This window comes from Arthrobacter sp. DualSoilB13 (assembly GCF_055389195.1).
Genome location: NZ_AP035865.1, coordinates 2,285,733 through 2,343,403, shown reverse-complemented (window position 1 = coordinate 2,343,403; position 57,671 = coordinate 2,285,733). Strand labels below are relative to the sequence as shown.

Annotated in this window: 52 protein-coding genes (1 of these 52 only partly in view); 41 read left to right on the top strand and 11 right to left on the bottom strand. The window is 61.7% G+C overall.

Going from position 1 to position 57,671, the window contains the following annotated elements:
* Window positions 1-148 precede the first annotated feature (148 nt).
* Window positions 149-1,075, top strand: a complete 927-nt coding sequence (gene pdxS, locus ACZ5J0_RS10685; RefSeq protein ID WP_017197521.1) for a pyridoxal 5'-phosphate synthase lyase subunit PdxS — start codon at window positions 149-151, stop codon at window positions 1,073-1,075.
* 4 nt (window positions 1,076-1,079) lie between these two features.
* On the opposite strand, the gene ACZ5J0_RS10680 is transcribed toward pdxS, so the two are convergent.
* Window positions 1,080-3,149, bottom strand: a complete 2,070-nt coding sequence (locus tag ACZ5J0_RS10680) for a M3 family metallopeptidase (protein WP_464093092.1) — start codon at window positions 3,147-3,149, stop codon at window positions 1,080-1,082.
* Between the two features lie 73 nt (window positions 3,150-3,222).
* Here ACZ5J0_RS10680 and ACZ5J0_RS10675 point away from each other — a divergent pair, with 73 nt between their 5' ends.
* Complete coding sequence (locus tag ACZ5J0_RS10675; RefSeq protein WP_464094720.1) at window positions 3,223-4,488, top strand: CapA family protein; 1,266 nt, start codon at window positions 3,223-3,225, stop codon at window positions 4,486-4,488.
* Between the two features lie 3 nt (window positions 4,489-4,491).
* Here ACZ5J0_RS10675 and ACZ5J0_RS10670 read toward each other — a convergent pair whose 3' ends face one another.
* Entirely contained in the window at window positions 4,492-5,262 is a 771-nt protein-coding gene (locus tag ACZ5J0_RS10670; RefSeq protein WP_464093091.1) for a type 1 glutamine amidotransferase, read from the bottom strand.
* Window positions 5,259-6,590 (bottom strand): Mur ligase family protein, encoded by a 1,332-nt coding sequence (locus ACZ5J0_RS10665; protein ID WP_142939057.1) that lies wholly within the window; start codon window positions 6,588-6,590, stop codon window positions 5,259-5,261. Before ACZ5J0_RS10665 ends, ACZ5J0_RS10670 begins: the two co-directional genes overlap by 4 nt.
* Window positions 6,591-6,692: 102 nt before the next feature.
* On the opposite strand from ACZ5J0_RS10665, the gene pdxT reads away from it, so the two are divergent.
* The 9 genes from pdxT to ACZ5J0_RS10620 all read left to right on the top strand — a co-directional run bounded on the left by pdxT (window position 6,693) and on the right by ACZ5J0_RS10620 (window position 16,571).
* Complete coding sequence (pdxT, locus tag ACZ5J0_RS10660; RefSeq protein ID WP_142939058.1) at window positions 6,693-7,394, top strand: pyridoxal 5'-phosphate synthase glutaminase subunit PdxT; 702 nt, start codon at window positions 6,693-6,695, stop codon at window positions 7,392-7,394.
* A 3-nt stretch (window positions 7,395-7,397) separates the two neighbouring features.
* The gene (locus tag ACZ5J0_RS10655; protein ID WP_166840600.1) at window positions 7,398-8,153 is read left to right on the top strand and encodes a YebC/PmpR family DNA-binding transcriptional regulator; all 756 of its coding nucleotides are present in this window, start codon (window positions 7,398-7,400) and stop codon (window positions 8,151-8,153) included.
* Window positions 8,154-8,218: 65 nt separating this feature from the next.
* Complete coding sequence (gene ruvC, locus ACZ5J0_RS10650) at window positions 8,219-8,797, top strand: crossover junction endodeoxyribonuclease RuvC (RefSeq protein ID WP_464093090.1); 579 nt, start codon at window positions 8,219-8,221, stop codon at window positions 8,795-8,797.
* 113 nt (window positions 8,798-8,910) lie between these two features.
* On the top strand, window positions 8,911-9,555 hold the full coding sequence (gene ruvA / locus ACZ5J0_RS10645) for a Holliday junction branch migration protein RuvA (RefSeq protein ID WP_142939061.1): 645 nt from the start codon (window positions 8,911-8,913) through the stop codon (window positions 9,553-9,555).
* On the top strand, window positions 9,548-10,624 hold the full coding sequence (gene ruvB / locus ACZ5J0_RS10640) for a Holliday junction branch migration DNA helicase RuvB (RefSeq protein WP_024816851.1): 1,077 nt from the start codon (window positions 9,548-9,550) through the stop codon (window positions 10,622-10,624). Before ruvA ends, ruvB begins: the two co-directional genes overlap by 8 nt.
* 143 nt (window positions 10,625-10,767) lie before the next feature.
* Window positions 10,768-11,151, top strand: coding sequence for a preprotein translocase subunit YajC (gene yajC / locus ACZ5J0_RS10635; protein WP_024816850.1), 384 nt, complete (start codon window positions 10,768-10,770; stop codon window positions 11,149-11,151).
* A gap of 114 nt (window positions 11,152-11,265) precedes the next feature.
* Window positions 11,266-13,017, top strand: a complete 1,752-nt coding sequence (gene secD, locus ACZ5J0_RS10630; protein ID WP_142939062.1) for a protein translocase subunit SecD — start codon at window positions 11,266-11,268, stop codon at window positions 13,015-13,017.
* Window positions 13,017-14,012 carry a protein translocase subunit SecF gene (gene secF / locus ACZ5J0_RS10625; protein WP_142939063.1) on the top strand — a complete coding sequence of 332 codons (996 nt, stop codon included), beginning with the start codon at window positions 13,017-13,019 and terminating at the stop codon, window positions 14,010-14,012. The genes secD and secF overlap by 1 nt, the downstream gene beginning before the upstream one ends.
* Window positions 14,013-14,177: 165 nt before the next feature.
* Window positions 14,178-16,571, top strand: coding sequence for a RelA/SpoT family protein (locus tag ACZ5J0_RS10620; RefSeq protein ID WP_024816847.1), 2,394 nt, complete (start codon window positions 14,178-14,180; stop codon window positions 16,569-16,571).
* Between the two features lie 22 nt (window positions 16,572-16,593).
* Here the strand turns inward: ACZ5J0_RS10620 and ACZ5J0_RS10615 are convergent, their stop codons facing one another.
* The 3 genes from ACZ5J0_RS10615 to ACZ5J0_RS10605 form a co-directional block, all read right to left on the bottom strand.
* Window positions 16,594-17,205: a hypothetical protein gene (locus ACZ5J0_RS10615; RefSeq protein WP_142939064.1), complete on the bottom strand. Its 612-nt coding sequence runs from the start codon at window positions 17,203-17,205 to the stop codon at window positions 16,594-16,596.
* A 103-nt stretch (window positions 17,206-17,308) separates the two neighbouring features.
* Entirely contained in the window at window positions 17,309-18,949 is a 1,641-nt protein-coding gene (locus ACZ5J0_RS10610) for a DUF349 domain-containing protein (protein WP_464093089.1), read from the bottom strand.
* Between the two features lie 66 nt (window positions 18,950-19,015).
* On the bottom strand, window positions 19,016-19,810 hold the full coding sequence (locus ACZ5J0_RS10605) for a peptidylprolyl isomerase (protein WP_208095845.1): 795 nt from the start codon (window positions 19,808-19,810) through the stop codon (window positions 19,016-19,018).
* A gap of 205 nt (window positions 19,811-20,015) precedes the next feature.
* On the opposite strand from ACZ5J0_RS10605, the gene hisS reads away from it, so the two are divergent.
* The 3 genes from hisS (at window position 20,016) to ACZ5J0_RS10590 (ending at window position 24,138) form a co-directional block, all read left to right on the top strand.
* The gene (gene hisS / locus ACZ5J0_RS10600; protein ID WP_464093088.1) at window positions 20,016-21,365 is read left to right on the top strand and encodes a histidine--tRNA ligase; all 1,350 of its coding nucleotides are present in this window, start codon (window positions 20,016-20,018) and stop codon (window positions 21,363-21,365) included.
* A 109-nt stretch (window positions 21,366-21,474) separates the two neighbouring features.
* Window positions 21,475-23,268: an aspartate--tRNA ligase gene (gene aspS, locus ACZ5J0_RS10595; protein ID WP_142939067.1), complete on the top strand. Its 1,794-nt coding sequence runs from the start codon at window positions 21,475-21,477 to the stop codon at window positions 23,266-23,268.
* 87 nt (window positions 23,269-23,355) lie between these two features.
* Window positions 23,356-24,138 (top strand): GNAT family N-acetyltransferase, encoded by a 783-nt coding sequence (locus ACZ5J0_RS10590; RefSeq protein ID WP_464093087.1) that lies wholly within the window; start codon window positions 23,356-23,358, stop codon window positions 24,136-24,138.
* 26 nt (window positions 24,139-24,164) lie between these two features.
* Here ACZ5J0_RS10590 and ACZ5J0_RS10585 read toward each other — a convergent pair whose 3' ends face one another.
* Complete coding sequence (locus tag ACZ5J0_RS10585; protein ID WP_464093086.1) at window positions 24,165-24,764, bottom strand: Vms1/Ankzf1 family peptidyl-tRNA hydrolase; 600 nt, start codon at window positions 24,762-24,764, stop codon at window positions 24,165-24,167.
* 41 nt (window positions 24,765-24,805) lie between these two features.
* On the opposite strand from ACZ5J0_RS10585, the gene ACZ5J0_RS10580 reads away from it, so the two are divergent.
* From ACZ5J0_RS10580 to nusB, 14 genes are all read left to right on the top strand, one after another.
* A complete protein-coding gene (locus ACZ5J0_RS10580; RefSeq protein ID WP_464093085.1) occupies window positions 24,806-26,299 on the top strand; it encodes a replication-associated recombination protein A in 1,494 nt (497 codons plus the stop codon).
* 204 nt (window positions 26,300-26,503) lie between these two features.
* Entirely contained in the window at window positions 26,504-27,124 is a 621-nt protein-coding gene (rpsD, locus tag ACZ5J0_RS10575; protein ID WP_142939071.1) for a 30S ribosomal protein S4, read from the top strand.
* A gap of 158 nt (window positions 27,125-27,282) precedes the next feature.
* Window positions 27,283-27,657: a DUF948 domain-containing protein gene (locus tag ACZ5J0_RS10570; RefSeq protein WP_142939072.1), complete on the top strand. Its 375-nt coding sequence runs from the start codon at window positions 27,283-27,285 to the stop codon at window positions 27,655-27,657.
* A gap of 48 nt (window positions 27,658-27,705) precedes the next feature.
* The gene (locus ACZ5J0_RS10565) at window positions 27,706-27,936 is read left to right on the top strand and encodes a hypothetical protein (protein WP_187697181.1); all 231 of its coding nucleotides are present in this window, start codon (window positions 27,706-27,708) and stop codon (window positions 27,934-27,936) included.
* Window positions 27,937-28,050: 114 nt separating this feature from the next.
* Window positions 28,051-30,729, top strand: coding sequence for an alanine--tRNA ligase (alaS, locus tag ACZ5J0_RS10560; RefSeq protein WP_142939073.1), 2,679 nt, complete (start codon window positions 28,051-28,053; stop codon window positions 30,727-30,729).
* A gap of 2 nt (window positions 30,730-30,731) precedes the next feature.
* Window positions 30,732-31,322 (top strand): Holliday junction resolvase RuvX, encoded by a 591-nt coding sequence (gene ruvX / locus ACZ5J0_RS10555; protein WP_142939074.1) that lies wholly within the window; start codon window positions 30,732-30,734, stop codon window positions 31,320-31,322.
* Window positions 31,319-33,076, top strand: a complete 1,758-nt coding sequence (gene mltG / locus ACZ5J0_RS10550; RefSeq protein ID WP_464093084.1) for an endolytic transglycosylase MltG — start codon at window positions 31,319-31,321, stop codon at window positions 33,074-33,076. Before ruvX ends, mltG begins: the two co-directional genes overlap by 4 nt.
* Entirely contained in the window at window positions 33,073-33,927 is an 855-nt protein-coding gene (locus ACZ5J0_RS10545) for a shikimate dehydrogenase (protein WP_142939076.1), read from the top strand. The genes mltG and ACZ5J0_RS10545 overlap by 4 nt, the downstream gene beginning before the upstream one ends.
* A 26-nt stretch (window positions 33,928-33,953) precedes the next feature.
* Window positions 33,954-35,153 carry a chorismate synthase gene (gene aroC, locus ACZ5J0_RS10540; protein WP_142939077.1) on the top strand — a complete coding sequence of 400 codons (1,200 nt, stop codon included), beginning with the start codon at window positions 33,954-33,956 and terminating at the stop codon, window positions 35,151-35,153.
* A complete protein-coding gene (locus tag ACZ5J0_RS10535) occupies window positions 35,153-35,710 on the top strand; it encodes a shikimate kinase (RefSeq protein WP_142939078.1) in 558 nt (185 codons plus the stop codon). Before aroC ends, ACZ5J0_RS10535 begins: the two co-directional genes overlap by 1 nt.
* On the top strand, window positions 35,707-36,798 hold the full coding sequence (gene aroB, locus ACZ5J0_RS10530) for a 3-dehydroquinate synthase (protein ID WP_142939079.1): 1,092 nt from the start codon (window positions 35,707-35,709) through the stop codon (window positions 36,796-36,798). The genes ACZ5J0_RS10535 and aroB overlap by 4 nt, the downstream gene beginning before the upstream one ends.
* Complete coding sequence (locus tag ACZ5J0_RS10525) at window positions 36,795-37,316, top strand: tetratricopeptide repeat protein (protein ID WP_142939080.1); 522 nt, start codon at window positions 36,795-36,797, stop codon at window positions 37,314-37,316. Before aroB ends, ACZ5J0_RS10525 begins: the two co-directional genes overlap by 4 nt.
* Window positions 37,317-37,470: 154 nt before the next feature.
* Window positions 37,471-38,034 carry an elongation factor P gene (gene efp / locus ACZ5J0_RS10520; protein ID WP_011774957.1) on the top strand — a complete coding sequence of 188 codons (564 nt, stop codon included), beginning with the start codon at window positions 37,471-37,473 and terminating at the stop codon, window positions 38,032-38,034.
* Entirely contained in the window at window positions 38,034-38,444 is a 411-nt protein-coding gene (nusB, locus tag ACZ5J0_RS10515; RefSeq protein WP_011774956.1) for a transcription antitermination factor NusB, read from the top strand. Before efp ends, nusB begins: the two co-directional genes overlap by 1 nt.
* A 54-nt stretch (window positions 38,445-38,498) precedes the next feature.
* Here nusB and ACZ5J0_RS10510 read toward each other — a convergent pair whose 3' ends face one another.
* The gene (locus tag ACZ5J0_RS10510) at window positions 38,499-39,749 is read right to left on the bottom strand and encodes a PrsW family intramembrane metalloprotease (protein WP_208095851.1); all 1,251 of its coding nucleotides are present in this window, start codon (window positions 39,747-39,749) and stop codon (window positions 38,499-38,501) included.
* Window positions 39,750-39,904: 155 nt separating this feature from the next.
* Here ACZ5J0_RS10510 and pyrR point away from each other — a divergent pair, with 155 nt between their 5' ends.
* From pyrR to ACZ5J0_RS10445, 13 genes are all read left to right on the top strand, one after another.
* Window positions 39,905-40,489, top strand: coding sequence for a bifunctional pyr operon transcriptional regulator/uracil phosphoribosyltransferase PyrR (pyrR, locus tag ACZ5J0_RS10505; protein ID WP_024816826.1), 585 nt, complete (start codon window positions 39,905-39,907; stop codon window positions 40,487-40,489).
* Entirely contained in the window at window positions 40,486-41,493 is a 1,008-nt protein-coding gene (locus ACZ5J0_RS10500; protein ID WP_464093083.1) for an aspartate carbamoyltransferase catalytic subunit, read from the top strand. The genes pyrR and ACZ5J0_RS10500 overlap by 4 nt, the downstream gene beginning before the upstream one ends.
* On the top strand, window positions 41,493-42,818 hold the full coding sequence (locus ACZ5J0_RS10495; protein ID WP_464093082.1) for a dihydroorotase: 1,326 nt from the start codon (window positions 41,493-41,495) through the stop codon (window positions 42,816-42,818). The genes ACZ5J0_RS10500 and ACZ5J0_RS10495 overlap by 1 nt, the downstream gene beginning before the upstream one ends.
* The gene (locus ACZ5J0_RS10490) at window positions 42,818-43,339 is read left to right on the top strand and encodes a PH-like domain-containing protein (protein ID WP_464093081.1); all 522 of its coding nucleotides are present in this window, start codon (window positions 42,818-42,820) and stop codon (window positions 43,337-43,339) included. The genes ACZ5J0_RS10495 and ACZ5J0_RS10490 overlap by 1 nt, the downstream gene beginning before the upstream one ends.
* Before the next feature lie 73 nt (window positions 43,340-43,412).
* Window positions 43,413-44,567: a glutamine-hydrolyzing carbamoyl-phosphate synthase small subunit gene (gene carA / locus ACZ5J0_RS10485; protein WP_464094719.1), complete on the top strand. Its 1,155-nt coding sequence runs from the start codon at window positions 43,413-43,415 to the stop codon at window positions 44,565-44,567.
* Complete coding sequence (gene carB, locus ACZ5J0_RS10480; protein WP_464093080.1) at window positions 44,567-47,875, top strand: carbamoyl-phosphate synthase large subunit; 3,309 nt, start codon at window positions 44,567-44,569, stop codon at window positions 47,873-47,875. The genes carA and carB overlap by 1 nt, the downstream gene beginning before the upstream one ends.
* Entirely contained in the window at window positions 47,868-48,743 is an 876-nt protein-coding gene (pyrF, locus tag ACZ5J0_RS10475; RefSeq protein WP_250821177.1) for an orotidine-5'-phosphate decarboxylase, read from the top strand. Before carB ends, pyrF begins: the two co-directional genes overlap by 8 nt.
* A gap of 97 nt (window positions 48,744-48,840) precedes the next feature.
* Complete coding sequence (gene mihF / locus ACZ5J0_RS10470) at window positions 48,841-49,167, top strand: integration host factor, actinobacterial type (protein ID WP_142939088.1); 327 nt, start codon at window positions 48,841-48,843, stop codon at window positions 49,165-49,167.
* A 21-nt stretch (window positions 49,168-49,188) separates the two neighbouring features.
* Window positions 49,189-49,761, top strand: a complete 573-nt coding sequence (gene gmk / locus ACZ5J0_RS10465; RefSeq protein ID WP_250821178.1) for a guanylate kinase — start codon at window positions 49,189-49,191, stop codon at window positions 49,759-49,761.
* Between the two features lie 39 nt (window positions 49,762-49,800).
* The gene (gene rpoZ / locus ACZ5J0_RS10460) at window positions 49,801-50,061 is read left to right on the top strand and encodes a DNA-directed RNA polymerase subunit omega (protein ID WP_017197559.1); all 261 of its coding nucleotides are present in this window, start codon (window positions 49,801-49,803) and stop codon (window positions 50,059-50,061) included.
* A 27-nt stretch (window positions 50,062-50,088) separates the two neighbouring features.
* Window positions 50,089-51,339, top strand: coding sequence for a bifunctional phosphopantothenoylcysteine decarboxylase/phosphopantothenate--cysteine ligase CoaBC (gene coaBC / locus ACZ5J0_RS10455; protein WP_250821179.1), 1,251 nt, complete (start codon window positions 50,089-50,091; stop codon window positions 51,337-51,339).
* 76 nt (window positions 51,340-51,415) lie between these two features.
* Window positions 51,416-52,645, top strand: a complete 1,230-nt coding sequence (gene metK, locus ACZ5J0_RS10450) for a methionine adenosyltransferase (RefSeq protein ID WP_464093079.1) — start codon at window positions 51,416-51,418, stop codon at window positions 52,643-52,645.
* A gap of 161 nt (window positions 52,646-52,806) precedes the next feature.
* Window positions 52,807-54,918, top strand: coding sequence for a primosomal protein N' (locus ACZ5J0_RS10445; protein ID WP_464093078.1), 2,112 nt, complete (start codon window positions 52,807-52,809; stop codon window positions 54,916-54,918).
* On the opposite strand, the gene ACZ5J0_RS10440 is transcribed toward ACZ5J0_RS10445, so the two are convergent.
* The 3 genes in view from ACZ5J0_RS10440 to ACZ5J0_RS10430 are tightly spaced (at most 10 nt apart) and all read right to left on the bottom strand, a layout consistent with a single transcriptional unit that may run on beyond the window.
* On the bottom strand, window positions 54,885-55,985 hold the full coding sequence (locus ACZ5J0_RS10440; RefSeq protein ID WP_250821181.1) for a glycosyltransferase family 4 protein: 1,101 nt from the start codon (window positions 55,983-55,985) through the stop codon (window positions 54,885-54,887). The genes ACZ5J0_RS10445 and ACZ5J0_RS10440 overlap by 34 nt on opposite strands.
* Window positions 55,982-56,926, bottom strand: a complete 945-nt coding sequence (locus ACZ5J0_RS10435) for an alpha/beta fold hydrolase (protein ID WP_464093077.1) — start codon at window positions 56,924-56,926, stop codon at window positions 55,982-55,984. Before ACZ5J0_RS10435 ends, ACZ5J0_RS10440 begins: the two co-directional genes overlap by 4 nt.
* A gap of 10 nt (window positions 56,927-56,936) precedes the next feature.
* On the bottom strand, window positions 56,937-57,671 hold the 3' portion of the coding sequence (locus ACZ5J0_RS10430) for an aldo/keto reductase (protein WP_165450193.1). Its footprint extends 162 nt past the window's final position; 735 of the gene's 897 nt are visible here — the last part of the coding sequence; its start codon lies beyond the right edge, outside the window; the stop codon is at window positions 56,937-56,939.

Here is a 57,671-nt window from a genome sequence, read left to right as displayed (position 1 = left end):
GTAATGAATGTACTGCCAGCATGCAAGGTGCGACTACTATTACTAGTACTTGGTCACCTTGACCTGAAACCCGGTGTGCGCTGATTGCGGTCGTGTGGCTGCGCGTGCCTCCGGCAAAAAGGTCGTTTATCTACCCATAGGGGTTTTTGTGTCTACACCAGATGTAAGCAACGAAGCCGGTTCGTCCGCGAACAGCGTCACGGGCAGCAGCCGCGTTAAGCGGGGCATGGCGGAGATGCTCAAGGGCGGCGTCATTATGGACGTCGTTAACGTCGAGCAGGCTCGCATCGCCGAAGATGCCGGTGCCGTGGCCGTCATGGCTCTCGAGCGTGTCCCGGCCGATATCCGCGCCCAGGGCGGCGTGTCCCGCATGTCCGATCCGGACATGATCGATGCGATCATCGCCGCCGTGTCCATCCCGGTCATGGCCAAGGCCCGCATCGGCCACTTCGTCGAAGCCCAGGTCCTGCAGTCCCTCGGTGTTGACTACATCGACGAGTCCGAGGTCCTGACCCCGGCCGACTACATCAACCACATCGACAAGTGGAACTTCACCGTTCCCTTCGTTTGTGGTGCCACAAACCTTGGTGAGGCCCTGCGCCGCATCAACGAGGGCGCGGCCATGATCCGTTCCAAGGGCGAAGCCGGCACCGGCGATGTTTCCAACGCCACCGGGCACATGCGCAAGATCCGCTCCGAGATCGCCAAACTCGCCGCCCTGCCCGAGGACGAGCTGTACGTTGCGGCCAAGGAACTGCAGGCCCCGTACGAGCTGGTCAAGGAAGTTGCCGCCACCGGCAAACTCCCCGTGGTGCTGTTCACCGCCGGCGGCATCGCCACCCCGGCTGATGCTGCGATGATGATGCAGCTCGGCGCGGACGGTGTGTTCGTCGGTTCCGGTATCTTCAAGTCCGGCAACCCGGCAGAGCGCGCCGCCGCCGTCGTGAAGGCCACCACGTTCCACGACGACCCCGACGTCATCGCCAAGGTCTCCCGCGGCCTGGGCGAAGCCATGGTCGGCATCAACGTCGACGACATCCCCCAGCCCCACCGCCTCGCAGAGCGCGGCTGGTAAACAGCTAAAGTAGTACGACGCCGGGCCGGTCACCTTCCAAGGTGACCGGCCCGGCGTCGTTCTCCTCCAGTCCGCGGCGCTTCAGGAGGGGTCCCAGCTCTGCGTCGCGGCCCCGGAAGGCGCGGAACGACTCCAGGGGATCGCGGCTGTTGCCCCGGGAAAGCAGCTCTGATCGGAAGTGATCGCCGTTCGCGCGTGTGAGGCCACCGTGTTCCTTGAACCACTCCACAGTGTCGGCGTCCAGAACCTCGCTCCAAATGTAGGAGTAGTAGCCCGCTGCATACCCCGCACCGGCGAAGATGTGTTGGAAATACCCGGTGCGGTACCGCGGCGGGATCAGCGGGTGCACGATCGCCGCATCAGCCAGCGCCTTGGTTTCGAAGGCGAGAACGTCCTGCGGAACTTCGGACTCGGACAGCACGTGCCAGGCCACGTCCAGAAGTGCGGCCCCGAGGTATTCGGTGGTCGCAAACCCTTCTCCCCATAGCAAGGACTCGTTGAGATTGTCCACGGTGTCAGGGGGGAGTGCCTCCCCCGTGGAATAGTGGCGAGCATAGTTGGCCAGGACCTCGGGCCACATGATCCACATTTCGTTGACCTGGGACGGATACTCCACAAAGTCCCGAGGTACGGACGTCCCGGAGAACCGCGGATAGGTCACGTCGGAAAACAGGCCGTGAAGCGCGTGGCCGAACTCATGGAAAACTGTACGGACTTCGTCCAAGGACAAGAGCGTGGGCTCACCCGGTGCCGGTTTGGTGATGTTGAGGTTGTTGATCACCACGGAACGGGTTCCCAGCAGGCTGGATTGTTCTACAAGGGAATTCATCCAGGCACCTCCGCGCTTTGACTCACGGGTGTAGTAGTCGCCCAGGAAGAGGCCCAGCCCGCTGCCGTCTTCATGTCGGACCTCCCAGACGCGGACGTCAGGGTGATAGCCTTCCAAATCATCGCGCTCATGGAAAGTCACCCCGAAGAGTTGTGTCGCAGCATGGAATACTCCGTCGTTGAGCACAGCATCGAGGCTGAAAAAGGGGCGGAGAGCCTGTTCATCCACCTTAAACTTTTCCTTGCGAACCCGGGCAGAGTAGTACGCCCAATCCCACGGCTCAAGTTCGTGGCCGGCGACTTCCGCTAAAGCCTCCGCCTCCGATTCGGCATTCCTCACGGCTGCGGGGGCCAGCCGAGCCAGCATTGCCTTGACCTCACTGAACCCGGGTGCCGTCTGCTGGTCAATCACCAGCTCAGCAAAGTTGGCAAATCCCAAGAGCGCCGCCTTCTCAGCCCGCAATCGGGCAGTGGCCTTCACCAGGTCACGAACGTCCAAGGCGCCGCCATCGGTGCCGCGTGCCAGGGATGCTTCGTAAAGCCGACGGCGGATGGCCCGGTTTTCCAAGGACGCCAAAGCGGGTTGGTTGCTGGGCTGGATCAGGGTCAGTAAGTACTTACCGTCATGCCCCGCATTCCTGGCTGCTTCCGCGGCGCCGGTGATCGCTTCAGCCGGCAGCCCTGCCAGCTCCTCGGCGTCGTTCAGGAGAAGGGCGGCAGACTTCATGGCCTCTTTGACGCGTTGGCCAAATTCAGTGCCCAATCGTGAGAGCTCGGCGTTGACTTCACGCAGGCGGTGTTGTCCGGCGGCATCGAGCTGGATGCCTGACTGCCGGAACTCTTTGAGGTACTCCTGCACCAGCCGGGACGACTCCGCATCCAATCCTGCTGTGTCGATTGCGGCGAATCGCTCATAGAGTCCGCGATTCATGTAAACCGCGTCTTGATGTGCTGACAGTTTGGGGGACAGCTCTGTTTCCAGCGCTTTGATGGCGTCCGAAGCATCAGCGGAAACCAGTGTGAAGAAGGCTGCGGCAGCCCTGCTGAGCAGTTGTCCTGACCGTTCCATGGCCACGGCTGTGTTTTCCAGGGTGGCGGGCTCCGGGTTGTTCGTGATGCTGGCGATTTCATCCAGATGTGCGCTCAAACCCTCCTCTACGGCCTGGGAGTAATGCTCGGCCGAAATGCCGGCGAAGGGCGGAAGCCCATAGGGCAGATGGCTGGGGCTCAAGAGTGGGTTGGTCATGAAGTGACTCTTTCACGTAAGAATCGTGTCCTCAAGAGCGGCACGCCCGGATGCGTCGGGCCAGCGCCGTAGGATGAAAGTCATGGGCAAGATCACATTTTCCGGGGGACGGTTCCGTACTCACAGGGCGGCACTCGTGGTGAGCGGTATTGCTCTAGCCCTGTCCCTGAGCGCCTGCGGCGTTCTTGCAGAAAACGATGACGCTGAACGCAGCACCGGCGCCTCGGCCCCTGCTGCCCAGACACCCAGTCCGACGCGCACTCCGGCACCAAACCCCACCCCGGGCAAAGGCCCCGCCTGTCCGGAGCTCCGCTGCACCTCCATCACGGTGACAGGTGACATGCTGGTTCATACCCAGCTCTGGCAACAAGCGAGAGCTGACGCAGCTGCGGCGGGTCAGCCCGGCTACACTTTCGTCCCGCTTCTCGAAGGACAACGACGCTACATTCGCAACAGCGACCTCGCCATTTGCCACCAGGAAACACCCGTGGCTGGTCCGGATGGGCCGTTCTCTGCCTACCCGTCCTTCAACGTACCGCCGCAAATCATTACGGCCTCAAAGGATGTTGGATACAAGGCCTGCACGACGGCCAGCAATCACACCATTGACCGCGGCACCGAAGGTTTGCTCCGGACGCTGGACGCCCTGGACGCAGCGGGCCTAAAGCACACCGGTTCCTACCGGACGGAGGCGGCATCCAAGGAGATACTCATGCTCCAGACGGACGCCGCCAAAGTGGCCGTGATTATTGGAACGTATGGCCACAATGGTCAGATCCCGGAATACCCTTGGCTGGTTGACGAGCTGGATCCGGCGGCAATGATCGCGAAGGCAAAACAAGCCAAGGCCCTTGGGGCCGACATCGTCCTGGGAGTCATGCACGCCGGCGACGAGTACGCCAGCGAAGCCAATGCCCAGCAGCAGGAGGTTGCGCACGCGTTGGTGGACAGCGGCCAGTTCACCATGATCTACGGCCACCACACGCACTCGGTGCTGCCGATCGAGAACTACAAAGGCACGTGGATTGTGTACGGGCTCGGCAATGGTGTCACTGAATTGTCACCGTGGTACGTCGTGAACAACGAGGGACTATTGGTCAGGGCACAATTCAGTCAAAACACCTCAGGTGTATGGACTGCTTCTGACCTCGCATGGGCCCCCTCGGTTATTGTTCGGGACCCCTATCGATGGTGTTCCGTAGCCAGCGACGCACCACAAGGGGTCTGCGCGACCCCTGCGGCCGATGCCGCAACCCACCAGCGAACCAAAGCGGTTGTAGAGTCCATGGGAGCAGCCACCGCGGGAGCGCACGAACTGCTGATCACCAAGGAAAAGTAGCGGCTACCGCGGCCGGCGGGCTGCGTGTTCGCGCGCAAGGCGGGCGTAATCGTCGTCGGGCTTTCCTGGCACGAAGCTGCCGAACTTGCGTTCGGCTGCTGTGCGGATCAGGAAGTCCGCAATGGCCGGGTTCTTTGGGAGCAACGAACCGTGCAGGTAGCTCGCTACAACATTGTTGTAACGGGCGCCCTCGTGCCCGTCCTTGCTGTTGTTGCCTGCGCCTTTTGTCACCGTGCCTAATGGCTCGACGCCGGGCCCCAACGTAGTCTGCCCACTGTGGTTCTCATAGCCAAGGATGTCGCCGAACTCAGTGGACTTCATGGTCACGTTGCCAATGAGGCGCTCGTCAGTACCATGGGTTTCCACGTCAAGGATGCCGATGCCCGGAATCACAGGGCCCGTGCTGGTCTTGAAGAACTTCCCGAAAAGCTGGTAGAGCCCACAGATCACCAGCATGGGAGCGCCCTCGTCCGCCAGCTGCTTCAGCTGGCCGGCACGCGATTGGAGGTCGTCCTGGATCACCAACTGGCCGCTGTCCTGCCCGCCTCCGCCCACAATGATGTCGACGTCGTCCGGAAAGTCGTCGCCCACGTTGTACTCGAGAAGCTCCGGAGTGTAGCCATGCCACTTGATCCGTTGTTTAAGGACCAGGGCGTTGCCCCAGTCACCGTAGATGTTCATTTCGCGCGGGTAGAGCTGGAGAACGCGGATGGTCCCCTTGCTGGGCTGTACTTCCGGCGTTGCGTGCGGCGTGGGCTGTACGTCCGAGGTCATGAGACCACCTCAACTATGGTGATTTTGGCCAGTTCGCGGCGAATGGCGAGCATGGAAGTGTAGGTACAGAAAACGCGCTTTGGCTTACCTCGCGAGCCGTCGATGAACGTTCGCAGGGCCGCCGTGATGTCCGGTTCGACCACTCCGAAGTGAACATCGTCATACTGCAGACGCAGCGCCATGTCGTAGGCGCGAACGCCGGTGAGGACCTCCACGCCATCTTCGCGCAGGGAGTCGAATTCAACGTCCCACAGCCAGGACATGTCCCTGCCGTCGGCGTAGTTGTCGTTGATGGCGATCATGGTGGCGTAGCCGCCGGCGGGGAAGGACTTCAGCCCGAGACGGAAACCACTGGGGTTCTTCACGAGCACCAGCTCCAGAGGCTGTCCGTCCACGGTGAGGCTCTCACCGCGCCCGAACGCGGGAGCAACTTCTCCCAAAGCCTTCACGAGCTTAGGTGTATCAACGGGCCCGGTTCCCAAGACGGACCTCGCCAGGGACAAAGCCGCCGCTGCATTGAAGATGTTGTACACGCCGCGTAGTTTCATCGTTGTGGTGACGGTTTCGCCGTCGAACTCAAAGTCGGCGTCCTGGGCTCCAACGCGTCTGAGTACGACGTCGGCTGCCGGCAGATCTACATCCTCACCGGTTTCAGCGGCAACGGAAGTGCCCGAAGGGGACGGGCCGATTGCCGTGGTGCGCATTTCGTCGTCGTTGGGGAAGGTGCTGCGCAAAGATTCGTCGAGGCCGAAGTATCGGACTTCGGGGTGGTGGACGGCATCGAGGGTATTGATGGCGTTGGCAATCCGGGCGACGCGTGGGTCTTCCCGGTTGAGGACAACTGTGCCGGTGGTCTTGGAGGCGATGTGCTCCAGCAGCCGGGCGGTCTTGTCAATTTCCCCGAAGCGGTCCAATTGGTCGCGGAGGACATTCAACAGGAGGCTGTACCGCGGCTCAACCTTGTTGACGAAGTGCACGGCATGGGCTTCGTCCAATTCCAGGATGGCAATGTCTGCGTCCAGCCGACCGCGCCAGTCCACATCACCCAGGAGCGAAGCGGCCACCCCACGGGTGAAGTTGCTGCCACTGCGGTTGGTGAAGACTTTCAGGCCTTGGCTTTCAAGGAGTTCCACCACCATCTTGGTGGTGGTGGTCTTGCCGTTGGTGCCGCTGACCACGGCTACGCCCAGGGGGAGCGAAGCCAGCGTTCGCTGCATGAAGCCGGGATCGATTTTCTCAACCACCAAGCCGGGAAAAGCTGAGCCTCCGCCCCGGAGCCGGGACAGTGTGCGGACCAGCTTGCCGAGGGGAACGCTGAAGGAAAGCATGCTCTGTAATATATCCCAGTCAGGGCATGGAACCGGCTACCTCGCGTGTGGGCTTGGTCAACGCTGACAGCGCCATATGGCCTGGGCCTCTATGATGGTCGAATGACCAACCCCCTTTCTGACGCTTCGTCGCGCGTGGGTTCAGGACTCCGGATCGGCGTGCTGGCTCTTCAGGGCGACTTCCGCGAGCATATCCACGCTGTAGAGGCCGCTGGCGCCACCGGCGTGGGTATACGCCGCCCGTCAGAGCTTGACGACATTGACGGCTTGATCATCCCCGGCGGCGAATCAACCACCATTGACAAGCTCTCCCGGATTTTCGAAGTCCGTGATCCACTTCAAAAGCGGATCGCGGACGGCCTGCCGGTCTACGGCTCCTGTGCCGGCATGATCCTGTTGGCCGATGAAATCGCGGACCCTGCAACTGACCTGCACGGAAATCCGCAGCAGACCTTTGGTGGGCTGGATATCACCGTGCGCAGGAATGCCTTTGGCCGCCAGCGGGAGTCCTTCGAGACCGACCTGGATTTCAGGGGCCTTGAATTCAGCGCAGGGGAGTCCGGTGTGGATCCCGTTCACGCTGTATTTATCCGGGGCCCCTGGGTGGAACGCGTAGGTCCGGGCGTGGAGGTCCTTGCCCAGGTTGACCCCGACCACGCCAGCCACACGGCTACTTTGCACGGAGTGGCTAGAATTGTTGCAGTGCGTTCCGGTCAACTACTGGCCACCTCCTTCCATCCGGAAGTGACGGGAGAGAAACGCGTGCATGAACTCTTTATTCGAATGATCAGAGGAGAAGCGTAAAGCATGTCAGGCCACTCCAAATGGGCGACCACCAAGCACAAGAAAGCCATCATTGACGGCAGGCGTGCAAAGTCGTTCGCAAAACTGATCAAGAATATCGAAGTTGCTGCCCGCATGGGTGGTCCGGACCTCGCCGGCAACCCGGGACTTGAACTTGCCGTCACGAAGGCCAAGAAGACGTCGGTTCCCAATGACAACATCGACCGCGCCATCAAACGCGGCGCTGGCCTCACCGGCGAAGTGGTGGACTACACCGAGATCATGTACGAGGCTCGTGGTCCCCAGGGTTCGGCCTTGTTGATCGAATGTCTGACGGACAACAAGAACCGCGCTGCATCCGAGGTGCGCCTTGCAATCTCCCGCAACGGCGGCACCATTGCCGATCCCGGTTCCGTGAGCTACCTCTTCGCCCGCAAGGGTGTTGTGGTCCTGCCCAAGAACGGCCTCAGCGAGGACGACATCCTGATGGCGGTCCTCGATGCCGGAGCCGAAGAAGTCAAAGACAGCGGAGAGAACTGGGAGATCCACTCCGAACCCTCTGATCTTCAGGCCATCCGCGACGCCCTGAAAGAAGCGGGCATCGAATACGAGACAGATGAAGCCGAGTTCGTTCCCTCCATGCAGGTGGAACTGGATGTCGACGGCGCCAAGAAGTTCATGAAACTCGTGGATGCCCTGGAAGATCTTGACGATGTCCAGAACGTCTACAGCAATGCGGACCTCAGCGAGGAAGTCCAGGCTGCCCTCGACGCCGAATAGCCGGCCACGGCGCAGCGCGTCATTTTGACATTTAGCAGCTTCACAGCCACCAGGAAGGCCCGGACTTGACTCTTCGCGTATTGGGAGTCGATCCGGGCCTCACCCGTTGCGGTATAGGTGTGGTGGACATTGAAAGGAACCGCAGGGCCACCATGGTGGCCGTTGGGGTAGTGGGGACCTCTGCTGAGCTCACTCTGGATAAGCGCCTGCTGGTCATTGCCCAAGCCATTGATGAATGGCTGGACCTGCATCAGCCGGACGTCGTCGCCGTCGAGCGTGTTTTCTCGCAGATGAACGTCAGCACGGTCATGGGTGTGGCCCAGGCTTCGGGCGTCGTCATCGCTGCGGCCGCACGCCGTGGCATCCCCGTCGCGTTGCACACACCGTCGGAGGTCAAAGCCGCGGTAACAGGCAGCGGCACGGCCAATAAGGATGCAGTGACCAAGCTCGTTACCAAGATCCTGCGCCTGGATGCTCCACCGAAGCCTGCTGATGCTGCGGACGCTCTCGCGCTTGCCCTGACCCATGCATGGCGCGCAGGTAGTGGAATGGGTTCAGCTACCGGCGCGAACGGTAAGGGCGGTCTCACTCCCGCCCAAAAAGCATGGGCTGACGCGGAAGCAAAAGCGCGCCGCGCACGGTGATTGTCGGCTCGCCTTGCTAGGGTATTCGTAGATATGTTCGGATAGTCCGCTTTGGCCGCAGTATTGACACAGTATTGCGGCAACGGAGCAGGCAGTATTTCAGGAGCCGGGTCTTGATCAGTTTTCTCCGTGGAACGGTAGCCCACGTTGGTTTGTCCACCGCTGTCATCGACCTCAACGGTGCGGGAATGAGTGTCTTTGCCACGCCGCAGACCTTGAGCCACCTCAAGACAGGAACAGAAGCCAAGCTCTTCACGTCCATGATCGTCCGTGAAGATTCCTTGACACTGTTCGGCTTCGCCGACGACGACGAACGGGAAGTCTTTGATGTCCTGCTCAGCGTCAGCGGGGTAGGGCCACGTCTGGCCTTGGCCGTCCTTGCCGTGCATGAACCGGAGGCCATCCGGGTGGCGGCGCACACTGGAGACAGCAAGACGTTTACCAAGGTGCCGGGAATCGGTCCCAAGGTGGCCGGCCGGATTGTCCTTGAGCTCGCCGGTAAGTTGGTTCCCCACGGGACCGGCACAGGCACTGCGCCCGCCGCTGCCCCAAACGCCGAATGGAAGCCGCAGGTTGTCGCAGCCATGACCAGCTTGGGCTGGTCCGAGAAGGACGCCAACGGCAGCATCGACAAGGCAATGGCCGACTCCCCGGAACTCGTGGACGCAGGAAACGTGGCCCAAATCCTCCGGGCAACGCTGCGTTGGTTGGGTCAGGATGGGGCGCGCGCAGGCAATCGTGTAGGCAGCCGTGGCTGAGCAGTCACTCGTCAGCGGGGGAGAGGAACCGGAAGAGCGGGTCATTGAAGCCGCACTCCGGCCCAAGAACCTGCACGATTTCGTGGGACAGCATCGGGTCCGCAAACAACTGGCATTGGTACTCGAGGCATCCAAAATGCGTGGCCGCAGCGCCGATCACGTGCTGATGTCAGGGCCGCCAGGACTAGGCAAGACAACCCTTGCCATGATCATCGCAGCGGAAATGAACGCGCCGTTGCGTATCAGCAGCGGCCCGGCCATCCAGCACGCGGGAGATCTTGCCGCCATCCTTTCCTCCCTATCGGAGGGGGAGGTCCTTTTCCTCGACGAAATACACCGCATGTCCAGGCCGGCGGAAGAAATGCTGTACATGGCCATGGAGGACTTCCGCGTGGACATTGTGGTGGGCAAGGGCGCTGGTGCAACCGCCATTCCTTTGGAACTGCCACCTTTCACCTTGGTGGGCGCAACAACCCGAGCTGGGCTTCTTCCGGGGCCTCTGAGGGATCGATTCGGATTCACCGGGCACCTTGAGTTCTACTCCGTCGCCGAACTCGAGCTCGTCCTGCGGCGCTCCGCGGGCCTACTGGACCTGAAGGTCAACTCTGCGGGCTTTACGGAGATAGCGGGCCGGTCCCGGGGAACGCCACGTATCGCCAACAGACTGCTGCGCCGTGTCCGTGACTGGGCACTGGTTCATGGCATTGAGCAGATTGATGCACGTTCAGCTTCAGCGGCTCTGGATATGTATGAAGTAGACGAGCGTGGATTGGACAGGCTTGACCGGTCCGTTCTTGAAGCCCTGATCACCAAGTTCAACGGCGGTCCAGTGGGATTGTCCACTTTGGCTATCGCCGTGGGGGAAGAACCCGAGACGGTGGAGACCGTGGCTGAGCCGTTCCTGGTCCGTGAGGGTCTTTTGGGACGCACTCCGCGGGGCCGGATCGCGATGGCGTCCGCCTGGACGCACCTTGGCTACGCCGTCCCGGCCGGGGTGTTCGGTCAGGAGACACTGGCACTGTTTGGTGAGGATGAAAACCACGCCGAAAGCGTGGATACCGTGGGTTAACACCCTCTGTTCAGCTTTTCCCACTAGACTGGTATGACGCTCGGCACGTTCGAGTCCTTGATCCATGCCCGCTCTGCGGATCTGCCAGGGACGTTGCCGTGAACCAAAACGTAAGTACAGAACGGAACTTCCCTGTGGATCCAATGACCATATTGCTGTTCGTCATGTTGGGACTCTTTGTCTTCATGATGTTCCGCCGCAACAAGAAGACCCAGCAGCAGCAGGCTGAGATGCAGTCAAAGTTCGCTCCCGGGGTTGACGTCATGACCAGCTTCGGTCTCTTTGGCCGCATCGTGTCCATCGACGAAGCCGAGAACAAAGTCGTGATTGAGCTTTCGCCGGGTAACCAGGCAACGGTTCACCGTCAGGCTGTCACCAAGGTGGTCGAGACCACCCCCGAGGAAGCGCCCGTTGTTCCGGATGATGCGTCATCCCTGACCGCCGCGCAGACGGAAGCTCCTGCCGCCGTCGAGACCCCGGAAGAAACCATCGCGCGCCTCAACAAAGAGGACAAGAAGGACAACTAGCACCGTCAGTCGCGGCGACACCGCGCAAGGCAACTTCTACGGCAGCGGAGAGCCGCCGGCAGACGCTTACCAGCGTCGGCCGGCGGCTGTCCGGCGATAACAGGAAGATCGATAATGGCACGGACCGGCCCCAAAAACTCAGCCCGCAGGGTGCTGACCTGGCTTGGAGCAATTTTCGTTGTATTAACCGCTGTCCTGGCTGGCGGAGTAGTGACTGGCAACGCCAGTTGGGCTCCCAAGCTCGCTCTGGACCTCGAGGGCGGAACCCAGATGATTCTGGCCCCCCGGGTAGAGGGTTCCAGCGAGATCAATGAGGAGCAACTCAACCAGGCAGTAGCCATCATCCGGCAGCGTGTGGATGGCTCCGGTGTTGCCGAAGCTGAAATTAGCACCCAGTCCGGCCGGAACGTTGTGGTCAGTCTTCCGGGTACGCCTTCCAAGGAGACCCGCGACCTCATTCAAGCTTCGGCTGACATGAACTTCCGCCCAGTCATCACTTATGGCGACCCGGCAGCCGTTCCTGCGGAGCAGCGCACACCTGAGGACCAGCTTCCCAAGCCCACGGCGGAGCCGGCGAATGCCAGCGACATCAACTGGGTCACCGCGGACATTGTCCGGGAATTCGAAGCGCTTGACTGTGTGAACCCGTCACCGGAAAAACGTGATCGTTCGGATCCCGCCAAACCGCTGGTCACCTGCGAGGCAGCCACGGACAAGACTCCGGCCATCAAGTACATCCTTGGGCCCGTGGAGGTCAAAGGCCAGGACATCAGCGATTCCACTTTTACCCAGGTTCAGGGCGCTCAGGGCTCCGTGACCAATTCCTGGGGCGTGAACATCGTGTTCAACGCGGATGCAACCGCAAAGTTCAAAGCAGTCACCGAACGCCTCAACCAGTTCTACGCTGCGGCGCAGGCCCAGGGTACTGATGATCCAAAGTCACAGTTCGCCATTGTCCTGGACGACAAAGTTCTTTCCGCTCCGCGCGCCTTGGCTGTGATCACTGATGGAAAGCCCCAGATCACTGGTAACTTCACCCAGGCGTCGGCAAAGGCCCTCTCCGATCAACTCCGCTACGGCGCCCTGCCCATCAGCTTTGAGATCCAGTCACAAGAGCAGATCTCCGCGACGCTGGGTGGCGACCAGCTTCGCCTCGGCTTGCTTGCAGGGATGATCGGCCTGTTGCTTGTTGTTGTCTACTCGCTCTTCCAATACCGTGCCCTTGGGCTCGTGACCATCGCATCCCTTGTGGTGGCGGGTGTGCTGACCTATCTGGCGATCGCCATCCTCGGGTGGACGGAAAACTACCGTCTGTCCCTGGCCGGTGTGGCTGGTCTGATTGTGGCCATCGGCCAGACCGCGGACTCGTTCATTGTCTACTTCGAGCGCATCAGGGATGAACTGCGCGAGGGCCGTGGACTGGTTTCCGCTGTCGAGAACGGCTGGAAGCGTGCCAAACGGACAGTTCTGGCCTCCAAGGCCGTCAACCTCCTCGCGGCCCTGGTCCTCTACTTCGTTGCTGTTGGCAACGTCCGCGGCTTTGCCTTCACCCTTGGCCTGACCGCCCTGGCCGACCTTCTGGTGGTGTTCATGTTTACGCACCCCATGCTGCAGGTTTTGGCCCGCACCAAGTTCTTTGGTGAAGGACACCGTTTCTCCGGGCTTTCTCCCGACCGTCTCGGCGCAGTTCCGCTCTACCGCGGCGCCGGCCGGCTACGCACGCCGGACGAAAAGCCTGCTGTGGTCCGCCCGCGCAACACCGGTGCGGCTGCCGAAGCCGAACGTCGCATGACCATTGCCGAGAGGCGCCTTGCCGAGAAGGGCCAGCTCACTGGTACTTCGAACGGCACCAAGGAGGAGAAGTAATGACTACGAGCTTCGCAACCTTCGGCCATGAGCTCTACACGGGCAAGCGCTCGTACAACTTCGTAAAGTCGAAGAAGATTTGGTTCATCATCGCTGCGGTCGCCGTAGCGCTCTCCATCCTGGTTCCTGTCGCCAAGGGCGGCTTCAACCTCGGAATCGAATTCCGTGGCGGTTCCGAATTCACTGTTTCAAACGTGAGCACCACGGATGCGGCACTCGGCGAGAAGGCTGTTCATGACGTCGTGCCCGGAGCCATCCCGCGCGTTGCCAACGTGGCAGGCAACACCATGCGCATCCAAACGGACCAGTTGACCGACGACGAGACGAACCGCATCAAAGACGGTCTCACAAGCGCCTACGGGGTGACCGAGAACGAGGTAACGTCCAACTTCGTGGGACCAACCTGGGGCCAGGACGTGACGCGTCAAGCCCTTATTGGTTTGGTGGTCTTTGTTGGGTTGGCCGCTGTCCTGATGGCGCTGTACTTCCGAACCTGGAAGATGTCGCTGTCCGCACTTGTTGGCATGCTCGTCACGATGTTCACCACGGCGGGTGTCTACGCGCTGAGCGATTTTGAAGTCACGCCGTCGGCAATCATCGGGTTCCTGACCGTCCTCAGCTACTCGCTGTACGACACAGTGGTGGTCTTCGACAAGATCCGTGAAAATACCGCGGACATTTCCACGTCAACGCGCCGCACGTTCAGCGAAGAGGTCAATCTGGCTGTCAACCAAACGTTGGTCCGCTCCATCAACACCATGATGGTGGCTATCCTTCCGGTTGCGGCGATCCTCTTCATTGGGGCCGGACTCCTGGGTGCCGGCACGCTGCGGGACCTGTCCTTGGCACTGTTCGTGGGCATCCTCATCGGTACTGCCGCCACGATTTTCATCGCCGCACCGCTGTACGCTTGGCTGCGGCAGGGCGAGCCTGAACTGGTGAAGCAAGCCAAGAAGGTGGCTCACCGCAGGAATGAAGCCACAGTCCAGGTCTGAACTTAGCCCGAACAGCTAGTTGGGTTGCCTTGAGCCGGTCCCCGCATCAGTGCGGAGGCCGGCTCTTTGACTTGCCCGTGTCATCGTCATGTGCTGCCCGGTTGCAGAAGGATTCACCTGCGGGAATAGACTGGGAGAATTAAATCGCTTGTGAGGGGTACTTCTGTGGAAGAACGTGCGACGTCGGCACCACCGGCGGGCGGGGATGACAGCCGCAAAGCTGTGGCAGTTCCGGCAACGAGTGTGCCCGGACGGACTGCTGCTGCGGTTCCGGTCGATGCTCCCGGCGTGCGTCCCACCTTTCCGGGGCGGAGGGAACGCACCCGCTCCCGGCTTGCCCGCCTGACGGGCCGGGGCATTGCTCCTTACTCGCCCATTTTGGAACCACTGCTGCGTACAGTCCGGGCAAATAATCCCAAAGAGGATTTCGATCTGATCCAACGCGCCTTCGCGGTGGCAGAGCAGAGCCACCAAGGACAAAAGCGCAAGAGTGGTGATCCCTACATCACCCATCCGGTGGCAGTGGCCACCATCCTGGCTGAACTCGGTATGACAGGGACAACCCTGGCGGCTGCGTTGCTCCACGACACCGTGGAGGACACCCCGTACACACTGGCTGACCTGACACGGGACTTCGGCCCCGAAGTTGCCATGTTGGTGGACGGTGTCACCAAGCTGGACAAAGTCAGTTTCGGTGAGGCTGCCCAGTCTGAGACCGTTCGTAAGATGGTCGTGGCGATGGCCAAGGACATTCGCGTCCTGATGATCAAGCTGGCGGACCGCCTCCACAATGCGCGGACCTGGCGTTTCGTTTCCGCGGAGTCCTCATCACGCAAGGCCCGCGAAACTCTGGAGATTTTCGCACCCCTGGCGCATCGCCTGGGTATGAACACCATCAAGTGGGAACTTGAAGACCTCTCCTTCGCAGCGCTGTACCCCAAGGTGTACGAGGAAATCGTGCGAATGGTGGGCGACCGCACTCCAGAACGCGAAAAGAGCCTGAGCGTCATCCGCAACCAGATCGCTGATGACCTTCGGACCGCTCGGATCAAGGCGACCATCACAGGCCGGCCCAAGCACTACTACTCGATTTATCAGAAGATGATCGTCCGCGACAAGGACTTCGACGACATCAACGACCTCATGGGCGTGCGGGTTCTGGTGGATTCCGTGCGAGATTGTTATGCCGCGCTGGGGACTTTGCATTCACGGTGGAACCCGCTTCCGGGCCGGTTCAAGGATTACATCGCCATGCCCAAGTTCAACATGTACCAATCCCTGCATACCACCGTGATTGGCCCCGGCGGCAAGCCCGTGGAGATTCAGATCCGCACCCACGAGATGCACCGGCGTGCAGAATACGGTGTGGCAGCCCACTGGAAGTACAAGGATCAACCCAACCGGACCGCACAGGGCCCCGGCAGCCCGCGTGACGGTGACATGGGTTGGCTGCGGTCGCTGGTTGATTGGCAACAGGAGACCTCCGATCCCGGAGAATTCCTTGATTCACTTCGCTACGAGATCAACGCCCGCGAAGTCTTCGTCTTCACCCCCAAGGGCGAGGTCATGGCCCTTCCGGCCGGGTCAACTCCTGTGGACTTCGCCTACGCTGTGCACACCGAGGTGGGCCACCGAACCATCGGCGCCCGCGTCAACGGGAAGCTGGTTCCACTCAACAGCGAGCTCAACCACGGCGACTGGGTTGAGATCTTCACCTCCAAGGCAGAAGGCGCCGGCCCCAGCCAGGACTGGCAGCACTTCGTCAAATCTGCCCGTGCACGCAACAAGATTCGCCAGTGGTTCACCAAGGAACGCCGCGAAGAAGCGATTGAGCGTGGCAAGGACATGCTGACCCGGGCCATGCGCAAGCAGAACCTGCCCCTGCAGCGCCTGATGACGCACGATGCTTTGTCCGCCGTGGCAGAGGACTTCCACTACGTTGACATTTCCGGGCTGTACGCCGGCGTAGGTGACGGGCACACGTCAGCTCAGTCGGTCATGGAAAAGCTCGTTGAGCACCTGGGCGGTCATGAGACACCCGACGAAGACCTGGACGAAGTCAGTATCCCCACCCAGGTTGCGAAGTCGAAGTTCTCTGACTCCGGCGTCATTGTGCGGGGTGTGGGCGATGTCTGGGTCAAGCTGGCCCGGTGCTGCACCCCGGTACCGCCGGATCCCATTCTTGGCTTTGTGACCCGTGGTTCAGGAGTCTCTGTCCACCGGACGGACTGCACCAATGTGTCGGGTCTCCGGGACCAGCCGGACAGAATTGTTGAAGTTGAGTGGGCACCCACCCAGTCCAGTGTTTTCCTCGTGGAAATTCAGGTAGAAGCCCTGGACCGGAAGTCCCTTTTGTCGGATGTCACCCGCATTTTGTCCGAGAATCATGTCAACATCCTGGCAGCGTCGGTGCATACCTCCAGTGACAGGGTGGCAATCTCGAAATTTGCCTTCGAGATGGGTGATCCCAAGTATCTGCACCACGTCTTGAACGCCGTCCGCCGGATCGACGGAGTTTTCGACGTCTATAGGACCACTGGAAACCGCAGGCGCAGCTAACAGGGTCTCAGCTGTCAGGGTCTCAGCTAGCGGGCTCTGGTGAGGCAAGTTGAGCCAGGGTGGCCAGGGCCCGCCTCTTGTGAGGGACGCGCGGACTCGCTTCGACGGCCAGAACGAGCAGCCGGAGCTTGATGCCGAGCTCTTCCCGTGCCAGAAGACGCTTCAGCGCAGGTAGAGCCCGGTCAGTTTCCACATGGAGGGCGATGTCAGCTGCGGTCCGAAGCGGGCTGCTGACCAGCATTCCTCCCAGGCTGACGACGTCCATCTGACCTAGCCGGACTTCGTGCAGGGTGCATGCGATGCTGCCCCGCATGCTGGAGATGCGGTGTTTCGCGTCAACCAGCAGAGACAGGTGCTCGGGTGCTTTGGCGCAACCGTAAATCCACGCTGCTGTGAGCCGACCGGCGACAACCTTGGTTCGGATGCGTTCCGGGAGTGTAAGGGCCGCTGCGCGGGCTCTGAGGCGGTGGGTGACAGTCACACCAGGTGAGGCATAACTCTTCCCGTAGAGGGGCAGCAGGATGCCATCGAATGCCATGCCCTGCAGTTCGTTCCACGAGAAGATGCGGCTGGGGGAATAGAGCTCGGATATGACCGGCTCCTGCAATTGGGGGGCGGTAACAGCGAGGACCATTCACCGATCATTCCGCGTGGCCACCTTACGAGTACAGGCTCCGCCCGGGTTATGTGGATAACCCGGGGCGGAGCCTGCAGAAAAAGTGCCTTCTCAGAAATCGCTAAGCGAGGTCACTGGCGGAGCGCTGGATCTGATCGAGCCATGCTTGACGTGCTTCCAGGGCTTCGCGCGCGGCCTTGATCCGGCGCTGGTCGCCGGCCTTTTCAGCCTTCTCCAGATCGTCCTTGAGGCCCGCAATGGCTGATTCGAGCTGTGACAAGGCGCTGTTGGTGCGGGCCTTGGTTTCCGGGTTGCTCCGGCGCCACTTGTCTTCCTCGGCCTCACGGACAGCGTCTTCAACCTTGCGAAGCCCGGCTTCGATCCTGCCCATATCGGCGCGGGGAACCTTGCCGGCATCTTCCCATCGGTCCCGGATTGACTGGAGGGCCTTCTTGGCAGCGTTGAGGTCGTTGATGGGCAGGAGTGCCTGCGCTTCAGCCACCAACTGTTCCTTCACGACCAGATTCGCCGTGTATTCCTGGTCGATCTGGTCATTGGCGGCCTGGCGGTTGCTGAAGAAGACGTCCTGGGCGGCGCGGAAGCGGCCCCACAGTGCGTCATCGTCCTTGCGGCTTGCCCGAGGAGTGGTCTTCCATTGGTCCATCAGCCGGCGGTACTCGCCTGCGGCGAATCCCCAGTCAGTGGAGGTGGAGAGTGCTTCGGCCTCTGCGATGAGGGCTTCCTTGGCGGACTTTGCAGCGGAGTTATTGCTGTCCAGCTGGGAGAAGTAGGCGCGGCGGTGACGATCAAAGACCGTCCGAGCCGAACGGAAGCGCTTCCACAGAGCATCTTCGTTGCTGCGACCGAGCCTGACCCCGCTCTTCTGCGCGGCCTTCCACGTTTCAAACAACTCGTTCATTCGTGCGCTGGAGGTCTTCCATTGGATCTGCGCGGGGTCCTGACCGGCTATTGTCTCAGCTTCGGCAACGATTGCTTCGCGTGCTGCGAGCTCACTGGCGCGCACTGCGTCGTGGGCGGCTTTCTCCGACTTTTCCAGTTCAACGATCTGGGCTGACAGAGCATCCAAGCGGGCCTCGGCAGCACGGATGTCGCCCACCATGTTGCGCTCCGCGAGCTGCTCACGCAAGTGTGTGACCGTCTTCTGCATGTCCGTGGCAGGGGCCTTTGACTCCACGCGGTGTTCGAGCAGAACAACCTGCGCAATGACGTCGTCGAACTTGCGGGCGAAGTAGCCAAGTGCCTCGTCCTTGCTGACGCCGGGGTACTGACCAACGGCGATTTCTTCGCCGTCCAATGTCAGGAACACATGGCCGTCACCCTCGGCGCGTCCCCATTTGGCTGCCTCGGCGAGCGAGGCCGCGGAAACCGCGGGTGCAGCAGGAACGACGGCGGCGGGAGCCTTGGGGCGGGCAGCGAAAGCAGCGGGGGAGGGCGCCGGCGACGGCGTCGGACGAGGAGCAGCCGGTGCTGCGGGCGAGGCGGTCGGCGCTTCCTCCGTGATCTCCCCGGCAGTCGGAGCTTCCTCGGCTGCCTGAGCTGACTCGGCTGCGTCGTCGGCCGGAGCTTCCCCAGCCACCTGAGCTGCCTCGTCGGCTGGAGCGGCTGCGTCTGCCTGAGGTGCCTCGCTGGCTGAAGCATTCTCCCCGGGAGCCGGCGCGCCGGAACCGTTGTTGCCGGTTGCCTCGACGGCTTCTTCGTTGGCCACTACTGCTGTTTCGTCGGATTTCTGACTGTCTGTCACCGCTAAAAGTCTTTCGCTTGGAGGGAACTGCTCAGGTAATGCACTCCGGGCCGGGCCTGGAGCTGGTTACTTCAGAGAAAACGAGTCTATCGTGACAGGTGCCACAGGGGCGCCGTCGCTGGCGTTTTCACCGGGTTTAAGGCCTGCTGCCGCAATCTTGGCAACGACGTCCAGGCCGCTGGTCACCTTACCCACCACGGTGTAACCGCCGGCAGTGTCAGCCGGAATGGTGGTGTCCTTGTAGACGATGAAGAATTGGTGTCCGTTGCCGTAAGCGTTGTTGCCGGTACGTGCCACGGCAATCGTCCCCGCGGGGTATTTATTGTCCGCGGGAGTATTTTCCAGTGGGCCCCACCGGTAATTTCCGTCTTCGGACCCGTCTTCGGTCTTGGCGCCGCATTGAAGGAGTCCGAATGTTTCGGATGTGGTCAACCGGTGGCAGAACGCTCCCTTGTAGTAGCCGGCGTCGCTGAGGGACTTGAAGACGGCAGCAGCCTGCGGAGCCGCAGTTCCGTTCAGTTCGATGCCGAGTACGCCACTGTTCAAGGCGAGTTCGCCGGTGAAGGTCTTTCCAGCAGCCGTTTCCGGGCCGGGTACGTCGGCGCTGTTCGATGCTGCCGGGGAAGCGGACGGTGAGCTGAGCCCTGCTTCGGCAGCGGCGAACTCCGCCTCGGTGGGGTTGGAGCTGAAGACTGTCAGTTGCAGCACTACGGCCAACACAACCGCCACGCCGGCTGCACTCGCGGCGATGGTGTTGTCGCGTTTGCGTCGCTTGCCCTGTTCCTGCCGCAGGGCACGCTTGGCTTCCATCTGCCTGATGCGCCGTTTCGCTTCGCGGTCATCCCGCGACCTTGTTGCCAAGAGTCCTCCTGATTGTGTCCACTTTTGGTGGCGGCCGACAGGAACCGGGCATGCTGCATTAGATGTGCACGCGCGGAAAGCATAAACTGGCTGCCGCACATAGTTTATGCATGACCGGCTGGTCGTCCGCCCTGTAAACGCCGAAAGGGCGTTTAAAGCTGCGGTGTGATGCCAGCGTCAGCCTTTTTTGAGGAGACTTTCCACCATGGCACGTACCGCCTCCCTGTCCGGATTCCCCGAGTGGCTTCCCCAGGAGCGGTTGGTGGAACTCCATGTGCTGGATACGCTCCGGAAGACGTTCGAGCTCCACGGCTTTTCCTCCATTGAGACCCGTGCTGTCGAAACCGTTGGACAGCTTCTCCGCAAAGGTGAGATCGACAAAGAGGTCTACGGCCTGAGCCGGCTTCAGGACGATGAAGGTGAGGCTGCCAAGTCGGACAAGTCTGACCCGAACGCCTTGGCCCTTCACTTCGACTTGACCGTTCCCTTTGCCCGCTACGTGGTGGAGAACGCGGGGTACCTGGCATTTCCCTTCCGCCGGTATCAGATCCAGAAAGTCTGGCGGGGGGAGCGGCCCCAGGAAGGCCGCGCACGTGAGTTCACCCAGGCAGACATCGATGTTGTGGGCGACGGCGAACTGCCGTTCCGCTACGACGTCGAAATTGCGTTGGTGATCGCCGAAGCTCTGAGCGCCCTGCCGATCCCGGACTTCCGGCTCCGGATCAATAACCGCAAGCTGGCCGAAGGCTTTTATCGCGGCATTGGGCTCACTGACACGGCCGGGGTGCTGCGCAGCATCGACAAATTGGAAAAGATCGGCGCCGCCAAGGTGGCTGAGCTGCTTAAGAGTGAGCTCGGAGCCACGGACGAGCAAGCTGCACTGGCGCTGGAATTGGCTGGCATCCGAACGGAAGACACCTCATTCGTGGAAAGAGTGCGTGCACTTGGAGTCAAGGACGACCTCCTGGAAGAGGGCCTGAATGAGCTTCAGCAGGTTATTGATGCTGCCGTCCAGCGGGCCCCTGGCAAGGTTATTGCCGACCTCAGCATTGCCCGCGGCCTGGACTACTACACCGGAACCGTTGTTGAGACGGTGCTCGTGGGCCACGAGCAGCTGGGGTCCATTTGTTCCGGAGGCCGCTACGACGCGTTGGCGAGCAAGGGCAACCGCAAGTTCCCCGGCGTCGGCCTTTCCATTGGCGTGACCCGACTTGTGTCCCGCATCCTCAGCCAGGAATTGGCCACGGCCTCCCGATCGGTGCCCACGGCGGTGTTGGTTGCCTTGAACTCAGATGACAGCTGGTACGCGGCGCAGGACATCGCCGCCCAGTTGCGCGGCCGCGGCATTGCCACGGAAGTTGCCGCCAAAGCGGAGAAGTTCGGCAAGCAGATCAAGTTTGCGGACCGTCGCGGCATTCCGTTCGTGTGGTTCACCGACGACCACGGCAAGCACCAGGTCAAGGACATCCGCTCCGGCGAGCAGGTAGACGCGGACCCTGCGAGCTGGGCACCGTCGGAAGAGGATCTGCACGTCCGGATCACCACGGCCAGCTAGGCGCCAACCACTGTTCCCTGGTTGTGGCGGGAGCCTTAGCCGGGGCGGGTAAACTCGGACGGGACCGCTTTGCAGCGGTCCCTCTAAATTTCATGCTGAAAGGAATGCTGTGCTGCGCACACATGACCTCGGATCCCTTCGCTCCGAGCACATTGGACAAACCGTTACCCTGGCCGGCTGGGTGGGCCGCCGCCGTGATCACGGTGGCGTTGCATTCGTTGACCTGCGTGATGCCTCCGGTGTCGCCCAGGTGGTTGTCCGTGAGGAAGAGGTCTTCCACGGCCTTCGGAACGAGTACGTGCTGCAGGTGACGGGTACCGTCAACAAGCGTCCTGAAGGCAACGAGAACCCGGCTCTGGCCACGGGCGACATCGAGGTTATCGCGGACAACGTTGTTATCCTCAACACCTCCGAGCCTCTCCCGTTCCAGATTGACGAGCACGTGGAGGTCGGCGAGGAAGCCCGGCTCAAGCACCGTTACCTTGACCTTCGCCGCCCTGGCCCCGCCCGCAACATGCGTCTGCGTTCCGAGGCAAACCGTGTGGCGCGCGAACTCCTGCACCAGCGCGGCTACGTGGAAATCGAGACCCCAACGTTGACGCGTTCGACGCCGGAAGGCGCCCGTGACTTCGTTGTTCCGGCGCGTCTTGCCCCGGGCTCCTGGTATGCGCTTCCGCAGTCGCCCCAGCTTTTCAAGCAGCTCCTCCAGGTGGGCGGCTTCGAAAAGTACTACCAGATTGCCCGCTGCTACCGCGACGAGGACTTCCGCGCGGACCGCCAGCCGGAATTCACGCAGCTGGACATCGAAGCCAGCTTCGTTGATCAGGATGATGTCATTGAGCTCGGTGAAGCGATCGTCAAGGCGTTGTGGCAGCTGATCGACGTCGAGATCCCCACGCCGATCCGCCGCATGACGTACCTGGACGCCATGGCCAAGTACGGCTCAGATAAGCCTGACCTGCGCTTCGGCGTCGAGCTGACTGAACTGACCGAGTTCTTCAAGGACACCAACTTTGGCGTCTTCAAGGCACCGTACGTTGGCGCCGTGGTCATGCCGGGCGGTGCTTCCCAGCCGCGGCGTACCTTGGACGGCTGGCAGGAATTTGCCAAGCAGCGTGGTCACAAGGGCCTGGCCTATGTCCTCTTCAAGGAAGACGGCGAATTGGCTGGCCCGGTGGCCAAGAACCTTACTGACGCCGAGCGCGAAGGTCTGGCGGACGCCGTTGGCGCCAAGCCCGGCGACTGCATCTTCTTCGCCGCCGGCGAGAAGTCCGCAGCCCGCGCCTTGCTCGGTGCTGCGCGAGTGGAAATCGGTCACCGTACCGGCTTGATCGATCCCAAGGACTGGGCTTTCGTCTGGATCGTGGACGCTCCCATGTTCGAGCCCGCTGCCGCAGCTGTCGCCTCCGGTGACGTCGCGGTGGGTGGGGGACAATGGACGGCTGTTCACCACGCCTTCACCTCGCCCAAGCCGGAGTTCCTGGACACCTTTGATAAGGACCCGGAGTCCGCTCTCTCCTACGCCTACGACATCGTCTGCAACGGCAACGAGATCGGCGGCGGTTCCATCCGTATCCATGAGCGCGAAGTGCAGGAACGCGTCTTCCAGCTCATGGGCCTGGACAAGGAAGACGCTGAAACCAAGTTCGGCTTCCTGCTGGAAGGCTTCAAGTACGGCGCGCCTCCGCACGGTGGAATGGCCTTGGGCTGGGACCGTGTGGTTGCTTTGCTCGCCGGAGTGGAGTCCATCCGCGACGTCATTGCCTTCCCGAAATCGGGCAACGGCTACGACCCCCTGACAGCTGCGCCGGCACCGATCACTCCCCAGCAGCGCAAGGAAGCGGGCGTCGACTTCAAGCCCGAGGCCAAGCCTGCCGCCAAGCCGGACACGAAGTCCGAGTAAACGGTAGCCAAAGGCTCTCCACCACGGTGGGGGGCCTTTGGTGTTCCCGCCGCCGAAACCCTCCTGTTGACGAAAAGGTGCCGCTGAATGGTGGAGCAAGCATTTTTGGAATCCCTCATGGACAAGGCCTGGCCTGCGCTGGAACGTGAAGATACGGGGGAGTGGGTCCTGCGTGCTTCGGGCGGTGTGACCCAGCGGGCCAATTCGGTGTGGCCAAGGAACCCTGCCGGTGGGCAGGAGGAAAGCCCGGGCATGGCGCAGTCCGTACGTGCTGCAACGGAGTGGTATCGGCTTCGCCGGCTTCCCTTGATCTTCCAGGTCTTTGACGACCCCCGCAGCGCCGCCCTTAATGCCTACCTGGATGAGCAGCGCTACACGCGGCAGTCTTCAACGAAGATCATGGTCCGGGGCACGGAATCTCTGCCGGTGGACTCCTCCGGCCGGGACGTTGAAATCACTGATGAACCATCCGAGGAATGGCTACGGGTGTGGTGGGCCGTCGACGGCCGGGGAGGCGACGCTGAACTGTCGGTCGCTCACAGGATTCTCAGCGCCTGCCCTGCGCTGTACGCACTGGTGAGGGACGACGACGGCGTCCCGGCCGCCGTAGGACGACTCGCTTTGGTTGGTGGCTGGGGCGGGATTTACAGCATGGCGACGTCAACAGGGCACCGGAGGCGCGGATACGGGACCACGGTTCTGGCGGCGTTGTTGAACGCAGGGACCCATCAAGATCTTGAGGGATTCTGGCTGCTGGTCACCGAGGCCAATCACGGAGCACAGCGGCTTTACTCCCACGCCGGTTTCACTGACTACGGCAGCTACCTGTACCGGCAGGCACCTCTGAGGCGTGCGTCCAGCGGCTGCTAGTTCCGGGGCTGCTCCTCCGCCTGGTGTCAGGCCGGCGGATCAGTCACCGTAATGCGGACGGCGCAGGCGTCGGCAGCGCACTTTGCCAGCACTGATGCCTTTGGAGCCTGAACGTCCAGGAAGGCCAGGCGCGTACGCCCGGCAATGGTGCCAAGGAGGGGCTGGGCAAGAACCTGATCCACCAGTGCGCGGTCGCCGCCCGGGACAATGTACTCAACGCGGTGATCGTTGAAAATGCGCGCAGCGTGTTCTGCCGTGGCCTTGGCGTCGAGGAATCGGTTGCTGCTCTTCGAAGCGAGGATGGCGGACCCGCCAGCGGCGGCCAGGGCGTAACCGCCCTTGCGTACCAGCAGCAAGCCAAGCCCGCGTTCCTGGGCTGCCAGCGAAGCCATGCGGGCCACTTCGGTTGTTCCCCGGCCAGGACGCCCGTCGGCGGGCCAGGGTGCCTTCAGGAGCGCACTCGCACCATCGGCCGCCCTCAGAAGTACCCCGCCGTCGTCGAGGTCTTCGCCAACAGGACCATGGCTCGCCACAAAACGGTCCACCCAGCCCTGCAATCTGTCCGCGGGTACCAAAGCGGTCCGGCTGCCGGGCCTCTGACGAGGGGCAGATGATCGGCGATCCACGTCGATGTCTCCTTTGCTGGAACTATGAGTAGCCTATCCATGTGGAAGATCTCTTTGGTGCCGGTGCAGTGGATGACGACGAGTCCGAGGATCTGCCCGTGTCAGGGGGTCCCTCCGATGCTCACTGGATGGCTTCCCAGCGGAGTCCGCTCGCCGTCAGAATGCGCCCCCGTTCTCTTGACGAGGTAGTGGGGCAGCAGCATTTGCTGGGGCAGGGTTCGCCGTTGAGGCAGCTGGCCGCGGGTGCTGATGCCGCAGGCCCGGCGGGCCCAAGTTCGGTCATCCTGTGGGGTCCGCCCGGCACTGGAAAGACGACGCTCGCCCATGTCATTGCTCGCGGACCGGGGCGTAAGTTCGTTGAATTGTCTGCCATCACCGCCGGCGTCAAGGATGTTCGCCGCGTTATGGACGAGGCCTTGACTGCCCGCGACCTCTACAAGAAGACCACCGTGCTCTTCCTCGACGAGATCCACCGTTTCAATAAAGCCCAACAGGATGCCCTGCTTCCTGGTGTGGAAAATCGTTGGGTGGTGCTGGTGGCGGCCACCACGGAAAACCCGTCCTTCTCCGTGGTCTCGCCACTCCTGTCCCGCTCGCTACTGCTCACCCTGAAGCCGCTCACCGATGACGACATTTCGGGTTTGCTGCAGCGGGCCGTGGCTGACGCCCGTGGCCTTGCCGGCCGCGTTGAACTCAGTTCCGAGGCGCTGGACCATTTGGTCCGCCTCTCCGGAGGGGACGCCCGGAGGGCTCTGACAGCGTTGGAAGCCGCTGCCGGAGTAGCCTTCGGTGACTCCGCCGCCGTCGAGATTTCCGACGACGATGCGACAGGAACTGATGAGTTCAGCGACACCGACGGCGAAACCGGGCTCCCGAAGGACAGCCTTCCTGAGGCTCCCGTGCTGGTGGAGCTCCGCCACACAGAACGTGCCCTTGATGCTGCGGCCGTTCGCTACGACCGCGCCGGCGATCAGCACTACGATGTGGCCAGCGCGTTCATCAAGTCCATAAGGGGCTCGGATGTCGATGCTGCTTTGCATTATTTGGCGCGGATGCTTGAAGCCGGTGAGGACCCGAGGTTTGTTGCACGGCGGATCGTGATCTCCGCTGCGGAAGATATTGGAATGGCCGATCCCACGGCGCTGCAGACCGCGGTGGCCGCAGCGCAGGCAGTGCAACTGATCGGCATGCCGGAGGGCAGGATTGTGCTGGCTGAGGCGGTGGTTCACCTGGCCACAGCACCCAAGTCCAACGCCGCGTACATGGGTTTGAACAAAGCCGTGGCAGATGTTCGTGCCGGATTCGGCGGTGGAATCCCCATGCACCTGCGCGATGCGCACTACCCGGGGGCAAAGCAGCTGGGTCACGGCAAGAGCTACAAGTACGCCCACGATGAACCACACGGCGTGGCAACCCAGCAGTATCCACCGGATGACCTGGTGGGTAAGGACTATTACCAACCCACTGGTAACGGAGCTGAACGCGATATCGCCGCCAGGCTGGAACGGCTCCGCAAAATCGTGCGCGGGGAGTAGGGCCCTGATCACGACGCCTGCAGATGATAGCCCTGCCCATGGTAGGCTTGATCCTTGTCTGGCATGGCCTGACGCACAATCCCACTGAAGATTCCTTCAATAGAGCTGTGCGCCCGGGCTAGTAGCAAGAGGTAGCGGTTGGCCGATGCTCTCCCTGATGGAGGCCAGTAACACTGACACACCGCAGTAATTGGAAGGACACAAGTGGCTAACAACACTCGTGCTCGCCGTACCGCACGTCTTTCGCGTGCACTCGGCATTGCTCTGACCCCCAAGGCCGCCAAGTACATGGAGCGCCGCCCGTACGGCCCCGGTGAGCATGGCCGTGCCCGCAAGAAGCAGGACTCCGACTACGCCGTACGTCTGCGCGAAAAGCAGCGTCTGCGCGCCCAGTACGGCATCCGCGAAGCCCAGATGACCCGCGCCTTCGAAGAAGCACGCCGCACCAAGGGCCTCACCGGTGAAAACCTGGTTGAGCTCCTCGAAATGCGTCTGGACGCCCTGGTGCTCCGTGCAGGCTTCGCCCGCACCATCGCACAGGCCCGCCAGCTGGTTGTGCACCGCCACATCATGGTTGACGGCGTCCGCGTGGACCGCCCGTCCTTCCGCGTTGGCGAAGGCCAGCTCATCCACGTTCACAGCCGCTCCGAGGTTATGCCCCCGTTCCAGGTGGCAGCTGCTGGCGCACACGTGCTCAACAACGTGCCGGCATACCTGGACGTCAAGATTGACGCCCTCCAGGCCCGCCTGGTTCGTCGCCCGAAGCGCTCCGAGGTCCCCGTGATCTGTGAAGAGCAGCTCGTCGTCGAATTCTACGCTCGCTAAATTTCAGCAGCGCATACAGAGAAGCCCGTGGCACACGCCGCGGGCTTCTTTGTATGTAAGGTACCGGGCCAATATAGGTAAGGTACTGGGGGAGGCCTTGCCCAAAGCCCGGAATCGGCTGGTGCGAGGCAGCGAAACGATCCAAGGAGAAGAGTTCTATGTCTGGTGGCGACATCGCCGGCCTCATCGCAGCAGGAGTGTTTGCACTCCTCGTCCTGCTTTTGGCCGTGCCCATTTTGAAGCTGGGTGGCGTTTTTGACGAAGTGCGGACCTCCATCCGTTCCATCAGCGATGGCGCCACGCCCCTGATGGATGAAGTGACTGCCACGGTGACCACCACCAACCAGCAGTTGAAGAAAGTTGACGGCATTGCCTCCAACGTCTCTGATGCCTCGGCCAACATCTCCGCGTTGTCCTCGCTTGTAGCAGCAACGGTAGGTTCACCCTTGATTAAGGTGGCTGCCTTCAGCTACGGCGTCCGTTCGGCGTTTGCTGGACGCCGCACCACCTCCTCCGGCCGCCGCAGCCGCTGACCCAACCAGCCGCTTCCCCAATCAGCCGCTGAACTACAGGGAGACCTCATGAAACGAATTGTGTGGATGGGCATCGGCGTCGCCATCGGCGTCATCGCCTTCCGTAAGATCACCGAAGCCCAGGCCAATCTTGGTCCGGAAGGGCTGAACCGGGCTGTTGGCCGGATGGCTGATGGCCTGTTCGACTTTGCCGATGCCGTGCGTACGGGGACGCACCAACGCGAAGAGGAATTGCGGGCCGCGTTGGGTATCGACGACGCCGTATCGTCGCGGCGCTAGCGGAGCGGTTCGCCCCCGCGCCCTCAACAGGGCAGAATGGAAAGCTGCGGAACGGCACCAGCCGGTACCGCGCACATCGTGTGCAGTGAATTGAGAAGGGTAAGTAATCAGCTAATGAAGTCGCAGGAGATCACCAAGCGCTGGGTGGACTTTTTTGTCAACAAGGGCCACACCGCCGTTCCCTCCGCGTCGCTCGTTTCCAGCGACCCGTCACTTCTCTTCACTGTGGCCGGAATGGTGCCTTTCATTCCCTACCTCACTGCGCGCGAAGAGCCTCCCTACAGCCGTGCCACAAGCGTCCAGAAGTGCATCCGCACCGGAGACATCGAAGAAGTAGGCAAGACTGCCCGCCACGGCACGTTCTTCCAGATGTGCGGCAACTTTTCCTTTGGAGATTACTTCAAGGAAGACGCCATCAAGTTCGCTTTCGAGCTGCTGACCACCAGCGTTGATGACGGCGGTTACGGACTTCCTGCCGAGCGCCTCTGGGTGACTGTCTACGAAGAGGATGACGAAGCCAAAGAACTCTGGCTCAAGAACACCGGCATTCCTGCCGAGCGTATCCAGCGCATGGGCAAGGCCGACAACTACTGGTCCACCGGACAGCCCGGCCCGGCCGGTCCCTGCTCTGAGATCTACTACGACCGCGGCCCTGCTTACGGCATCGAAGGCGGCCCCCTGGCCGACGAAACCCGCTACATCGAAATCTGGAACCTCGTGTTCATGCAGTACCAGATCGAAAACGTCCGCTCCAAGGTGGACTTCGACATCGTCGGTGAACTGCCGCAGAAGAACATCGACACCGGCCTGGGCATGGAGCGTCTTGCGATGATCCTCCAGGGTGTTGAAAACATGTACGAGACCGACCAGGTCCGTCCTGTGATCGATAAAGCCGCTGAATTGTCCGGCCGCGAGTACACCTCAGCTGAATCCCCGGATGATCCGCACCACACCGACGATGTCCGCATGCGCGTTGTTGGTGACCATATTCGTTCTGCCCTGATGCTCATTGCTGATGGCGTCGCACCGTCCAATGAAGGCCGCGGCTATGTGTTGCGCCGCCTGATTCGCCGCGCCGTCCGCGCCATGCGCCTGCTCGGCGTCGAAAAAGCCTGCCTGCCGGAGCTGCTCCCTGCCTCCCGTGACGCCATGAAGGGTGTCTACCCGGTGGTGGAGACCGACTTCGCGCGCATCAGCCGCATTGCCTACGCCGAAGAAAAGGCATTCCTGCGCACCATCGCTTCAGGTACGGCACGATTGGAAGATGCTGTAGCGGAGTCTAAGGCTGCCGGCGTTCCCCTTTCCGGTGCTGACGCCTTTGCCTTGCACGATACGTACGGATTCCCGATCGATCTGACCCTGGAAATGGCCGAGGAAGCCGGCCTCAAGGTGGACGAGGCAGGCTTCCGTGCTCTCATGCTCGAGCAGCGCCAGCGTGCCCAAGCCGATGCGAAGGGCAAGAAGGGTGGCCACGCCGACCTCAGCGCCTATCAGGAGCTTCTGGGTAAGGGCGAAACGGTCTTCACCGGATACAACGAACTTGAGGGCGAAGCAAAGGTCCGCGGCATCGTCAGCGGTGGCCGGCCGGTAGCCCACGCTTCCACCGGCGAGGAAATCGAGCTTGTCCTCAACGAGACCCCGTTCTATGCCGAAGCTGGTGGCCAGTCTGCTGACACCGGCCTCATCACCGGTGACGGGTTCGTGGTGGAGGTCCTGGACGTGCAGCGTCCCATCAAGGGGCTCAGCGTGCACAAGGCGATTGTCCGCGAAGGTGAGATCGCTTCCGATGCCTTGGTGCGCGCCGCCGTCGATCGTGAACGTCGTCACGCTGCTGAGCAGGCCCACACCGGCACGCACATTGTGCATGCTGCATTGCACCAGATCCTCGGCCCTGAAGCTACCCAGCGCGGTTCCTTCAACAAGGCCGGATACCTGCGCTTTGACTTCGCCTGGGGCGAAGGCCTCAGCACAGCAACGCGGTCTGAAATTGAAGAGGTCTCCAACATCGCCATCCGGAATAACTACCGGGTTGACACCAAGGTGATGGGGCTCGCCGAAGCCAAGGCGCTGGGCGCTATGGCTTTGTTCGGGGAAAACTACGGCAGCGAAGTGCGCGTGGTGGAGATCGACGGCGCGTGGTCCCGTGAGTTGTGCGGCGGTACCCACGTGGCAAATACGTCCCTGATCGGCAGCCTTTCCCTGCTGGGCGAGCAGTCTGTTGGCTCGGGAAACCGCCGTGTTGAGGCCTTTGTTGGCTTGGACGCCTTCCGCCATCTGGCGGCAGAGCGGGCTCTGGTTTCCGAGCTTACGGATTTGCTGAAAGTTCCATCCGGACAGCTTGCTGACCGCATCTCCAGCACCCTGAACAAGCTCAAGGCTGCGGAGAAGGAGCTTGATCGCCTCCGCAAAGAGCAGCTCGCCGCAGCGGCCGCAAACCTTACGGGTACTGCCAAGGATGCTGCCGGTGTTCGGGTTGTAGCCCACGACGCCGGCCAGGTGGGCGGCGCTGATGATCTGCGCAACCTTGCCCTCGATCTCCGCAATCGTCTTGGCTCGGAAGCCTCCACCGTGGCTGTTGCAGGTGTCAGCAATGACCGTCCCGTCATACTGATTGCCACCAACGAGGCTGCCCGCGAAGCAGGGGTAAAGGCCGGAGCGCTGGTGCGTTTGGCAGCAGGGATTCTCGGCGGCGGCGGCGGTGGCAAGGACGATGTCGCCCAGGGCGGCGGCACCGACGCTGGGAAGGTCTCTGAGGCCCTCACAGCGGTGGTGGATGCGATTGCCAAGCGCTGACGGTGGATTCCAGTTCTGACAGTGACGTCTACCCCCATGGCATCAAGCTGGGGGTAGACGTCGGTACCGTTCGGGTGGGTCTGGCCATCTGCGATCCGGACGGGATCCTGGCCACGCCGTTCAAGACGGTTGGCCGGGACAGCAAGAAAAATTCCGATGTGCGGGTAGTCGTCAAACACGCTGTCGAACTGCCGGCGGTACAAATTTTTGTGGGCCTTCCCCGCACCATGAAGGGCGAGGAACGTGCGTCCGCGCAGATGGCCATGGACTACGCGGATCTCCTTACCAGCGAGCTTCAACGTGCTGGTTTGGACGTTCCCGTAAACCTCGTCGATGAGCGACTTTCAACTGTTACGGCACACCGCAACCTGCACGAAGCTGGCATGAGCAGCAAGAACCACCGTAAAGTGGTTGATCAGGTTGCCGCTGCTGGAATACTGCAGCACGCAATCGACATGCAAAAAGCCAGAGGAACGGACGTTGGCCGCCGAGTGCAGGCACCGGTGCAGTCCGAAAAACCCAGCAGTGCCCCAACGCTGCGGGCTGCCTCCGGTAGTGAATCCGATTCTTCTAAGAGGGGACTGCAACTGTGAGCCCGGTCAACAACGACCCCTCAAGCGGTACCGCCGGCGGCGGTATGCCGCTCACCCGCAAAGAGCTGCGGGCGCGTGAACGATTCCTCGCCACGCAGAACCACAATGTGGTACCCGTTCCCGAAGCGACTCCGGGGGAGGCGACTCCCTCGGCGGAGGGTGAGCCCGAGTTGCCCCGACCAGTCCCTGCGGTACAGCCTGCCCCGGGGGTTAAGCCCGCCCCGGCGGATACTCCTACCGCTGTTGCACCCCCGACTCCAGTTGCACCGCCAACGTCCGCAGCGTCCCCGTCGCAGGCCCAGTCGCCTGTTGTTGTGGCTGATGATGCCCCGGTTCATATGGTTGAAGCGCACGATGAGCCCTATGGGCATCAGCAGGACCGCCAGCAACAAGACGTCCAGGAACAACACGATCAGGAGCAACACGTCCCCTCTTTCGAGCAGGGCGGGGTTGATCACGGAGATACTCCGCACGGTAATCTTCACCCCGATGATGCCCATCACGGTGATGTGGAACATGAAGCCCTTTCGGCAGAGCATCCCGAAGCACACGCCGACGGCCACGAGTACGCTGAACACGATGCCCACTACCAGCTCGGCATCCATGACGAACTCCACAATGACGTTCTTCTTCATGACGAGCACCCCCACGACCTCATTGCCCCCGCGGCGAGTCCGGCGTCCAAGGCGGCCGCGAAAAGAGCCCGGCGTCGGCGTCGTGTTGTGGCTCTTCTGATCACGCTGGGTGTCTTCGTAGCCGCAATAGCCATTGGTGCGCAGTTCCTGAAGCCCTTGCTGGGCATGGACAAAGTGACCGATTACCCCGGCCCGGGCACGGGGTCGGTAACCATCACGGTGCCCGAAGGCTCCGGTCCCAAGGCTGTTGCAAACGATCTGGTTGCCAATCGTGTGGTTGCCGATTCCGATGCTTTCGTCAAGGAGTTCCTCAACGAAGGCGGCGAACTCTCGCCTGGATCCTTCACTTTCCGGACTGAGATGAAGAATTCGGATGCTGTGGCCGTCCTGGTGAACAAGGACGCATCCAAGGTGATGTACTTTGCGCTGAGCGCGGGCCTGCGTATCAATGAATCCCTGGAGGCTATCTCCAAGGGTTCGGGCATTCCCATGCAGGAGCTCAACGCCTTGAATCAGGCACCCGGGCAGTTTGGTGTTCCCGCCAAGGCCAAGAGCCTGGAAGGCTTCCTTGCCCCCGGCGAATATCGGTTCGAACTCGGTACGTCCGCCAAGGACATCATCCGGAAGTTGGTGGCCACCACCCTCGATGAACTCAAGGCCCAAGGCGTTACCGACCCCGCCAAGCAGTACGACACCGTGACCATCGCCAGCATTGTTCAGGCCGAAGGTGGTCAGGCGGACTATGGAAACGTGGCTGGAGCAATTTACAACAGGCTCAAGCCCAACAACGTTGAGACCAGCGGCCTGATCCAGTCTGATGCCACGGTGACGTACGGTCTGGGCAAGAAGTCGTTCCACCTCACCGAGGAGGAAAAGGCTGATAAGTCCAATGCCTACAACACCTACGCCAACGTTGGGCTTCCGGTAGGGCCCATTGGCTCGCCGGGCAAAACGGCCATTGATGCTGCGGCCAAACCCACCCAGAACGATTACCTCTACTGGGTGACCATCAACCTGGACACCAAGGAGACCAAGTTCTCCAAGACGTTGGCTGAGCACAACACCTATGTTGAGCAGTACAACGCGTGGTGCCAGGCTAATGCGGGACGGTGTGTGTGAGTCGTCGTGCCGCAGTCCTGGGGCACCCGATTTCACATTCGAAGTCTCCGGCACTGCACTGCGCAGCTTACGCAAAGTTGGGTGTGGACATCGACTACTCGGCGATCGACGTCACTGTTGAGAGGCTCCCATCGTTCATGGAGTCACTTCGCGGTGATGACGCCTGGTGCGGCCTTTCAGTGACCATGCCGTTGAAGTCTGCCATGGTCAAGGAAGTGGACGAAGTCCGCGGCGCCGGCGCCCATCTTGGTGTCATCAACACAGTCGTTTTCGAGCACGACGCCGGACAGGTGCGTCGGGTGGGGTACAACACTGATGTGGCTGGCATCGTCGAAGCGGTTCGCTACGCGGGCGTGGTTGCCGCACCTCATGCGGCCATCCTTGGTGGTGGCGGCACGTCGGCTGCGGCCGTTGCTGCTGCGCAGCAACTTGGCGCCCACCACGTTGACGTTTTCGTTCGTGATGCGGGACGGGCCGGGGATGCGAGAGCCGCCGCGGCCGCCGTCGGAATTTCCCTTGCCGTCCGGCCCTTGACGGAAGCGGCATCTGCTGTGGCCGGGACGGACCTGGTCATCTCCACGTTTCCACCCCGTGCCGCCGATTCCTTGGCGGAGGAGCTGGCGGCGCTGCCCGGCAGCGGCGCCGGCGTCCTGCTGGATGTCGCTTACGATCCCTGGCCAAGCCGCCTGGCGGAAGTGTGGCAACGCCATGGGGGAGCGGTGGTCCCGGGCCTGGAGATGCTGATGTACCAGGCGGCCGAGCAGATCAGGCGCTTTAGCGGCTGTGACGTCGACGCCGCCGTCATAGATGTGATGTGCGACTCAGTCGGGCTTCCCCGGCGAGTGTTCTAGACGCCCTACATGGCAGGATTGGTTATATGTTGCGTTGGTTGACTGCCGGTGAATCCCATGGTCCGGCCCTGATCGGAATTGTTGAAGGCGTGCCTGCCGGTGTTGAACTCACCAGCGGGCAGATTCGTGACGCGCTGGCGCGTCGCCGCCTGGGCTATGGACGTGGTGCCCGCATGAAGTTTGAGCAGGACGAGGTCACCATCATGGGTGGTGTCAGGCATGGTCTTACCCAAGGCGGCCCTGTGGCGATCCAGGTTGGGAACACCGAGTGGCCCAAATGGGAGCAGATCATGTCTGCTGATCCTGTGGACCCTGAAGTCCTCGCCGATCAGGCCCGCAACGCACCGCTGACCCGTCCACGCCCTGGGCACGCAGATTTTACCGGTATGCAAAAATACGGCTTTGACGAAGCCCGCCCGGTCCTCGAGCGTGCCAGCGCGCGCGAAACGGCCACACGCGTGGCCCTTGGTACCGTTGCCGCCCAGTTCCTGAAGCAGTTGGGCATCGAGCTGGTCAGCCACACCGTTTCCATTGCCAGCGTGACCGTCCCCGAGGGCAGGCCCCTGCCGTTGCCGAGGGACGTCATAGCCCTCGACGCCGACCCCTTGCGATGCTTCGACCGCGAGACCTCTAATGCGATGGTGGCAGAGGTGGATGCCGCGCACAAAGAAGGCGAGACGCTGGGAGGCGTGGTAGAGGTACTGGCTTACGGGCTTCCGCCGGGACTGGGCAGCTACGTCCACTGGGATCGTCGACTGGACTCCCGTCTGGCCGCCGCGCTGATGGGCATCCAGGCCATCAAGGGCGTGGAAGTAGGCGATGGATTCCTGACGGCGGCCCGCCGTGGATCTGCTGCCCATGATGAGATCCTCAAGGATGACAACGGCAAGATTGTTCGCCAGACCAACCGGGCCGGTGGCATCGAGGGCGGCATGAGCATTGGTGAAGTGCTTCGCGTCCGGGCTGCCATGAAGCCGATCGCCACAGTTCCGCGCGCGTTGCGCACCATTGACGTCAGCACCGGGGAGCCTGCCAAGGCACATCACCAGCGCTCTGATGTTTGTGCCGTGCCCGCGGCCGGCGTTGTGGCCGAAGCCATGGTGGCATTGGTGCTGGCTGAGGCTGTGGCCGAGAAATTCGGTGGTGATTCTGTGCCTGAGACCCAGCGCAACCTGCAAAGCTACCTTGAAAGCATCCCGGCTACCTTGGACACGGTCGGCCGGTAATGGTCCGCTCTATCCCGGATGGCCGGCCCATAGTTCTGGTTGGACCCATGGCCGTCGGAAAATCGGCGATAGGTCAGCAGCTGGCCCATCAGATGCGTCTGCCTTTTGTGGACACTGATGCTGTGGTTGTTGCCGCCCATGGCAGCATTGCCGATATTTTCGCAGGCAGGGGAGAACACGCCTTCCGCGAGATTGAAGCGCGGGCTGTGGCCAAGGCCATCGAGTCCGCGAAGATCGATCCGGCCATTATTTCCCTCGGCGGCGGAGCAGTGCTCGACTCCGGGACCCAGCAATTGTTGGGGGAGTGCACCGTGGTCTATCTGGAGTGTGATGCGGAAACGGTCGCTGACAGAATTGCACGCAACACCGGGCGGCCCTTGCTGCAGGGTGACGCCATGACCCGTTGGGAGGCCTTGTTCGCCACCCGACGTCCGGTTTATGAGCGTCTTGCAGACATTGTCATGGATGTCCGTACCGGATCCGTGGCGGAAATCGGCCTCCACTTGGAGGAGCGGCTGCTCCAGCATGCAGCCTTGAAAGAGGAAGTTGAAAAGTGAGCTCCGAAGCAACTGTCATCAAGGTGACCGGTCAGTCCGTTAATGAAAACTACGACGTCGTGGTGGGCCGGGGCCTGTTGGGCACCCTGCCGGCGAAGCTGGGCGAACGTGTCCGCCGCGTTCTGGTGATCCACCCGCGGGCGCTTCGCCTGACCGGCGATACTGTGCGGGACGAGCTCGAAGCTGCAGGCTTCACCGCGCTCACGGCCGAAATCCCGGACGCTGAAGAAGGCAAGCACATCCAGGTGGCGGCGTTCTGCTGGCAGGTGCTGGGTCAGAACGACTTCACTCGATCTGATGCCATCGTGGCTGTCGGCGGCGGTGCAGTAACTGACCTTGCCGGCTTTGTGGCTGCAACCTGGCTTCGAGGGGTCAAAGTCATCCACATGCCAACGAGCCTTCTCGGCATGGTGGATGCCTCGGTGGGCGGCAAGACCGGCATCAATACTGCCGAGGGCAAGAACCTGGTGGGCTCTTTCCACCCGCCGGCTGCTGTCCTGGCTGACCTTGACACTCTTCAGACCCTGCCGAAGAACGAGCTCATTTCCGGAATGGCAGAGGTGATCAAATGCGGTTTCATCGCGGATCCGGCCATCCTTGACCTCGTCGAAAAGAACACCGACGCCGTGATGGACCCCGGATCGGATGTTGTCCGGGAGCTTATCGAACGTGCCATCGCTGTGAAGGCTGAGGTCGTCTCCCAGGACCTGAAGGAATCGGGCCTCCGCGAAATCCTGAACTACGGGCACACCCTGGGCCATGCCATCGAACTCGTGGAACGCTACTCGTGGCGTCACGGTGCCGCTGTATCCGTGGGCATGATGTTTGCAGCCGAGTTGTCGCGAAGCGTTGGCCGTTTGTCCGACGCTGACGCCGACCGGCACCGCACTATTCTGGAAAGCCTCGGTCTGCCCACCACCTACCGCAAGGACCGCTGGCAAGGCCTTCTTGATGGGATGCGCCGGGATAAGAAGTCCCGTGGTGACCTGCTCCGGTTTGTTGTCCTCGATGGCGTGGCCAAACCGGGCATACTGGAAGTTCCTGACACCTCGCTCCTGTTTGCCGCCTACCAGGAGATCGCATCATGACCGTCACTCTTCGTGAAGGCGTCAGCGACTGGCCAACAGCCGGATTCCCGGGAGTCCGCCTGAACCCGGACACTTTGCTGCCAGTGGTTGTCAATGAGGAAGCCATGGAGTCCGCCCTTGCGGCCTCGGAGGACCCTGCAGATCGCATCATGGCCCTTCTTCTGGACAATCAGCCCAAGGAGGCAGCGGAGCTCCTGGCTGAGGCCCGCTACAAAGATCCGGAGTCGTTCCGGTTGAGGATTTTTGAGGCCGAAGTCCATCGGGCAACCAACCGGCTGGACCGTGCTGTCCAGTTGTTCAGGCACCTGTTGCAGGATGTCCAGGGCAGCCCGAAGGAAGCTATTGTGCACCAGTATCTTGGCCGGGCATATTTCGTCAGCGGCAACGCACTGGCAGCGTCCGAAGAATTCGCCAGGGCCTTGGACCTGCGAGTAGCCATGGCAGCTGATGCTGCGCTGATCTACTCCTCTGCAGTCGCCTTGCAGCGGGCCCGGAATGTACTGGAACTGGCCTCTTAGGGCCGTTCCAAAACCCCGCCCGCAAGGCACACCCGCATTTGACGGTAGAATGGTTCTTGGATTTTTGATAAATACGCGCTGGCGGGCCGATTGGTACGCCTGCTTGGCATAGATAGCTGGCAGTCAGAACCAGTGCGATAACCAGAGGATACGAGTGGCAACCACAAACGACATCAAGAACGGGACCGTACTGAAGCTCGAGGGCCAGCTCTGGAACATCATCGAGTTCCAGCACGTCAAGCCAGGCAAGGGCGGCGCCTTCGTCCGTACCAAGATGCGCAATGTCATGTCCGGCAAGGTGGTTGACAAGACCTTCAACGCCGGCCTGAAGATTGAAACCGCTACGGTGGACCGCCGCGATTACCAGTACCTGTACCAGGACGGCGAAGACTTCGTGTTCATGGATACCCAGGACTACGACCAAATCACCGTATCGGGTGCCACGGTGGGCGACGCCACAAACTTCATGCTTGAGAACCAGATGGTCAACATCGCCATCCATGAGGGCACGCCGCTGTACATTGAACTGCCCCCGAGTGTTGTCCTCGAAATCACCTACACGGAGCCGGGCCTTCAGGGCGACCGCTCCTCGGCAGGCACCAAGCCTGCAACTGTCGAGACCGGTTACGAAATCCAGGTTCCGCTGTTCGTTGAGCAGGGCACCAAGGTCAAGGTCGACACCCGCGATGGCAGCTACTTGGGCCGGGTCAACGACTAGTGAGCGCACGCGGTAAAGCCCGTAGCAGGGCTCTTGAAGTACTTTTCGAGGCGGAGCAGCGTTCCGTTTCGGCTTTCGACGCGATGACAGCGCGGCGGGAGAAGACCGACCTTGTCATCAACCCCTACACGGTGGAAATCGTCGAGGGTGTTGTTTCCATGCAGGCAACCATCGATGAGTTCCTGCAGACGTACGCCCAAGGCTGGACGTTGGAGCGGATGCCCTCGGTTGACCGCATCATCCTTCGTATTGGCGCATGGGAACTTCTCTACAATGACGAGGTTCCCGACGGCGTAGCCGTCAGCGAAGCTGTGGCTCTCGCGAAGACCATGTCCACGGACGAGTCGCCTGCCTTCATCAATGGGCTGCTTGGCCGGCTCCAGAAGCTGAAGCCCTCGCTCCTGGCATAAGGAGTTGTTGGCCGCTGAAGAACCCGCATCCACTGGATGCGGGTTCTTTTGTGTTTACTGGAGGACCGCTGCCCTAAGCGTTGGGATCTTTCTGAGGAGCTCGAACTCGTCATGCTGATGGACATGGACGTCGCGGCCGCTGAGAATCCGTTGGCGGGTAAATGCCAGGGCTGTGGCCCCTTTGATGAAGGCCCTCATCTGCGCACCACGCCCGCGCGAGGACGCCCACCCAATGGCGTGCCGTCGGCCTCGGGAGGTACCCAGCATCTCCACTTCTGCGGGAGTAAACCAGCCTGCCCGGGCATATTCGAGGAGACGTTGCCGGGTAAGTTTTCCTTCGGCAACCCTGAGGAGGATGATGCCCACTGCTGCCACCAGGAAGATCGGGACCTGGACCACAAAGTACTCCACCAGGAAGTTCTGTCCCATGCTGTTCCAGCGGTTGTGCAGGAACATCGCAGGCAACAAGCCGATGAAGAAGGCCAGGACCGCGTACCCCGAATGCCATTTGCGGGCAGCGAAACCCATGATCAGTCCGGTTGTACCCGTGAAAACTGCGTGCGCGAAGGGCGACATGACACCCCGGAGGATGAAGATCCGGATGAGGTCAGTGCTTGGATCTGATGATGAGGCTATTTCGCGGCCGAAGTAGAGGATGTTCTCCGTGAAGGCAAAGCCCGCGGCAATGGTAAAGGCAAACACCACCCCATCAACAGGTCCGTCAAAATATTTGCGTGCTGCCAGGATCAGGACCAGCAACCCCAGCGACTTGGTGAATTCCTCCACGATGGGGGCTTGGACCGTTGCCATGAAGTAGGTGAATGCTTCTTCGCTGGAGGTGGGAGCTGCAAGTGCGAAGAGCGGCTGGATAAGCAGTGTCCCGGCAATGGAAACCGCGGCACCCCACGTGAAAGCGAACCACAGGAGCCTTTTTGGTTCGGGTTCCCAGCGATCTATCAGGCGTACCGTCAGCAGCACTACGGAGAGTGGAATCAGTGAGGCAATGAAGCCGATGACAAACCCGCTGATGCCGGTGTTGCCGAGGAGAAACGGCACCACCAGGAACAGGCTGCCGAGGACCAGCACGGTTGCTCCGATGAGTAAAGGGAGCGTCCCCCAGGACCGGCGAGGCTGCGGCGCTGGCGGCATGGCCCAGGTTTGCTGCGGGAGCGTCGTCGGGTTGCCGGGGGCCGGTTGGTAATTACCGGGCTGGACGCGGCCAATCCACGTGGGGTTGGCGCCAGGTTCCAGGTAAGGACGCGGATAAGGTTGTCCGCCTGGTTGGCCGTGGTGGTTCATGGTCATGGGCAAGAGCCTATTCCACAGCACGAAGTGTGAGCTTAAACTCACGCGTCACTGGGGTCCCCGCTGAGGTGGGAAAGGGGCGCTGTGGTAGTTTTGAAAAGCAAATATTCCTTTTTTAATTCCGTCCCGTGAGGCGGGGAAAGGGGAGACGAGCGATGACTGAAGTCACTTCAGCACACGTGCCGTCGCGGGTTGTCCTCAATCAGGCGGACATTGATCGTGCGCTCACTCGTATCGCCCACGAGATCCTCGAAGCCAACAAAGGCTCCCAGGACCTGGTCCTGTTGGGCATTCCAAGCCGGGGCTACCCTCTGGCCGTGCGGCTGGCCAACAAGATCGCAGCAGCCGACCCCACGGTGAACGCCGACACTATGGTTGGCCAGTTGGATGTCACCATGTTCCGTGACGACCTTTCCCACCAGCCCACACGGCCCCCACGCCACACCCGGCTTCCACTCTCAGGCATAGACAACAAGGTTGTTGTCCTGATCGACGACGTCCTGTACTCAGGCAGGACCATTCGAGCCGCTTTGGACGCCTTGGTCGATCTTGGCCGCCCGCGGATTGTCCGCCTGGCTGTGCTGGTGGACAGGGGACACCGCGAGCTTCCCATCCGGGCAGATCACGTGGGAAAGAACCTGCCCACTTCTTCATCGGAAAAGGTCAGGGTCCACCTCGAGGAGATCGACTCCGTGGACGGCGTGCCCGTCAACGAGGTAGTTATTGAGGCCGGCAAGTGAAACATCTCCTTTCCACCGACAACCTCAGCCTTTTCGACGCCATCCGGGTTCTGGACACGGCAGAAGAAATGTCCGCCGTTGGCGAGCGTGAGGTTAAGAAGCTCCCGGCCCTGCGCGGCCGCACCGTGGTGAACCTCTTCTTCGAGGACTCCACCCGTACGCGCATCTCCTTTGAAGCAGCAGCCAAGCGACTGTCAGCCGATGTCATTAACTTCGCCGCCAAGGGATCCTCGGTATCCAAGGGAGAGTCCCTCAAGGACACTGCACAGACGCTGGCAGCCATGGGCGCGGACGCTGTCGTCATCCGCCACTGGGCCTCCGGCGCGCCGCACCGGCTTGCAGCCACTGACTGGATTGATGCAGCAGTCATCAACGCCGGCGATGGTACCCATGAGCACCCTACCCAGGCATTGCTGGATGCTTTCACCATGCGTCGGCACTGGTCACGGGTCAATGGCATTGAGTCCACGGGCGCAGACCTCAAAGGGATGCGCGTAGCGATTGCCGGCGATGTCCTGCACTCCCGCGTTGCCCGTTCCAATGTCTGGTTGCTCAAGACCCTCGGCGCCGAGGTCACGTTGGTGGCGCCACCCACCCTGCTGCCCATCGGCGTCGAGCACTGGCCTTGCAAGGTCAGTTACAACCTGGACGAGACACTGGAAGCGGGCATCGACGCCATGATGATGCTGCGTGTCCAGGGTGAGCGCATGAACGCATCGTTCTTCCCCTCTACCCGCGAGTACTCGCGCCGCTGGGGTTTCGACGACGCAAGGCTCCGCGCCTTGGATGATCTCGGTATGAAGGACACCATCATCATGCACCCCGGCCCCATGAACCGGGGTCTGGAGATTTCATCGGCAGCCGCAGATTCGCCGCGTTCAACTGTTCTCGCACAGGTGCGAAACGGTGTTTCGGTCCGTATGGCCGCTCTTTACCTGCTGCTCTCCGGGGATTCCCGTGAAGCCGTTCCGAACGCAAGCCAGTCCAGCAAGGAGACCAACTGATGGCCCAGAACAGCTACCTGATTCGTGGGGCCGCCATCCTCGGCGGCGCAGCTGAAGACCTCTTGATCCGCGACGGTGTCATTGAAGCCCGCGGTACGGACTTGTCTGCGGACGACGCAACAGTGATCGACGCCCAGGGCCTCGTTGCACTGCCCGGCATGGTGGACGTGCACACCCACTTGCGCGAACCCGGCCGCGAAGACGCCGAAACAGTGGAGACCGGCACCCGCGCTGCCGCCCTGGGCGGTTTCACAGCTGTCCATGCCATGGCCAACAGCAACCCGGTGGCTGATACTGCCGGCGTCGTGGAGCAGGTTCATAGCCTTGGCCGAGCATCGGGCTGGGTGGACGTCCGCCCCGTCGGTGCGGTCACTGTAGGTTTGGCGGGCGAGCAACTGGCAGAGCTGGGCGCCATGGCGGACTCTCGCGCCCAGGTCCGGATGTTCTCCGACGACGGCATCTGCGTCCACGATCCCGTGCTAATGCGCCGTGCATTGGAGTACGTCAAAGCGTTCGACGGCGTAGTGGCCCAGCACGCGCAGGAACCGCGCCTCACCGCCGGGGCACAGATGAATGAAGGCGCGGTGTCGGCCGTGCTTGGACTCACCGGCTGGCCCGCTGTTGCCGAGGAAAGCATCATCGCCCGCGACGTTCTGCTTGCCCAGCATGTTGGTTCCCGCCTCCATGTGTGCCATGTCTCCACGGCGGGTTCCGTGGAGATCGTTCGCTGGGCCAAGGCCCGTGGAATCAATGTCACCGCCGAGGTCACTCCGCACCACCTGCTGCTCACTGATGAGCTGGTCCGCAGCTACGACCCCGTCTACAAAGTCAACCCCCCGCTGCGCACCGATGCCGACGTGCAGGCGCTCCGGGAGGGCCTGGCCGACGGCACCATCGACGTCGTGGGAACAGACCACGCCCCGCACCCCAGCGAGCATAAGGAATGCGAATGGGCGCAGGCAGCCATGGGCATGACCGGTCTTGAAACCGCGCTGTCCGTGGTGCAGGAGACCATGATCGAAACCGGCCTCATGACGTGGGCTGATTTCGCCAGGGTTACCTCGTTCACCCCTGCAGTCATTGGGCGCGTAGCCGATCAGGGCCGTCCCTTGGAGGTTGGCGAACCTGCCAATGTCATCCTGGTGGACCCGGCTGCGCGTTGGACTGTTGACCCGCATAAAATGGCAACCATGGGCCGCAATTCACCGTTCAAGGGCAAGGAGCTGCCCGGATCCGTGGTGGCAACCTTCTTCAAAGGCCACCCCACGGTCCTTGATGGCCAGCTCAACACGCCGTACAGGTACCCGGCGGTCGGCAGCAAGTAATGGACAACCAAACACTGACCGTGCTCATCACGGCGCCGCTGATTGTCGTCGTCCTGGCGATGATCTGGCTGGGATGGCGCAACAGGCTAAGGCGACAAGCCGACGTCGAACGCCTCCCCGAGGTGCCGAAGCAGCTGTCGCCGGCCACGGTAGCGGCAGACGGCCAATACGTGGCCACCACAACGGCCGGCGATTGGCTGGACCGGATAGCAGTCCAGGGCCTGGGTATTCGCACCAACGCTGAACTGAGCATCCACACCGAAGGTGTGCTGTTCGACCGAGCAGGTGCCGCTCCGGTCTTCATCCCGCACTCAGCTCTGGTCGACAGCCGGGAAACCAATGGCATGGCCGGAAAATTCGTCGAAAAAGACGGACTCCTGGTCATCAACTGGAAGCTTGGCTCCCGGGAACTGGACACCGGATTCCGTTCCAGGCATGCAGCCGACAAGCAGCTCCTCCTCGAAGCCCTCCAAGAATTGATCTCCGCAGCCCCTCAGGCAGAAGCCGATAGTGGAAAGTAATAAAGTGACGGATAGTAAAGCAGCCACCACACCCACCCCCTCAGCAGCAGTACTCGTGCTCGAAGACGGCCGCATGTTCCGCGGCCGCAGCTACGGAGCCCAGGGCGCCGCTCTGGGTGAGGCAGTCTTCGCCACCGGCATGACGGGCTACCAGGAGACCATTACCGATCCCTCCTACGCCCGCCAGCTGGTGGTGCAGACAGCGCCGCACATCGGCAACACCGGCGTCAACAGCGAAGACGCTGAATCCCGCCGCATCTGGGTGGCCGGGTACATCGTGCGCGACGCCGCCCGTCGCCCCTCCAACTGGCGTTCCGAGCGCAGCCTCGATGAGGAACTGGTGGAGCAGGGAATCGTCGGCATCCAGGGCGTAGACACCCGGGCCATCACCCGCCACCTCCGTGAGCACAAGACCATGCGGGCCGGCATTTTCTCCGGTGAGGCCGCGCACGCCACCGACAAAGAACTGCTGGACGCTGTCCTCGCCAGCGCCCCCATGGAAGGCGCAGCCCTGGCGGAGGAAGTCTCCATTGACGAGGCTTACGTCGTGGAACCAAAGGACCACGGCTGGGAAGGGGAGCCGCGCTTCTCCATCGCAGCCGTTGACCTCGGCATCAAGGCCATGACTCCGGTGCGTTTCGCAGAGCGTGGCGTGCGCGTGCACGTCCTTCCGGCCACCTCCACCCTGGAGGATGTCAACGCTGTCAAGCCCGACGGCTTCTTTATGTCCAACGGTCCAGGAGACCCTGCAACCGCTGACAACCAGGTTTCGTTGCTGCGTTCGGTACTGGATGAGAAGCTCCCGTACTTCGGTATCTGCTTCGGCAACCAGATCCTCGGCCGGGCCCTGGGCTTTGGCACCTACAAGCTCCGTTACGGCCACCGCGGCATCAACCAGCCCGTCATGGACCGCCGGACCGGCAAGGTGGAAATCACCTCGCAGAACCACGGCTTCGCCGTTGACGCCCCGTTGAACGGGGCCACCGTGGCACCGGAAGAACGATACGGACGTGTGGAAGTCAGCCACATTTCGCTCAATGACGACGTCGTCGAAGGACTCGCCTGCCTCGACATCCCCGCCTTCTCGGTCCAGTACCACCCCGAAGCTGCGGCCGGACCGCACGATGCTGCGTACCTCTTCGACCGCTTCATCGACCTCATGGCCGACACCAAGTCCAAGGCCACAGGCGCCAACTCCAACGACTCCAAGACTGAGGACAAGAAGTAATGCCCAAGCGTACAGATCTCAAGAGCGTCCTTGTCATCGGTTCCGGCCCCATCGTTATCGGCCAAGCGGCTGAGTTCGACTACTCCGGTACCCAGGCACTTCGCGTCCTGAAGGAGGAGGGCCTGCGGGTCATCCTGGTGAACTCCAACCCGGCCACCATCATGACGGACCCTGAATTCGCCGATGCCACCTATGTAGAGCCCATCACTCCAGAAGTGGTGGAAAAAATCATCGCCAAGGAGCGCCCGGACGCCATCCTGCCCACCCTCGGCGGCCAGACTGCGTTGAACACGGCCATCGCGCTGGACAAGAACGGTGTGCTGGAGAAGTACAACGTGGAACTCATTGGTGCGAACATCGCCGCCATTGAGCTCGGCGAAGACCGTGAGAAGTTCAAGGGCGTCGTGGAGCGTTGTGGCGCTGAATCTGCCCGCAGCCACATCATCCACACCATGGACGAGGCCTTCGCTGCTGCCGAAGACCTTGGTTACCCGATGGTGGTCCGTCCTTCCTTCACCATGGGTGGCCTGGGCTCCGGGCTGGCTTACAACGAGGACGACCTCCGCCGCATCGTCGGCCAGGGCCTGCAGTACAGCCCCACCACCGAGGTCCTGCTTGAAGAGAGCATCCTCGGCTGGAAGGAATACGAGCTTGAGATGATGCGCGACAAGAACGACAACGTCGTTGTGGTCTGCTCCATCGAGAACTTCGACCCCGTCGGTGTCCACACCGGTGACTCCATCACGGTAGCTCCGGCCCTGACCCTCACGGACCGCGAGTACCAGAAGCTGCGCGACGTCTCCATCGCGGTCATCCGCGAAGTTGGTGTGGACACCGGTGGTTGCAACATCCAGTTCGCCATCGATCCCGCAACAGGCCGTGTAGTGGTGATCGAGATGAACCCCCGCGTATCCCGTTCCTCCGCGTTGGCCTCCAAGGCAACCGGCTTCGCCATCGCCAAGATCGCCACCAAGCTTTCCCTTGGTTACACCTTGGACGAAATCCCCAACGACATCACCCAGAAAACCCCTGCCTCTTTCGAGCCGACGTTGGACTACGTGGTAGTGAAGGTTCCGCGCTTCGCTTTCGAGAAGTTCCCGGCAGCGGATAACACCCTGACCACCACCATGAAGTCCGTGGGCGAAGCCATGGCCATGGGCCGCAACTTCACCGAGGCCCTCCAGAAGGCCCTTCGCTCATTGGAACAGAAGGGCTCACAGCTGGACTTCAGCTCCGTACCGGAGTACGAGGTTGCCGAGCTCATCGAGAAGGCCAAGCGCCCCACCACGGAACGACTGCACCAGGTGCAGCGTGCGCTCCTGGGGGGCGCCACGGTGGAAGAGGTCTTCCAAGCCACCAAGATCGACCCCTGGTTCCTGGACCAGCTCCAGCTCCTCAATGAGACGGCGCAGGAGATCCGCAAGGCCGGCGTTCTCACTGAGGAGATGCTGCGCAACGCCAAGCGTCACGGCTTCTCCGACGAGCAGATCGGTGCATTGACACATAACAATGAGGCAGTAGTCCGGGGCGTCCGGCAAGCACTGGGTATTCGTCCGGTCTACAAGACGGTGGACACCTGTGCCGCTGAGTTCGCTGCCTACACGCCCTACCACTACTCGTCCTATGACGAGGAAGACGAAGTAGGCCTGCACGCCAAGCCCTCCGTCATCATCCTGGGCTCCGGGCCCAACCGCATTGGCCAGGGCATCGAGTTCGACTACTCCTGCGTCCACGCCTCCATGGCGCTGCGCAAGGCCGGCTACGAGACCGTCATGGTCAACTGCAACCCGGAGACCGTCTCCACGGACTACGACGTCTCCACGCGCCTTTACTTCGAGCCGCTGACCCTTGAGGACGTCCTTGAGGTCATTGCTGCAGAGGAGCGTACCGGTGGAGTCATGGGTGTCTTCGTCCAGCTCGGTGGCCAGACCCCGCTGAAGCTGGCCCAACAGCTCGCTGATGCCGGTGTTCCGATCCTGGGCACTTCGCCGGAAGCGATCGACCTGGCGGAGCACCGCGGCGCCTTTGCCCGCGTCCTGGATGAAGCCGGACTGACCTCCCCGAAGAACGGCACCGCCGTGTCCTTCGAGGACGCCAAGAAGATCGCCGACGAAATCGGCTACCCGGTGCTGGTCCGCCCGTCCTACGTCCTGGGCGGCCGCGGCATGGAGATCGTCTACGACGAAGCAAACCTCTCCCGTTACATCGCCAATGCCACGGAAATCACCCCGGACCACCCGGTGCTGATTGACCGCTTCCTCGAAGATGCTGTCGAAATTGACGTCGACGCACTTTTCGATGGCACCGACATGTACCTCGGCGGCATCATGGAACACATCGAGGAAGCCGGCATCCACTCCGGTGACTCCGCATGCGTGCTTCCGCCGATTACCTTGGGCAACAACGTGATTGAGCGTGTGCGCACGGCAACCCGGGCCATCGCCGAAGGTGTTGGCGTCCGAGGCCTCATCAACATCCAGTTCGCGCTGGCCTCCGACGTCCTGTACGTCCTTGAAGCCAACCCGCGTGCTTCCCGCACCGTTCCTTTCGTTTCCAAGGCGACAGGCGTGCAAATGGCCAAGGCCGCTGCGCTCATCGGCACAGGTGTCACCATCAACCAGCTCCGCGGCGCCTACAAGATGCTGCCGGAAACCGGTGACGGTTCCACCCTGCCTTTGGACGCGCCGGTTGCCGTCAAGGAAGCGGTCCTTCCGTTCAGCCGCTTCCGTACTCCTGAGGGCAAGGTTGTGGACTCCCTGCTCGGCCCGGAAATGCGCTCCACCGGTGAAGTCATGGGCATCGACAAGCACTTCGACACCGCATTCGCCAAGAGCCAGGCCGCAGCGAACAACGCCTTGCCCACCCAGGGCAAGATCTTCGTCTCGGTAGCCAACCGTGACAAGCGCTCAGTGATTATGGGCGTCAAGCGCCTCTCGGACCTGGGCTTCGAGATCGTTTCCACCGGTGGCACCGCTGACGTCCTACGCCGCAACGGCATTCAGGCAACCCCTGTGCGTAAGGTGGCCGAAGGCAGCAGCGCAGAGGGCGAAGGCACCATTGCGGATCTGGTCATCGCCGGCGAGATCGACATGGTCTTCAACACACCCTCCGGCGGCGAAGCCCGCAGCGACGGTTACGAACTCCGTGCTGCGGCAACGTCCATTGGCATTCCCTGCATCACCACCGTTGCCGAGTTCAATGCCGCAGTGCAGGCCATTGAGGCACTGCGCACTTACGAATGGTCGGTGACCAGCCTGCAGGAGCACGCAGCCAACCTGTCAGCGGCAATGGAAGCAGCCAATGCTTGAGTCTGCTTCACCACAGCAAGGCCAGCAGCCGGCCGGGGAGTCTTTCGGATCCCGGCTGGCTGCGGCCATGGCCGCGCGCGGCCCGCTCTGCGTCGGAATCGACCCCCACCCGCAGCTCTTGGCCGATTGGGGATTGACCGACGACGTCGCCGGCTTGGAGCGCTTCTCGCTGACGGTGGTTGAGGCCGTGGCTTCCCTCGCTGCCGCGGTGAAGCCGCAGGTGGCGCTCTACGAGCGCCACGGCTCGGCCGGCATGGCTGTGCTGGAACGGACGCTCACCGCCTCCGCGGATGCGGGCGTGCTCAGCATCGCCGACGCCAAGCGTGGCGACATCGGCTCCACTATGGCCGCCTATGCGGATGCCTGGCTGCGTGACGGTTCTTCCTTGGCCGCGGACTCGGTGACGCTTAGCCCGTACCTGGGCTTTGAGTCGCTGCGCCCGGCGTTGGACCTTGCTGCGCAGTATGGCAGGGGAGTGTTTGTGCTTGCACTGACATCGAACCCCGAAGGAAAGTCTGTGCAGCACGTCGGTGGAAGTGATTCCGTGGCGCGTAGGATTGCCGCTGCCGCTGCCCTCGAGAACCAGCGGTACAGCGGTTCCATGGGGTCAGTTGGCCTGGTGGTAGGGGCAACCATCGGCTCTGCCTTGGATGATCTGGATATTGAACTCGCGCCTGTGCGCGGTGCGATATTGGCCCCTGGCCTTGGTGCCCAGGGCGCCACTCCAGCTGACCTTCGCACAACGTTTGGCGCTGCTTACCCCACGGTCCTGGCCACTTCCAGCCGGGGGATCCTGGCGGCCGGACCGTCCTTGGCAAGCCTCCGTGCTGCCACTGAGGAAACTTTGCGCGGACTTCGCTTCGAGTAAGTTGTCCATGCTCATTGCGCAACCGGGCCCCTGCCGGTAAGTTCAGGATCAGTCCGCGTGATCTGGATCACATGTGCGATCTGACAGGGGTTTGGCAGTGGGCCTTAAAGAGCTGACACCGCAGGAGCGTTCAGATGCGCTTGAGAAAGCTGCCAAGGCGCGGTCAGTGCGTGCCGCCGCCAAGGAGAGACTCAAACGCGGCGAAGTCAGCATTGCTGAGTTGATTTCCTCCGGAGCCACCGACGACGCGATTGCGCGCATGCGGGTAGTGGAGTTGTTGGAGGCCCTGCCGGGTATCGGGCCCGTCAGGGCTGCCGGGATTATGGCGGAGATTGGCATTGCAGGATCGCGGCGCATCAGAGGCCTGGGAATTCATCAGGCCCGGGCGCTGGTAGATTTTATGGATACCCAGCAAAGCGTTTGACGCATCTCCCCGAAGGAATCCGTGAGCAAGAAACCCGGACTGACTGTCCTTGCAGGCCCCACTGCCGTTGGCAAGGGAACCGTATCCACCTACATCAGGGACAACTATCCAGAGGTTTGGCTCTCAGTCTCGGCAACCACCAGGGCTGCGCGTCCGGGTGAGAAGGACGGGGTCCACTATTTTTTCAAGTCTGCTGAGGAGTTCGACTCCCTGGTGGCAGAGGGTGAACTCCTGGAGTGGGCTGTGGTGCATGGCCAGAACCGCTACGGGACCCTTCGAAGCACAGTTGATGCCGCTATTGCAGACGGTAAGTCTGTACTTCTGGAGATCGACCTCCAGGGCGCGCGACAGGTAAAAACTGCCGTCCCGGACGCGAATTTCGTGTTCCTGGCGCCGCCCAGCTGGGACGAAATGGTTCGCCGCCTGGTGGGCCGCGGCACCGAAACTCCCGAGGAACAGCAGCGCAGGCTGGAAACCGCTAAACTGGAACTTGCTGCTGAACCGGAGTTTGACCACACCGTCATCAATGACGACGTTCGCCGGGCAGCGGACGAGCTTGTTTCACTCATGGGGCTTACCCCGCACCAGCGCTAAGCGCTTGCATTTGTTGGCCCGCTAAAATTTGGAGAATTCGTGTCCACGAACCTTGAAGGCATCATCAACCCGCCGATCGATTCGCTGCTTGAGGCTGCTGATTCCAAGTACGGCCTGGTCATCTTCGGCGCCAAGCGCGCCCGCCAGATCAATGCCTACTACGCTCAGCTGCACGAGGGCCTGTTCGAGTACGTCGGCCCGCTGGTTGACACCAAGCTGAACGAGAAGTCGTTGTCCATCGCTCTGCGCGAGATCAACGAAGGCTTGCTGGTTTCCACGCCGATCGAGCCCGCAGAATAATAAAGACTGCCTGTTGACGGAGGTCACGTGCGCATAGTCCTCGGAGTCGGGGGAGGGATCGCAGCCTATAAGGTTGCATCGCTCCTCCGGCTTTTTACTGAATCCGGTCACAAGGTGACGGTCATCCCTACGGAAGCCGCTACCCGATTCGTCGGAGTGGCCACGTGGGAAGCCCTCTCCGGTAACCCTGTGAGCAACAGCGTCTTTGACGACGTCGAGAAGGTCAATCATGTCCGTCTAGGGCATGAGGCAGACCTGATAGTAGTTGCTCCTGCTACCGCTGACCTTTTGGCTAAAGCAGCAACCGGACAAGCGGGCGACCTCCTTACCAACACCCTCCTCATGGCCCACGGGCCAGTTCTGTTTGCGCCCGCCATGCACACGGAAATGTGGCAGCACGCCGCAACCCAAACCAACGTGGAGACCTTGCGCAGCCGTGGTGTCACCGTGCTCGAGCCTGCCTCCGGTCGCCTGACGGGTGCCGATTCGGGTCCCGGACGCCTGCCCGAGCCCGAGGCAATTTTTGCTGCGGCCATGGCTCTGACTGAAGCTGCAATAGAGGCGCCGGCTGTTCCCGCCGCGGAGCAGACACTGGCAGAGCGGATCGTGACGATCTCTGCCGGTGGCACGCGTGAAGCTCTGGACCCGGTCCGGTTCCTCGGAAACCGCTCGTCCGGCAAGCAGGGTGTGGCACTGGCTGCTGCAGCCTTGGCTGCCGGAGCAACCGTGAGATTTATCGCGGCTCACATGGACGTTGAGCCGCCTGCTGGCGTCGAACTCGTCCGCGTTGAATCCGCCTTGGAACTGCGTGAGGCAGCGCTGAAAGCGGCGGCGGATTCCGACGTCGTGATTATGGCAGCCGCCGTGGCGGACTTCCGTCCGGCAGAGGTCTCGGATACGAAAATCAAGAAGGTGGACGGCGAGGACGCGCCCGTTGTGCGGTTAATCCGGAACCCGGACATCCTGCACGAGCTGGTGGAGCGTCGTAATGCCGATGGCGGCCAACAGTTGATTGTAGGGTTCGCAGCCGAAACCGGTGACGCCCAAGGCGACGTCCTGGAGCATGCAACAGCCAAGCTCAAGCGCAAGGGCTGTGACCTCCTGGTGGTGAACCAGGTGGGCATTGGCCGGGTGTTCGGACAGGATGAGAATTCCGTCGTTATCTTGTCCGGTCACGGTGCGGACCCTGAGTCAGCCGCCGGCTCGAAGGCCGACGTCGCCGCTGCCGTCATTGATCGGGTAGGGGCCGAACTCACCCGGGTCTTCCCGGCCATGTAACTGAGCCCACACCCGAATTCTTAGCAAAGGGACACACGGCAAATACCGCCGTCCCGCAACCCAGTAAGGTGGTCGAGTGACTTTACCGCTGCACCATGAACACCATGGCACCCCGTCCAAGCTCAGGCTCTTCACGTCCGAATCGGTCACCGAAGGGCACCCGGACAAGATCTGTGACCAAATCAGCGACTCCATCCTGGACGCCCTGTTGGCTGCCGATCCTGAATCCCGTGTGGCCGTTGAAACCATGGCCACTACAGGCTTGGTGCACGTGGCTGGTGAGGTCACCACCGACGCTTACGTAGAAATTCCGCAGATTGTCCGCGAAACCATCCTGGGCATCGGCTACGACTCGTCCGCCAACGGTTTCGACGGCGCCCGTTGCGGTGTGTCCGTGTCCATCGGCCAGCAGTCAAACGACATCGCCGGTGGCGTGTTCAACTCACTTGAGGCCCGCGAAGGCCGCCAAGAGGATGACTACGACCTCCAGGGCGCCGGCGATCAGGGCATCATGTTTGGCTATGCCAGCGACGAGACGGCGTCCTACATGCCAACTCCCATCTGGCTGGCGCACCGTTTGTCAGAACGCCTCACCGAAGTCCGCAAGAACGGCGAGCTGGCCTACCTGCGTCCGGATGGCAAGACGCAGGTCACGGTAGGTTACGACGGCGACCGGCCGGTTTCCGTGGAAACGGTGGTCATCTCCAGCCAGCACGCCGAAGAGGCAAGCCTTGAGCAGCTACGTGCGGACCTGGCCAGCTACGTGATCGATCCCGTCATGTCGGCGTCCAACCTGGACATCTCACATGCTGCCAACATTCTGAACCCTGCCGGTGCTTTCGTTATCGGCGGTCCCGTAGGCGATGCCGGGCTCACAGGCCGAAAGATCATCGTGGACACTTACGGTGGTTTCGCACGCCACGGCGGTGGCGCATTCTCCGGCAAGGATCCGTCCAAGGTGGACCGCTCGGCAGCTTACGCCATGCGGTGGGTTGCCAAGAATGTTGTGGCCGCCGGACTGGCCAAGCGTGCTGAGATCCAAATTGCCTACGCAATCGGCCAGGCACGCCCTGTTGGAACCTACGTTGAGACGTTCGGCACGGAAACCGTTGATCCGGCCCGCATCAGTGAAGCAATCGATGAGCTGTTCGACCTCCGTCCGCGGGCCATCATCGACGCCCTGGATCTCAAACGGCCCATCTATGCCAAGACGGCGGCCCACGGTCACTTTGGTCGCGACGACCCGGATTTCACGTGGGAACGGCTGGACCGGGTGGCGGACCTGAAGGAATACTTCAACGCCTGAGGTGTTGTTCCTGCAAGCCGTCCTGATTGCTGATGTTGTTTTGTCGGTGCTTCGTGGTTGGCTGAAGCCAGAGAGATGCCCGCAGCGGGTCAATCCCGCTGTGGGCATTCCCGGTTAAGAATGCGTGGTGCATTTTCTGCGCTCAGAGTTGGAGGTGAAGTATGGCAGGACACCAGGCCCAGCCATCGTTGCTTCAACCATCGCTGCTGCAGGGTTTCCCGGACCGGGGTCCTGTCAACGGACCTCCGTTGGCAGCTGTGAATCCCGTTGCGCGCGTCGTTCTGGAGTCTTCCGTGCCGCACCTGGACAGGCCTTTTGACTACAGTGTTCCCGCGGAGCTCTCCGAAACTGCGGTCCCTGGTGTTCGGGTGAAAGTGAAGTTCAACGGCCAGGAGCTCAATGGTTACATCGTCGAGCGCCGTGCGGACTCGGATGCAGCCCACCCGCTGACGGCCCTGCATAAAGTTGTGTCCCCGGTTGCTGTCCTGACCCCGGCTATCAACGAGTTGGCCGGCAGGGTCGCTGCCCGGTACGCCGGTACGCTCAGCGATGTTCTCCGGACGGCTGTCCCTCCCCGTGTGGCCAAGGTGGAGAAGGAATTCTTGGCCGGGGACCTCGACGCCGACGCAGCGGACCTGAAACCGTTCACGGAGGCCCGCGCGTGGGCGGCGTACTCCAACGGAGCGCCGTACCTGCAGCACCTTGCCAGTGGTGGTTCACCCAAAGCTGTCCTCACAGCTCTCCAAGGATTCGGCCCCGATGGTTGGCCGGCCATGATTGCTACGGCCGTTGCCACAGTTCGTAAATCGGGACGTGGCGCGGTTGTGGTGGTGCCGGATTATAGGGACCTTGAGCAGTTGGAGGCGGCGCTTGCCAACGTCCTGCCGTCTTCCGACGTCGCCCGGCTGACGGCGGACGACGGGCAAACTCCCCGCTATAGGAACTTTCTGCGGCTACTGAGCGGGACAGCGGGAGTGGCCATTGGTACCCGTTCGGCGGCCTATGCTCCTGTTCGCGATCTGGGTCTGGTGGTGTGTTGGGACGACGGCGACGACCTCCACATCGAGCAACGGGCACCATATGCGCACACCAGGGAAGTCCTGCTGTTGCGTGCCGAGCAGGAGAACGCCGCATGCCTCATGGCCTCCCACAACCGAAGCACCGAGCTCCAACGCCTTGTTGAGATGCAGTGGGCGGTGCCCCTTGAAGCGCCGCGACGTACTGTCCGCGCCACAGCACCCAGAGTTCTCAATACCGCTGACAGTTTTGAACAAGAACGTGATCCTCTGGCACGTATTGCGCGCTTGCCGGGCGCAGCGTGGCGGGCGGCCAAGGAGGGCCTGGAGCGGGGTCCTGTCCTGGTCCAAGTGGCCCGCGCCGGATACGCCCCGTCGTTGGTATGCGAGACGTGCCGGGAACTTGCCCGCTGCAATGCCTGTCAGGGGCCGCTGGCCGTATCAAGCAGCTCGGCCATGCCGGCATGCCGGTGGTGCTCCACGCCGGCCCCGCAATGGCGGTGCACGCACTGTAGTGGAACACGACTACGCCGGGGAGCAGCTGGCGTGATGCGGACGGCAGAGGAACTGGGACGGGCTTTTCCCGGTAAAGCGGTGGTGACCTCTTCAGGCGAGCACGTCAAGGCAAGTGTGCCGGATACTCCAGCTCTGGTGGTCGCAACGGTGGGCGCTGAGCCTGTTGCGCCCAACGGTTACGCCGCCGCCCTGTTGCTGGACGGCAACTCGTTACTTCGGCGGGAGAACCTGCGGGCGGGAGAGGATACGGTTCGCCGATGGTTCAACGCCGCCTCCCTGGTGAAGCCGGCCACTCAAGGTGGACTCGTAGTGATCACCGCTGACGACACCGCGGCGACGGGGGCACTGTTGCGGTGGGACGCCTCCGGCTTTGCCTCACGTGAACTGGCGCTTCGGAAGGAACTTCAGCTGCCGCCTGCAGTCAGGGTAGCTTCCGTGACCGGGGCACGGGCCGACGTCGCGCATTTCAGCGACGCTTTGGAGTCCAACGCCGGGCTGGCCTCCGTAGCAAAACTCCGGAAAGCCGGGCCTGCGCCCGTAGTGTTCTCCGGCAGCGGTCAACTGTCCGGCGGGCAATCATCAGGCGCTGAGGCTGATGCTGACGTCAGGACGCTCTACTTCATTCCCTACGGAGATGCTGCGGAAACCACGCGTGCCATGCGGGCTGTGAAGGCAGCCAGCGCCGCCAAGCGGACCTCAGGACCCGTTCAGTTGCGCCTGGACGGGGTGGACGTCCTCTGACGCAGGGCTACCACTTCCTCGGCTGCAGCAAGGAGCTGCCGCGCCGATTCGTCCCAGTTGAACTCTGCCGCACGCTCTGCGGACCTGCGGGAGCGTTCCTGCCAGAGAGATTCCTCGCCCAGCGCAGTTACAGCCGCCGCGAACTCCACGGGTGACTCCGGGTCTACGTAGCTGACGGCATCACCGCCGACCTCACGGAAGATCGGTATATCGCTTGCGATCACAGGGGTTCCCAGGGCCATGGCCTCCACCAACGGCAGGCCGTAGCCCTCGGCGCGTGAGAGGCTGATCAGCGCTGTGGCCCTGAGCAGGAGTTCGTCGTACTCTCCATCAGTGACACCGTTGTGGAATACCACCTTGGCTCCTTCGGGAACCATCGCCTCCAATTCTGCCTTGCGCTGCGGAGTGATCCTGCTCAGCAGGTGAAGGGTGTACTGGTGCAGGCCGGACATGCCCCGGATCATGGTTTCCACGTTCTTGTACGGCATGAAAGAACCCATGTAGAGCAGGGACTTGTCCGCGCCGGCTTCAGGCGCGCGAGGCTTTTGACCGGGTTGGGGTGCGTTGCCCACAATCCGCACGGGCCGCTTTGTCAGCCTGTACTTGGCCATGAGCGCCTCGGTGGTGCGGCTGATGGTAGCTACGATGTCCGCGCGGTTGAGTAGGAGCCGCTGCGGCCAAAAGGCCTTGTGGTAGAACCTCCACAACAGGCGCACCGGGGCAGGCAGGAAGCCCGGGGGAGTCGGGTGCTCGTAGTAAATGAGGTCGTGGAGGGTCAATACCAGCCCGTACCGGCGGCCCAAGGTGCCCATGGTCTGCATGGGACACACCACCACGTCAGCGCCCAGGGGGTTGACCTTGCGCGCGACGAACAACTCCAAAGGAGACAAGGGGCTGTTGACCATCACATACGGAACGTCGGGCAGCAGGGCCAGTTGGCGTTTGTCGCTGATCAGCATGGTGACGTCGGCGATTTTGGACGTTGCGGCTATGAGGCTGGAACCGTAGCGGCTGATGCCATCGTGGTGGTCCGTTCGGGTAAAGCGGGCATCGATGACAATTTTCACGCGGGATGTTCCTCCAGGAAGGTGCGGATTGCTTCTGCCGCCGGAACCGGCGTCTCATAGTGGATTAAATGCCCGACGCCGGGAATCACTTCCAGCTTTGCCTCGGGTAGGCGTCCCATGAGTTTGTACTGGTTGGGAAGGGTGGCTATTTCATCCTTCTCGCCGGCGACCAGCAGCACGGGAAGAGTTAGCTGTTCGGCTACCTCGGCCACGTTGCCTGAGACAGAAGCCTTAAACGATTCGAGCAGGCTTTTTCTGTCTGCGAAGGCACTGAAGTAGGCGTCGTGCTGGGCGTGGATGAAACGGCGCAGGTTTTTGTCGTTGGTTTTGGCCATGGTGATGCTCATAATGCGAACGATCAGCCGATTCCTCAGTACCGCCAGTCCCAGAGGGCGGGGAAGTTTGGCGGACGCCTGGTAGTAGAGCACCGCAAGCTTTGTCATGAGGCCCTTGGGTCCCTCCAATGCCGGCGCAGCGATTGGGTTGATCAGGACCAGCGGGTAGACGGCTCCAGGATTCGCCGCGGCAAAATGGCTGGCGACGATTGATCCGAAGGAGTGCCCGAGCAGGACAGTTTTGTCATCCAAGCCGAGCGCCGCCATGAAACCGGAGATGAACTTTCCGTAGCGTTCAACGCTGTGTTCGTCCTCAACGAAAGGTTCTGAGCTGCCGAAGGCAGGCAAGTCCGGCATGATGATGCGCATTTCCGGAAGTTGATCAGCGACGCGCAACAGCCCGTGGTGGTCTCCCCGGAAGCCATGGATGACCAGAATGGTGCGTGTCATCGGAGAGACAGTGACCGGCTCGTACGTCCAGTACGCTACGTTACTGCCGTCCACCTCAACGTCCGCGGCACGCGTCCGCCCCGCCAGGGATTTGCTGAAGAATTCACTGGGGGCCTGTGCACCCTGGGGGGAGTGCGCGGTGTCCACATTGTCCATTGCTTGGTTCCTAGTTCACGTTGTCCGGGTGGGACCCGGTCCGATGGTGCCGTTCGAGCGCGGCTATGCCGTCCATGTCCGCGGCGTCCAGTTCAAAATCAAAGACAGCATAGTTTTCCTTGATCCGTCCTGCCGAGCTTGCCTTGGGGATGACCAGGTTCCCCAGTTGCAGATGCCAACGCAAAATGACCTGTGCCGGAGTTCTTCCGTACTTATCGGCGAGCGACACAATGGCAGGGTCAGCCAGGACCTGCCCGCGGCCGAGGGGGCTCCAAGCCTCGGTGGCGATTCCCAACTGATCATGCAAGGTCCGCAGTCTGGTTTGCTGCAGCCAAGGGTGCAGCTCGATCTGGTTGACCGCGGGGACAACTTCTGCCTTCTGCATGAGTTCTTCAAGGTGTCCGGGCTGGAAATTGGAAACACCGATCGCCCGCACTTTGCCCTCCCGGTACAGGGTCTCCAATGCTTTGTAGGTCTCTGCAAACAGTCCCCGCCCGGCACAGGGCCAGTGGATGAGATAGAGGTCCACAAAGTCCAGCCCGAGGTTGGAGATGGAGGTATCGAACGCCCGGAGCGTGGCATCGTAGCCGTGGTCATCGTTCCATACCTTGGTGGTGACGAAGACGTCTTCGCGCGCAAGTGCGTGCACGGATTCGCCGGAGCCTCCGGTACCTCTGTTCGCTTCAGCGGCGTCTCCGATCGCACCGCCAAGCGCCCGGCCCACCCCCACTTCGTTGCCGTACAT

Bases quoted from the DNA above. Each gene is read 5' to 3' on its own strand.
- ACZ5J0_RS10680 (WP_464093092.1), bottom strand. From the start codon at position 3,149: ATGACCAACCCACTCTTGAGCCCCAGCCATCTGCCCTATGGGCTTCCG.
- ACZ5J0_RS10675 (WP_464094720.1), top strand. From the start codon at position 3,223: ATGAAAGTCATGGGCAAGATCACATTTTCCGGGGGACGGTTCCGTACT.
- ACZ5J0_RS10670 (WP_464093091.1), bottom strand. From the start codon at position 5,262: ATGACCTCGGACGTACAGCCCACGCCGCACGCAACGCCGGAAGTACAG.
- ACZ5J0_RS10665 (WP_142939057.1), bottom strand. From the start codon at position 6,590: ATGCTTTCCTTCAGCGTTCCCCTCGGCAAGCTGGTCCGCACACTGTCC.
- pdxT (WP_142939058.1), top strand. From the start codon at position 6,693: ATGACCAACCCCCTTTCTGACGCTTCGTCGCGCGTGGGTTCAGGACTC.
- ACZ5J0_RS10655 (WP_166840600.1), top strand. From the start codon at position 7,398: ATGTCAGGCCACTCCAAATGGGCGACCACCAAGCACAAGAAAGCCATC.
- yajC (WP_024816850.1), top strand. From the start codon at position 10,768: ATGACCATATTGCTGTTCGTCATGTTGGGACTCTTTGTCTTCATGATG.
- secD (WP_142939062.1), top strand. From the start codon at position 11,266: ATGGCACGGACCGGCCCCAAAAACTCAGCCCGCAGGGTGCTGACCTGG.
- secF (WP_142939063.1), top strand. From the start codon at position 13,017: ATGACTACGAGCTTCGCAACCTTCGGCCATGAGCTCTACACGGGCAAG.
- ACZ5J0_RS10615 (WP_142939064.1), bottom strand. From the start codon at position 17,205: ATGGTCCTCGCTGTTACCGCCCCCCAATTGCAGGAGCCGGTCATATCC.
- hisS (WP_464093088.1), top strand. From the start codon at position 20,016: ATGGCACGTACCGCCTCCCTGTCCGGATTCCCCGAGTGGCTTCCCCAG.
- ACZ5J0_RS10590 (WP_464093087.1), top strand. From the start codon at position 23,356: ATGGTGGAGCAAGCATTTTTGGAATCCCTCATGGACAAGGCCTGGCCT.
- ACZ5J0_RS10570 (WP_142939072.1), top strand. From the start codon at position 27,283: ATGTCTGGTGGCGACATCGCCGGCCTCATCGCAGCAGGAGTGTTTGCA.
- ACZ5J0_RS10565 (WP_187697181.1), top strand. From the start codon at position 27,706: ATGAAACGAATTGTGTGGATGGGCATCGGCGTCGCCATCGGCGTCATC.
- alaS (WP_142939073.1), top strand. From the start codon at position 28,051: ATGAAGTCGCAGGAGATCACCAAGCGCTGGGTGGACTTTTTTGTCAAC.
- aroC (WP_142939077.1), top strand. From the start codon at position 33,954: ATGTTGCGTTGGTTGACTGCCGGTGAATCCCATGGTCCGGCCCTGATC.
- ACZ5J0_RS10535 (WP_142939078.1), top strand. From the start codon at position 35,153: ATGGTCCGCTCTATCCCGGATGGCCGGCCCATAGTTCTGGTTGGACCC.
- ACZ5J0_RS10525 (WP_142939080.1), top strand. From the start codon at position 36,795: ATGACCGTCACTCTTCGTGAAGGCGTCAGCGACTGGCCAACAGCCGGA.
- ACZ5J0_RS10510 (WP_208095851.1), bottom strand. From the start codon at position 39,749: ATGACCATGAACCACCACGGCCAACCAGGCGGACAACCTTATCCGCGT.
- pyrR (WP_024816826.1), top strand. From the start codon at position 39,905: ATGACTGAAGTCACTTCAGCACACGTGCCGTCGCGGGTTGTCCTCAAT.
- ACZ5J0_RS10495 (WP_464093082.1), top strand. From the start codon at position 41,493: ATGGCCCAGAACAGCTACCTGATTCGTGGGGCCGCCATCCTCGGCGGC.
- ACZ5J0_RS10490 (WP_464093081.1), top strand. From the start codon at position 42,818: ATGGACAACCAAACACTGACCGTGCTCATCACGGCGCCGCTGATTGTC.
- carA (WP_464094719.1), top strand. From the start codon at position 43,413: ATGTTCCGCGGCCGCAGCTACGGAGCCCAGGGCGCCGCTCTGGGTGAG.
- carB (WP_464093080.1), top strand. From the start codon at position 44,567: ATGCCCAAGCGTACAGATCTCAAGAGCGTCCTTGTCATCGGTTCCGGC.
- pyrF (WP_250821177.1), top strand. From the start codon at position 47,868: ATGCTTGAGTCTGCTTCACCACAGCAAGGCCAGCAGCCGGCCGGGGAG.
- ACZ5J0_RS10445 (WP_464093078.1), top strand. From the start codon at position 52,807: ATGGCAGGACACCAGGCCCAGCCATCGTTGCTTCAACCATCGCTGCTG.
- ACZ5J0_RS10435 (WP_464093077.1), bottom strand. From the start codon at position 56,926: ATGGACAATGTGGACACCGCGCACTCCCCCCAGGGTGCACAGGCCCCC.